Origin of the sequence: Streptomyces vulcanius, from assembly GCF_042653945.1 — a bacterium.
GTDB lineage: Bacteria > Actinomycetota > Actinomycetes > Streptomycetales > Streptomycetaceae > Streptomyces > Streptomyces mangrovi.
In genome coordinates this window covers 1-55050 of record NZ_JBHSFK010000039.1, presented here as the reverse complement: position 1 = coordinate 55050, position 55050 = coordinate 1, and the positions used below count along the sequence as shown (strand labels likewise).

Genomic DNA, 55050 nt, shown 5'->3' with positions numbered 1-55050 from the left:
GTGACATCCTCCCGCACCCGGTCGAGGATGCCTGCTGCGACGGCGCGGCCGTCCAGAATCTTCGCGGTCACTCGAACTCCCTAGAAGACGACGGTGGAGTTGCCGTCGCGGACGACACGGTCGTCGCAGTGCCAGGACACGGCCCGGGACAGCACGAGCCGCTCGACGTCGGCGCCCCTGCGCTGCAGTTCGCGCGCGGACTCCCGGTGCGAGACGCGGATGACGTCCTGCTCGATGATGGGGCCCTCGTCCAGGTCCTCGGTCACGTAATGCGCCGTCGCCCCCACCAACTTGACGCCGCGTTCCTTCGCCCGCTGATAGGGGCCCGCGCCCATGAACGCGGGCAGGAACGAATGGTGAATGTTGATCACCGGTACGCCGAGTTCGTCCAGGAAGCCACCCGAGATGATCTGCATGTAACGGGCGAGAACGAGCAGATCGACGTTGCCCTTGAGCAGATTGAGGTGCTCCTTCTCAGCAGCGGCCTTCCCGTCCTTCTCCACGGGGACGTGGAAGAACGGGATGCCGAACCGGCGGACGTCGTCGCCCAGGTCCGGGTGGTTGGAGATGACCATCGGGATGCTCATACGCAGCTCGCCGCGGCGCTGCCGCCACAGCAGGTCGAGCAGGCAGTGGTCGGCCTTGGACACGAGGATGGCGACCCGCTTGTGCCGTTTGGCCTCCACCAGACGGTAGGTCAGACCCAGGCCGTCGACCAGCTTCTCCTCGATCGCCTGGTCGAGCTCGTCCAGCCTGACCGACAGGCCGGGCAGATGGAAGACGGTGCGCTGGAAGAACCGGCCTCCCGTCGGGTCGCTCGTGGACTGGTCGAGGGACACGATGTTGGCGCCCTGCTCGACCAGCACGGTCGATACCCGGGACACGATGCCCGGCTGATCGGCGCCCTGCACGATGAGGCGGCCGTAGTCCTCGGCGAGGTCCCCGGTCATGACCTGTCCTCCCTTTCGGCCAATGAGGCCAGCAGTTCCCGACGCCAGAGCTCGGTTCTGCGGAGCTCGTTGAACGTGAAGATGTGCAGCCCGGAGATGTTGTTGTCAGTCCTGGGGGCCGCCGCGCCGAGTTGCCTGGCCAGCTTCGTCGGGTTGTAGACGCCGGGCAGCAGGAACCGCCAGAGCAGGCTCTGTTGCTTCTGCAGAAAGCGCGCCGACTGGCCGAGCCCGATGCCCGCGGAGATGCGGATGAGTTTCTGCCGACTGACCGGCCCCGGTATACCGACGAAGACCGGCAGGTCGATCTCGGCGGTGACGAGGTCGGCCGCCCACCGGCTGGTCGTGCTCGCGTCGAAGCAGATCTGCGTCAGGACACGGCTCGCCAGCGGCGCCTTCAGCCTCAGGGCCTGTTCGATCGCCTGCTGTGGGATGGCTCCGTGTCCTTCGGGGTAGCCGCCGATCCCCACGTCCTGAAACGGGTGGCCGAGCTCTTGCATCGCCTGCAGAAGGTCGAATGCGCCGGTGAACCGACCGGTCGGCGTGTGCGTGTCACCCCCCACGACGAAGACCGACTTCACTCCCGCGTTGCCGAGGCGGCCAACGACGTCCGCGACGTGCTTGTCGTCGACGAACAGCCGGGCCGGCAGGTGTGGGGCGACCTGGTACCCGTGCCCCAGCAAGCGCTCGGTGAGACCGAGCGTGGCGTCGATCCCCTTCGCCTCGGTGACGGTGACCGTGAGGGGGACCGTCGTGGGCACGTGATCGACGACATCCTGCTCGGTCTTCTTGAACGGCATCACCTCGTAGCTCATGTTGCGCACGAGGTCCGCCAGACTCGAGGGCCGGCTTCGGTGGCCGGCCGCCTCCGTGTTGCTCAGGTTCACCATGAATCCTCGATCTCGGGGCGAGTGTGGGTGACGCAGGACCTGCGGTAGGAGTCGCGGACATCCTGAACACCCGGTGCGGGAGCGTGGCTCGTGAGGCGACCGGGCGCTGCCGTTCGGGCGCTCGCCTCGGCGGAATCGGGCTCCTGCCCCCACAGCGCCGTCACCTCGGTGCCCGGCTGCTCGGCGGACCGAAGTGGACGGCGGCGAATCCGCCGTATTCAGTAGAGCCGAAGGCGCATCGCGTTTCGTCGGGCATCGAGACCTACTTGCCCGCGACAAATGACCAATGTGGGCGGGCCGCCCGCCCTACCGTCCCTGCGGGGAGGATGCGGTCAGCACCGCGGCCTTGGCCTGCAGCTCCGTGTACTCGGCGTCAGCCCTGGAGTCCCAGGTGATGCCACCGCCGGTGCCGTATGTCGCACGGCCCTGTCCACGATCGACGACCAGTGTGCGGATCGCTACGTTGAACCGTGCGCGAACGCGTGCGCCTGAAGGGGCGACCACGCCTACCGCGCCACAGTAGACACCACGTGGCGTCGGTTCGAGGCTCCGGATGATCTCCATGGTGCGCTGCTTGGGTGCGCCGGTGACCGACCCGCACGGGAACAGCGCACGGAACATGTCGACAAGCCCGACATCCGGCCGCAGCCGCGCGGTGACGTCGGAGGTGAGCTGGTGCACGGTCTCGTATCGCTCGGCCCGGCACAGCGCGGGGACGGACACTCCTCCGCTGACCGCGAGTTTCGACACGTCGTTCCGCACGAGGTCGACGATCATGATGTTCTCGGCGCGTTCCTTCTCACTCGACCTCAGGCGTGCCACGATCTCGCGGTCCTCGGCCTCCGAGCTTCCTCGTCGCGCGGTGCCCTTCATCGGCCTCATGAGCAGCCGCTCGCCGCGTGTTTCGAAGAACAGTTCAGGGCTCGCGCCGGCGATCACGAACCGGCCGGTGTCGAGGTAGGAGTTGTAGGCGCCGCCCTGTGCGTGTGCGAGATCCGCGTACAGCTGGAGAAGGTCGCCGTCTGCTTCCGCGGTCATCCGGGTCGTGAGGTTGCACTGGTACGTCTCGCCCGCCGCTATGAGAGCGCGAACGGTCTCGACCTTCCGGCGATGTTCGTCCGGCGTCCAGCCACATCGCCACTCGCCCACCTGGTAGGCGCGATGCGTGGGCCGGGCGATCACGGGCACCGTTTCCGGCTCCTGGGAAATTCCGAACCAGGCCGGAGGGAGACCGTCGGGGGGTTCGTGTACCGCCAGCGAGGCATCGAGCCCGGCGGCGGCCTCATAGGCGACGAACCCGAATGCCCACCATCCTTTGCTGGTGGCGTACTCGACCTCGGCCAGTACGTCCGGGACGTGCTCGGGCCGGGTGGCCTTGAGGTGACAGGCCGTACCCGGGAAACGGCGGCCGGTTCCGGCGCGCAGGTCGTCGAACCGGCCCCATGCGTTCGGTGACCGCATCAGGACGTCACTGTCCCTTCGCCGGCCGCCGCGGTCCCGGCTTCCCGCACGGCGATCCGGGGCGACGTCTCGCCGAGTACGGCGGTGCGATCGAGATCGACAGCGTTCAGGAGTGCGATGCGGCAGTTCCGCGCCACGGTCTCAGTGGCGTCGAGCAATCCCCCGAAGCTTGTTTCGGTAACCGCGCAGTCCAATTTCGCGCCTGGGAAGAACTGCAGTGCCACCGCGGTCACGAAGTCCGTTACAGGAGAGGGGAAATTCGCCACGGGACAGCGCTCCATGTCGCGGCGAATGGTCATCAAATCGGTTTCGCGGAATCTCATTCGGCTCACTTTATGGCGCCACAGGAGCGGTCAATAGCGGTCCGATGTCGGCTCTCGTGGCGTCAATCAGCCAGGCATGGTCGAGTCAAATGACGTAGCGCAGATCGGACTCCCGGACCTGATGCACAACGCCGCCGACTCCTAGTGTCCCCAGTGAGCGTCAACAACGATCGAGGAGATGCCGGAATGAGCTCCCTACTAGTGGTCAGCGCCCACGCGGGTGACTTCGTCTGGCGTGCCGCGGGGGCGATTGCCCTGGCGACCAGCAGAGGTCAGCGGGCGAAGGTCCTGTGCCTGAGCTTCGGAGAGCGGGGCGAATCGGCCAAGGCCTGGCGCGAGGGCAAAACGCTGGAAGAGATCAAGTCCATCCGGCGGGGCGAGGCCGAGAGCGCGGCGGCCGTGCTGGGGGCCGACATCGAGTTTCTCGATGCCGGTGACTATCCGTTGCGGGAGTCCGACGAACTGGTGGACCGCATCGTGCGGATCTACCGCGAGGTGAACCCGTCCGTCGTGCTCACCCACCCGTTGGCCGACCCCTACAACGGCGACCACCCCGCGGCGGCGCGGATGGCCCTGCAGGCACGCGTGCTGGCCCAGGCCATTGGCTACGACGCGCCCGGTGAGCCCCTCGGCGCTCCTCCGGTCTTCTTCTTCGAACCCCACCAGCCGGAACAGTGCGACTTCAAGCCCAACGTGCTGCTGGACATCACCGCGGTCTTCGAAACCAAGCGCAAGGCCATGGAATGCCTGCCTGCTCAGCAGCACATGTGGGACTACTACACGGATCTGGCCAAGCGCCGCGGGGTGCAGGTGAAGCGCAACGCCGGCCCCAACCTCGGCCTGCCGCACAACACCATGGGTGAGGCCTATGTACGGCTCTACCCGCAGGTCACCGGGGAGCTGGCATGAGGGCGGTCATCGTCACCGACCCGCCACGGGCGCCGATCGAGAAGGTCGACAAGCTCGCGCAGTACGGCGTCGCGACCGTGCACGAGGCTGTCGGGCGCACCGGTTTCCTCGGCCCTCGGATACGCCCGGTGCATTTCGGCTCCCGCATCGGCGGCACCGCGGTCACCGTTCTCTGCTGGCCCGGAGACAACCTGATGATCCACGCCGCCGTCGAGCAGTGCAGGCCTGGGGACGTTCTCGTCGTCACCACCACCTCGCCGAGCACAGACGGCATGTTCGGCGAGCTGTTCGCCACCGCCTTGCAGCTCCGCGGTGTTCGCGGCCTGATCACCGAGGCCGGTGTACGTGACGTAGCCGAACTCGACGCCATGGGCTTCCCGGTGTGGGCGGCTGCCGTCAGCGCGCAAGGCACGGTCAAGGCGACCGCCGGCTCAGTCAACGTCCCGATCGTTGTCGGCGGCCAGATCATCCGCGCAGGCGACACCATCCTGGCCGACGACGACGGTGCGATGGTCGTACCGCGCCAGCACGTCGATCAAGCAATCGACAAGGCACAGGCCCGCGTCGAGAAGGAAGACGCCGCGCGACAGGCCTTCCGAAACGGCGAACTCGGCCTCGACCGCTACGGCCTGCGCGCCAAGTTGGCCGACCTCGGCGTCGAATACATCAGCGCCGAGCAGTACGGACATTGAAGCCCCTACACGTCAAGCCCCAACCGTGCACCAAGAACGGAACCCGATGAGCGCGAAGAACCTGCAGGAAGTAATCGACCAGGCCGGAAACAGCGTGGAGCTGCTCCGCAATTCACAACTCGGCGCCTACATCTATCCGGTCGTCCCGATGGAATTCACCAACTTCCGGCGCGAAGTGACGGCCTGGCGGGACGCCGCGGTGCTGTTCGACCAGAGCCACCACATGGTCAACCTGTTCATCTCCGGACCGGACGCTCTCAAGCTGATCTCCGACACCGGAATCAACAGCGTCGCGAACTTTGGGATAAACACGGCCAAGCAGTTCGTCCCCGTCTCACCCGACGGCGGCGTCATCGGCGACGGCATCCTCTTCCGTGAAGCGGAGGAGGAGTTCGTATTCGTCGGACGCGCTCCCGTCGCGAACTGGCTGACGTACCAGGCCGGCAAGGGATACAACGTTGACCTCCGCCTCGACCAGCGATCGCCGTCCCGCCCGTACGGCAAGCAGGTGACCCGGGAGCTGTGGCGCTTTCAGATCCAGGGCCCCCGCGCATGGGAGGTCATCGAGAAAGTCAACGGTGCTCAGGTCGAGCAGGTCCGGTTCTTCCGCATGGGCCACATGAACATCGCCGGAGAACAGGTCCGCACGCTGCGGCACGGCATGGCCGGCGCGCCGGGCCTGGAGATCTGGGGGCCCTACGAGACCTACGACAAGGTACGCGACGCCATTCTCGAAGCCGGCCGCGAGTTCGGACTCGAACCGGCCGGTGCCCGTGCCTACTCCTGCAACACGCTCGAGTCCGGCTGGATCCCCTCCCCTCTGCCGGCCGTCTACACCGGTGACGAACTCCGCCCGTACCGCGAGTGGCTGGGCGCGGACAGCTACGAGGCCACCAACGCCCTGGCCGGCAGTTTCGTCTCGGACCGGATCGAGGACTACTACCTCAACCCCTGGGAGCTCGGCTACGGATCCTTCGTGAAGTTCGACCACGACTTCATCGGCCGGGACGCCCTGCAGGCCGTCGACCCCGGGGGGCAGCGGCGCAAGGTCACCCTGGCCTGGAACGCCGAGGACGTCGCGGGGCTCCTCGCCTCCCCTGTCGACCCGAAGGGCCCGGGCTACCAGTTCTTCGACCTGCCCAACGCGAACTACGGATCGTCCAGCTATGACTCCGTGGTCGACGCGGACGGCAACACCGTCGGGCTGTCAATGTTCACCGGCTACAGTGCCAATGAGCGCAAGGCCCTCTCCCTGGCGACCGTCAACCCGGATGTTCCGCTCGGCGCCGAAGTCCGCGTGATCTGGGGCGAACCCGGGGGCGGCAGCCGCAAGACCACGGTGCAACCGCACGAGCAGTTCGCCGTCCGTGCGATCGTCAGCCCCACCCCGTACTCGGCGATGGCCCGCGACTCCTACCAGCCCGGCTGGCGTACCTCAGTCCCGGTCTGATCGGATGAGACCGGGGCCTTCCACTGGGCGCGGGTTGCTTGAAGCTCCCTCCTGGTCATTGCGGCCCCCAGGGCCCGTGGGCTTGGGCTCCTCGCCCCGCCGTCATCGCGGAACACCGCGTTCGCATCAGCCGAGGCCACCAGTGAACTGCACCGGGCCTCAGGGAGATCGGCCCAGGCCTCCCCGGTCGAGAGCCGTGAGGACACCACCGGGCCGCCGTGCGCCGAACCGCTCGGCGTCGAGTGTGCCGGAGACAGCGGGGCGGGCAGTGCGAGGAGTTGCTGTCGGATGGCACTCCGGACGGCAGCGGCCTGGGACCCGGACCTGTTGAGGAGTGCGGACAGAGCCCAGCCCTGAATGTTCGGCCACCGGGTGCCTGAAGCGCCTGTGCCCCGGTCAGCAGGTCCTCGTCGCCGGCGTCCGCGCGTCCACCCAGACGCCGCCCATTGCGTCCGGGAAGCGGATCATCTTCGTCACCCTCGAAGACGGCTCCGGCCTGGTCGACCTGGCCTTCCTCGAAGGTTCAATTCGGCATAGGCGGCGTCGCCGGGAGTGATGGTGAAGTAGACCCGCCCGTGGCCCTCGGCGACCGACCAGGGCAGCAGGTCGTCGCGCAGGATCCACACGCCGTCCGCGGTCAACTCCGCCGCGCCACTCTTGGCCGCGGCGAGGAACAGCCGGCCGTCCACCAGTGCCATGTCGATCAGAGACAGTCCATATCGGCCCATGACGGCGAATCCCTGCTCCGCCGATCCACGCAGCAGCCGGCCGTCCCTCTTGCTGCTGATCAGCACGTCGCCGCCCGGGGGGAACGCGATACCGGTGAGTGTGTCTTTCGGTGGCTGCACCGTCCGGGTCCTTGAGCGTACGCGACCGCTCTCCGTCGAAATGCAGGATGGTGGTTGGAGGCCCGTCCGCGGATACAGCCGATGGGGCGCTTGAGACCGGGATCGTGCTGGGCCCAGACCTCGCCGTCCCAGTGGTAGAGCACTCCGCCGAAAGTGCCGACATGCACGTCCTGATCCGAAGTCCCCCAGATCACCCACGGACGGGGACGCAAGCTGTGGGATCTCTGCGCCGGCAGCTCCATATGACGCCAGGTGAGATCGCCCTCAGGCACATCGAACTCGAGATCGGCGATCCCCTCCTCGTCCGGCCGGGCCACCGGCGCTGTGGTCCAGATCAGGCCGGTGGTGCTCGTCAGCCAGGGATTCCCCTGAGGCGAACACGCGTGACCGGCTCACGGAACTTGTGCCGGACCCCGAATCTGAGCGTTGGAGCCACGCTGCACCCTGGTGACGCTCCCGCCGTCGCTGAACTTCGCCGGTGGGGCCTATCCCAAGGCCGTACGACTCTGCCCCCGCCCGAACCCCTATGGGCATTCCGCGCTCCTTTGGTGACGACGTAGATCTATCGGGCGCGCCATCATCGCCACGCCAAGAGGAAGGGGCGTTCGTGCGCAGGTATGAGCAGCAGTCAGAGGACGGGCCCGACGTACAGCGGTACGTTCGCGGTCGGCAGGCCCTACAGGAGACGGCCGGCCCACTGTCCCATCCGACGGGCCCGCTGACCGCACGGATGGTCCTGGCCCTCCAACGCACCATCGGCAATGCCGCCGTGGCCCGCCCGATGGAGCTGCAGCGGCATGCCTGCGGATCGTCATGCGGTCATCGGACCCAGCAGGGCGAGCAGCTGGCCCCTCCGGTGCAGCGTACGGTCACACCGTGGGGGTCGCCGGCGTCCGGCTCCTCGTCATCCGGCTCCTCCTCCAACGCTCCCGCCACCGCCAACGCCGGCTCCTCCTCCGCCAGTTCCGACCACGCCGATCGTTCCTCCGACTGGCCCAAGTGGCCACCGCCCGAGTGGCACGCCGCGATCGAGGAACTCGTCGAGGGCAACGGTCTGCTCGGCCCGAAGAACAAGGCGTTCAACAGGCTTGCCATGATCGCGGAGGCCGAGGTCAGGGTTTTCGTACAGTCACTGCTCGCTCCCGACCAGGACGCGGCGCAGGCGAAGCAGGCGCTGGTCGCGCTGTACCTCAAGTGCCAGACCCCCAAGCATCAGGAGATCGCGACGGCGAACAAGGTGTTGGGCCCCAGCCAACTGGCGTCGACGACATACAACGACCTCCACGAGATCATCAGCGCGAAGCGGATGTGGCAGGACCGCCACCAGCAGTTGCTGCCATGGCCGTTCAACGACTCAAGCAAGAAGCCGGACTACGCGGTCGGGGCAACCCCGTCCGCCGACGGAAAAGCTACCTCTGCCGACTACTACGGCAAGGCCAAGGAGGTCGCCGACCACGTCCGGAAGCAGTCCCCGAAAGACCACGGGAGCCTGTTGGCCGAATTCTGGAGCAGCATCACCGACAAGGTGGGCTCCTACCCGGAGAAGGTGGGCGAAACCGACGAACAGAAGTCGGTACGCGTGGTGGTGGACTTCACCGACGCCCCGTACTTCAAATCCTCCGGCGCTGTGGACGTCGGCACGCTGGAAAAGGACTTCACCCAGGTGTTGCACTACAACGGCGCCAAGTTCAAGGATCTCGAGCGGCTGGCCCGGGTGGACGTCCTCGTCCCAGGCTTCGTGATCTCCCTGCAACGGGGCCGCGAGTTCGGTGACCGGTGAGCGGTACGTGGAATCACGGCACTTGATACCTATAGAGCAGCTGACCAGGGCGTTCGAGATCCTGCTGGGCCGTCCGCCGTCCTCCTTCGAGGTGGTCGCCCAGCTCAATGATCTTGTCGCCGGGCCGCGCCCGTCCTGACAGGCCCGCATCCGCGTGCGACCTGCGCTGCCAGCAGGCAGTCGCCGTCCTTGTCCACCAAATAGAAATCGGCCACGTCGACAGCCGAGACGGACGCCCGGTCAGCAGGGCCCTCAATGCGGCATTCGTGTACCCGCGCGTGATCGGATGCAGTCAGCAAGGCTTCGAGGGTCAGCCAGCCTCAGGTCTGCCTGGGCGAGGGAACGCATTTGATGGTGCGGATGGAGGAGCGATGCCGAGTGGGCGTCGGTGCGGGGTCTGCTGCCGGTGCCGGGATGGCTGGCGGGCCGGGGCGGGCGTCCGGAGGGCTACCGGCTGCCACGAACGACAGCGGCCCGCGAGTACCGCCCGAGCCCAGGGCAGGGGTGTCCCACGGGTCGTCCCGGCACTCGGCTCCCGGCAACCGGGATGAGGTGCTCAGACAAACGCGAAGGGGCCTGGGGACAACGGGGTGGCCGCCCGGCAGTCGAATGTGATGCCGAGCATCACGAAACGCAGTGCGTTCACGCCGCCGACGGTGTCCAGGATGTCGCCCGGTTCGACCGTGCCCTTGAGCGCGCCGGAGTTGAGCGGGTTGCCCATAGGGAGGGGAGGGTTGGACAGAGTTCCGGTGAAGGTGGTCGGCTCCCCGGTGGTGGTGTCGTAGAGCACGAGGGTGGTGGTGATGGTGTAGGGCGGGATCGTGACGGGGGCGGTGATCGACGGCAGTTCGACTGTGATCGTCGCCTCGGTGCCGTTCTGGGCGGCCGTGAATTCGGCGGTGGTCGACCCCATGGTTCCGCAGTCGTACCGGGCCGTGGCCCGCATCGGCGTCACGGCAGCCGCTCCGGGGGCCAGTGCCGCGGTGCCGGCCAACAGTGCGGCGGAGGCAGCAGCGATCACTGCGGCGCGTAACTTCCGCTTCGTACGTCTCATGACTCACTCCTCTTGTGGAACCTTCGGCTCCTGGCGTTGTGTCGGATGTCGGTCACATTGACGCGCAGGGAGCATGAGAAGACAAGCGGCACGGATGCCTGCGCCGGGCCGTGTTCAACTTGATGCACTGCGGGCTGCGTCGACGACACCCTCGCTCTCGACTGGCTACGGTGACTCGATTCGGGACCATTGAGGCGTCTCGAATCGGCCCCGATCTGTGAAGATCGCCGCCCGCGAAGTCGGCTTGAAACGTGCCCACTTGGCGCGGCGTGACCAGTACGGCCCGCACCCCCGGCTCCCGCGCGGCAGCCGTCAGTGCCTGCGTCGGCACGCCGTGGGGTTGCTCGCACGCCACGGGTAACAGGTTGTGGCCGAGCCGCCGAAGGAGCTGGCTGGCACCCGCGTACGTCGGGTTCTCGATCACGATCCTTGCGGGCGTGGTGAACCGGTGGGCGAGCAGGCTCAGCGCCTGCTGGGCACCGTTGGTGGTCAGGAAGTGTTTGGGCCGGGACGGTGCGCCGCGGCGCGTGTACCACGTGGCCAGGCGCTCGCGCAGCTCCTGAAGTCCGGTGGGAAGGTAGCCGGTGGCGTGCCGCATCAGCCGGGCGGCCTCGGTGGGTGCGATAGACATCAGCTCCCACACCGGGGGGTCGCCCTCGGTGAAACCTGCCTGGTTGAGGTCGATTTTGCCGCCCTGCGAGCTGAGCAGATAGTTCAGTCCGGTGTTCGCACGCCTGGGAGCCGCCGGGGCTCCGGCTACGCAGGTGCCACTGCCCCGGCGGGACACCGCTCGGCCGTCCGTCATCAGGCTCTGGTACGCGCGGGCCACGACCGTCCGGCTGACCCGCAACTTAGCCGCCAGAACCCGCTCGGCAGGCAGTACCTCACCGCGATCGCTCTCCGGTGGATCAGCTTGGCCAGGGCCCGATGGAGGCGGGCGTGGGCATCGGGCCTTCCGGGGCGGACTGCCACCCGTCGAGCCACTCGGCGACCTTGGTGTCCTTCATGGCCCGGCACGGTATTCGAAGCCAATTCCGCGGGCAACCGGCACAAGTGGCTCCTGAGGGCGGTCGCGGGTGGCTTCATGGTGAGCCCATGCCCTCCATCAACGCCGTCATCGCCGCCGGACGCGACGTCCAGACCTGCCGGCGGCTGATCGCCGAACTCTCGCAGGTGGCCCTCGACGTACTGGACAGCGTCCCGCTGCTGTCCCGCGGACGTTCCCCCGAAGTGCTGCTGGCCCTGCTGACCCGTTTCACCGGCGTCACCCAGGACGTGCTCGGCGTGGAACGGCGTCATGTGCACGTCGTCCTCCGGGAGTTGCCGCGCGAGCACATCGGCGAGATGGGGGTTCCCATGGCCGCCCCGGGCGACCCACGGTGGTTCACCGGCGGGCTCTCCGTACCGCCGCGCACGTCGCTCCTGGACACCGGAGCCCCACACAGTGACGCGTCACCCATCCCCGGTCTCGCCTAGCCTGACCGCGTGCCTCTCACTCTGGCGGGTCTGCGCGCTCACCGGGACCTCGGCCTGAATCTGCGCATTGGAAGCGCCGACGTGGTCGTGCGGTGAGCGCATGCCAGACCGCGTTCGAGATCTGCGGCGTGGGACGATCGACCGGTGACGCGACTCGTGGACCGTGACCGCTCTCTGGAGGAGCTTGAGCGCGACCGTTGGTCGACCCCGTCGGCTGAGGCAAGTCGCCTTGTTGCGACGGTGCACGCCCTTCGGCGTCGGCCGATCGGCGAGCTGACCGTCGAGGACATGCGTCTGTTGATCGGGCAGGACGTGGGACTTGCTTATCTTCTGCCGCTCGCGCTGGAGGTGCTGCGGGACGACCCGATGGCCGAGGGCGACATGTACGAGGGCGATCTGCTGTCCGCCGTTCTGACGAGAAGTCCAGCAGTCTGGAAAGAGTGGTCCCAGCTCGGCCGGGAGCTGGGTGTGATCGTCTCGGAGCTGACCGATCTGCCGCCGTCCTTGACGCAGGAGACCGCGAGGTTCCTGGCTCGGTAAGCGTTTCGGCGCGGGCCGGTCATGCCGCACTCGCCGTCGTGGACCGGGATCGGCTCGCCCGTGGCGGTGCCGAGTTCGACGAGCCAGTCCGGGGGCCGGGGCCGGTGGCGGCGGCCGTGCTCCTCTTCCGCCTGCCGCTGCCAAGGGTGGGCGATCTTGTGGTCGATGCGCTCCAGCCACAGGGCGTGCCAGACCCGCAGGGTCTGCAGGCGGTCCAGGTCAGGCGGCAGTCGTCGAGCACATGTTTGATTGTGACCGTTCGCGGTTGTTGGCGATTGAGACTGGGCGGCTTCGCTGGTCGCGCGCCTTCGGCTCACGCAACTTGGCGGGCTTTGTTCGCGATAGCTGGCGAGAGAAGGGGCTTTGTTGGTCACCAAGAGTGCTTGACCGGACATCGGTGCCGGCGGTCTGGATGCCGTGGTCGGAGTGGGTGCCTTGACCTTGACGCTGGGTCAACCCTCCATCCTTCCGGCAGGAGCTTCCTCTGGCAGCATGATCAGCGGGCATGCTCGGGCCCGCGAGTTGCACCGGCTTTCCTGGGCAAGTCAGCGTGTCGAGCCAGGGAACCCGCTGGCGGCAGGGCCTCAGATCACCCTCGACTGCCCGGCGACGGGCCAGGAGAAGAGGAGGAGCAGACAAGTGTCGCCTGGTGACCATCAGGTGACCGATGTCTGTCAGGTGATCTGTGGGGTCACAGGAAATGATGGGAGAGCGTCACTGCAAGCAACCAGTAGCCGACACACCGTGCGAAGAACCCCGACCGCACCGGAAGGAATCTCACGCCATGACCGCGACCGCGCCCAAGGCCCCGACTGCACCAGGGGTGCGGTCCTGGTGGGGAATCCCGTTCGCCACCGCCGAGCGCTACCGCCGCCCCGTGGTCGCGGATTTCGATCCGGACCGCCCCTATGACCGCAAGGGCGTCGCCCCCGTCCAGCCCGACAGCGGCGACTGGCTCGAAGCGGACAGCGGGACGGGCGAGGACTGTCTGAACCTGAATGTGTGGGCCCCCGAGCAGCCGGCCGGGAAGACGCTGCCGGTGGCCGTGTACATCCACGGCGGCGGATTCGAGTTCGGCGCGAACACGCAGACCACCTCGAACGCCGCCGGTCTCGCCGCGTCGGGGCGCGTGGTGAGCGTGTCGGTCAACTACCGGCTCGGCGCACTGGGCGCGCTCTCGCTCTCGCAGTACGGCGGGCGGCTCGCCGAGGCCAGCAACCTGGGCCTGCAGGACGTCATCGCCGCCCTCACCTGGATCAAGCAGAACATCGCCCACTTCGGTGGCGACCCCGACGACGTCACCGTCTTCGGCCACAGCGCCGGCGCCTACTCCACCCTCGGGCTGCTCGGGGCCTCCTCCGCGGACGGTCTGTACCGGCGGCTGGCCGGGTTCTCCGGCGCGCCCTCGCGTCTCGTCCCGGCCTGGTGGGCCGAGGAGCTCGCCGAGCGGTTCGTCACCGAACTCGGTGGCGCGGGCAACCCCGACAAGCTGATCGATCTCGACGCGGCCTCCCTGGTGGCCGCCCTGCGCAAGGTCTGTCCGACGGATCTCGGAGTCCGTGGCGGGATGGACAACCAGAGCCTCGGCGTCGTCCTGGACGCCGAACAGCCCGGCGGGGTGCTGCACGCCCACCCCCTGGACGTCCTGGCCTCGGGCTCGCACCGGGACATCGACGTCCTCCTGAGCACGGCCAGTGACGAGATGGGCTGGTGGGTGGCGAACGACCTCGACCGGTTCGACCCGCACGCCGTCGACCGCGTCACCGACGAATTCGCGGGGTGGCGCATTCCCCGCTCCCGCGCCAGGAGGATCGTCGGTACCTACGACCAGGGCGGCCGCACCCCTGCCGAGGTCCGCGCCGCGTCCCTGACGGACTACATTTTCACGCTCCCCGCCGCTCGCGGTGCTCTGGCCCACGCCGCCGCGGGCGGCAACGCCCATCTCCTCATGATCGGGCCCGCCGAGGGTGCGCCCGCCGTGCACGGCACCGAGATGTACGCCCTGGTCGGCCGGGAACAGCCGGGCCGCAGCCCTGAACAGGCCGACCGTGACACGCGTATCCGCGACATCGTCCTCGACTTCGTCACCGGCGAGCAGACCCGCCTGTGGCCCGCCGTCACGGACCGGCCCGCCTCGGGAAGTGTCGGCAACCCTCCCTGCGAGCCCAGCGCCCGCTACCAGTCGGTCCTCGACCTGTTCGGGAACATCGCCCGCCCCTGACGGTCACCGGCGATCCGGGGCAGCGCACCAAGGGGCGAACAGAGCAAGGAACTCGACATGAGCCAACCGACAGCAGCCGTCGACGCCGCACCGGCGACGATGCGGGCCGTCGTCGTCACCCGGCCCGGCGGCCTCGACGCACTGGAGATCAAGGATGTGCCGGTGCCCGTACGCAAGCCCGGCTGGGTGCGGATCAGAGTGAAGGCGTTCGGCGTCAACGAGTCCGAGGTCACCACCCGCAAGGGCGAGTCGGACGCGGTGGTCACCTACCCGCGTGTGCCCGGCATCGAGGGCGTCGGCGTGGTCGATGAGGCCGACGAGGACAGCGAACTGCGGCCGGGACAGCAGGTGGCCACGATGATGGGCGGCATGGGCCGCTCGTACGACGGCGCGTACGCCCAGTACGTGACCGTCCCCGCGGCGCAGGTCATCCCGTTCGAGACCGGCCTGCCGTGGGAGGTCGTCGGTGCGCTGCCGGAGATGTTCCAGACCGCCTACGGATCGCTGACCACCGGCCTGGACCTCAAGGCCGGGCAGACGTTGCTGATCCGCGGCGGCACCTCCACGGTCGGGCTGAGCGCGGCCACGATCGCGAAGGACCTCGGAGCCACCGTGCTGTCCACCACCCGCAGCCCGGAGAGGGCCGGGGGACTGCGGACCGCGGGCGTCGACCATCCTCTCGTCGACAGCGGCACGATCGCCGAACAGGTGCGCGAGCTGATGCCGGAGGGTGTCGACGCCGTACTGGAGCTGGTGGGCTGCTCGGTCCTCGCCGACACCCTCCGCACCGTCCGCCGGCACGGCACGGTCTGCTTCACCGGAGCCCTGGCGGGCCAGTGGACGATCCCCGATTTCACCCCGTTCATGATCCCCAACGGGGTGCGGCTGACGTCCTACGGCGGTCAGGCCGCCGACCTCCCGGCCGACGTCCTCGCCCGCCAGCTCCAGGCCATCGCCGCGGGGAGCCTCGAAGTCCCGGTCGCGAAGGTCTACCACGGCCTGGAACAGGTCCGTGCCGCCCAGGCCGACGTCGAGTCCGGCACCACGCCGGGCAAGCACGTCGTCGTCCTGCCGACGATCACTCCAACAACACCCCAGAGGGCAGAACCCATATGAGAATCCGACTGACCGCCGGAGAAACCGTCCTCAACGCAACCCTCGACGACAACGCGACGGCACGCGACTTCGCCTCACTGCTTCCGCTGACGCTGCAGATGAACGATCTGCTCAAGCGCGAGAAGTACGGTCACCTGCCCCGGTCTCTCACCGCAGGAGGCGAGCCGCGGTCCAGCTACGAGATCGGCAACATCGCCTACTGGTCACCCGGTCCCGACATCGCCGTCTTCTATGACCACGACGGTCAGTCCATCCCCGACCCCGGCATCATCGTCCTCGGCGACATCGGCTCGGGGGCCGATGCCTTCAAGAAGTACGACGGCACGGTCGACGTCACCATCGAGGCCGTCGACTGAGACCGGCCGAAACCACCGGGATCGTCAACCAGGGAGGGGAGGGGGGACGGTCGTGGCCTCGCCGGCTGCGAAGGCGGCCGGGGTGAGACCGGTGCGGTCGCGGAAGAAGCGGCCGAAGTTCGCGGGGTCGGTGAAGCCGAGGTGGACGGCCACAGTCCGGGCATCCCACCGGGCGCCTCCCAGCAGGCGCCGGGCTTCCAGGAGGCGCCGCTCGTCGATGAGTTCACGTACCCCCTTGCCGGTGGCGTCCCGGGCGGCACGGCTCAGGGTGCGGACCGAACAGCCGAGCAACTCGGCGTAGTCCGCGGCTTGGTGCAGTTCGCGGAAATGCAGCTCCAAGGCGTCCAGGAAGCCTCCGTACCTGCCGGCACGGCCGGTGCCGGCCGTGGCCGTGCCGATGGGGGCGATGTCCGGGGAGTTGGCCAGGCGCAGCAGCAGCGATTCGAGCAGGCTGCGCCGCAGGGCGTGGTGGATGTCGAGGGGGCGGCGCCCCAGTGCGCGGTGTTCATCCAGGAGTTGGAGTGCCGTCTGCTGGAGCCAGGCGGTGTCGTCGGGGTGCGGGCTGAGCACGGCAGGGGCCTCGTGCGCGGTGAGCGGGGCCAGGAGACGGGCGAGGTCGGGCCGCAGCACGTCCGGTTCGAACAGGATGAACGGGCCGCGGGCCGCGCCGGGCGGATGCCAGCACTGCGCGTGCCCGGGACGCACCCACAGCCACTGGCCAGGGTCGACGGTCCGCGTGACGTGGTCGACGTCGTGCCGCAACTCACCCTCGGTGACCAGGATCAGGTAGTGGAAGGTGGCACGGCCCGGACGGGGCGGGTTCCACGGCCAGTCGTCGTGCTGGGCGAAGAAATCCTCGACGGTACTCACCTCAAGGCCGTACGGAGTACCGACCGGGGGCTGGAAACCGTACAGCGGAACCGCGGCTGGTCCGGCCTGCCCGCTCGGCCCGCTCGGCCCGGAGTGTCGCTTGTCGACCATCACGTGTCCGCAGCCTACCGCCCTTCCCGTCGGCTTCGACGGAAGGATGGGACGTGCCACCGCGCCCGCGCGGCGCGCCCTCCGCCTCCTTCGATGCCACAGTCCGTCACCACCTGAGAAGGCTCACCACCCATGAACGGATCGGCCCTGCACAAGACCGCCGCCGACTGCGCGGAGGAACTGCCCGGAGCCCAGCTGGAGCACCCTTTCGGCCCCGACTGGGAGGTCTACAAGGTACGCGGCAAGGTGTTCATGCTGATGACCGAAGTCCCGGGGCGTCCCGTCGTGATCCTCAAGGCGGACCCCGGCGAGGCCCACGCCCTGCGGGAGCAGTACAGCCACATCACCCCCGGCTACCACATGAACAAGAAGCACTGGATCACCCTGGAGAGCGGAGAAGGCGTCGACAAGGAGCTCGTCGGGGAGCTCGTCACCGACTCCTACCGGCTCGTCGTCGCCCATCTGCCCAGGGCCGAGCGGCCTGTCGACCCGCACACCTACGGCACCGGCACGACCTACGGCACCGGCACGCGGGCGGCCCGGTGAACACGGCCGGTGACCGTCTCCAGGACGCCGCCCGCCAGGCGGCCCTGGCCCTCCCCGACGTCAGCCACGGCTACCCCTTCACCCCGGGACTCGACGTGTACAAGGTCGCGGGCAAGGTGTTCCTGATCGTCACCGACATCGTCACCGACGACCCGGACGATCGGATCATCACGGTCAAGTGCGAACCCGAACACGCCCGCGCTCACGTACGCGGCTACGCCTCGATCACACCGGGCCGCTATCTCGACAAACGCCACTGGATCTCACTCGGGCCGGGACCCGGCATCACCGAGCGGCTGGTCACCGACGCGGTCGAGGACTCCTACGACCTGGTCGCCGAGCGGCTGCCGCGACGCGACCGCCCCGGTGCCCGATGAGCGCCGCGAGATGCCCCGCGAACGCCTGAGCCCTCGCTCGTCAGCGTCCCGCGAAAGGGCTCGCCCCGTCCGCACACGCCCGCCTGCGACCCGAGAGGCCGACGGACCGACCGCAGTGATCCTGCCGCTCTTCGACGAGGAGCCCTCCCGGCCGGTCGCCGACCGCCTGCGCCCCGCAAAGCGGGAAGACATCGTCGGGCAGGACCACCTCCTGGCCGCAGACGCCGCTACCGGGCCGGCACGGTCGCCCAGCAGCGCCTCAGCCCCACCATCCTGCGGGCCGCCCGGCGTCGGGAAGACCACCATCACCCGGCTCCTCGCGGACAGCAGCGACATGGCCTTCGAGCCGGTGTCGGCCACCTTCTCCGGCATGGCCGAACCGCTCCAGACCACCGATGGTAAGTGGATCGACTTGCCTCAAGGGTGGTGCGGGAGTTACCTTCACTTGGTAAGTCCATCGACTTACCTCACGCCTCGGCAAGGAACAATGAACATGAATCGTCTTGCGGGCAAGCGCGCCCTCATCACCGGCGGCACGAGTGGGATCGGTCTGGAGACCGCGCAGCGCTTTATCGCGGAGGGGGCCGACGTGCTGGTCACAGGCGTCACCCCGGCCAGCATCGACAAGGCGCGGCAGATCCTCGGGGACAAGGTGCCGGTGGTGCAGGCCGATGCGCGCGACCTCGATGCGCAGCGCGGCCTGGCGGAGCGGGTGCGTGAGCACTTCGGGGAGCTGGACGTGGCGTTCCTGAACGCCGGCGTCTCGGACTGGCGGCCGTTCGAGGACCACACGGAGGACAGCTTCGACCGGCTCTTCGACATCAACGTCAAGAGCGTCTTCTTTCTCACGCAGGCCCTGGCGCCCGTGCTGGCCAACCCGTCCTCGGTCATCCTCAACGCGTCCAACAGCGCGCACGGCGGCTACGGGCAGTCGAACGCCTACGCCGCGACGAAGGCGGCTGTCGGTTCCCTGATGCGGTCGTGGAACGCGGACCTGCTCAGGTCGCACGGCATCCGGTTCAACGCGGTCAGTCCCGGCCCGGTGGACACTCCGCTGTACTCGAAGCTCGGGATCGAGGATCCCGCGCAGCAGTCGGCGGTTCTGGAGGCGATCAGCTCCGGCATTCCTCTGGGGCGCATGGGTCTGCCCGAGGAGGTCGCGGAAGCCGTCGTGTACCTGGCCTCCGATGTCTCCGCCTTCGCTGTGGGCCAGGACCTTATCCTGGACGGTGGCCAGACCGTTCTCTGACAGCGAGGATGCGGCTGGGAGACGGGCGAGGGGCGTGGGTATGTCGGTGGCGGACCGTGACCGAGCGGAAACCGGTGGCGATACGTGCCAGGCCGGGTATCACGCGCAGATCAAAGCGGAGAACCGCGCGCGCATCATCCGCGCCGCCCGCGACCTCTTCCTCGCCCGGGGATACGACAAGACCTCCCTGGCCCAGATCGCCCGGGAGGCGCGCGTCTCCACCGGCACCCTCTTCAAGCGGTACCCGTCCAAGGCCGCGCTGTTCGCGGCCGTCACCTCCGAACAGTGGCAGCTGGATGTGCAGTACGCCGAACCGCCCCCGCCCGGTGATCCCCGGTACGGTCTGGACCACATCGGCCGCGACTACGCCTGCCTGGTCTCGCGCCCCGGCACGGCGGCGCTGTGCCGCCTCATCATCACCGAACTTCCCCAGATGCCGGAACTCGCCGACATCGTCGGCACCGGCTTCGCCATCGACCGCGGACCCTTCTTCGACCGGCTCCGCGACTACCTGGACGCCGAAGCGCAGGCCGGCACACTCGACTTCCGTTCGGCCGACGGACAGACACAGCCGGCATCCGCAGTGGCCGAACAGTTCCTCGGCATGATCTGCGGCCAGCTCCTGTGGCCTCAACTCGTACGCACCGACTTCGTCCCGCCCGACCCCACCGACACCACGATCGTGGACGAAGCCGTCGCCCTCATGCTCACCCGCTATCGCACCGGATCCTGAACCCCGGACCACCAGTTCACGCTGCCGGGACCCCGATACGTCGCCCTACCGGGACAGGTGCAGGTAGGGGTGACTTGACCGACAACGAATAGCGGCGAGCACGACCGGCCCTTCCAGTAACCGACAGCGGCCGACAGCTGAGCCCGGACCGTGGCCTCCCGGTACTGCTGACGTGCGCCCCCGGCGTTGCGCTCGGTGGCGCCTCTTGGCAGCAGGTGATCGTGCTTCACCCGTGGGTGCAAGCGTTCGACAACTTCGGCTCACCCGCCCACCCCGGCAGCAGCGCAGGGTCGGACACAGGGGCGGCGAGCATCGGTTCCGGCAGTGTCCACGTCACAGCCCATGCCTTCCATCCAGCCCGCCCGTCGGCAAACCGAGTGCGTGTACGCACCCGACTACCGGCTCGACCGCGGCAGGTCAGCGCACTGCAACACCTCGCCGGGGGCCGTGTGCTGAGCTCCTGGCGCACGTCCAGGCAGCGCAGCCGGACACCGGGCTGCCCGGATCCCGTGTCGTACGGTCTGATGTCCCGGCCGCCCACCGTCCGCAACGAATCTCACCGAAACCGGCGGTGCCGCCGATACGGCCGAAAGATCTGAACCAATACCGGGAATCAGGCCGCGACGAGCTCCTGCTCGCGGTCCGGCGTCTTGACCTTGGGCTTCTTGTTCGGCAGCGAGAGCCGGAAGACCTTGTGCCACGCGGAGAACACCTGCTTGGGCAGCGGCCCGGTGACGTACTCCAGCTCGTACTTCTCGAACAGCGCGCGCACCTTCACCGCGACCTCGGCGTACCGGTTGCTCGGCAGGTCCGGGAACAGGTGGTGCTCGATCTGGTGCGACAGGTTGCCGGTCATGAAGTGCATGGCCTTGCTGCCGCTGATGTTCGCCGAGCCCATCATCTGGCGCAGGTACCACTGGCCGCGCGTCTCGCCCTTGATCGACCGGCGCTCGAAGACCTGCACGCCCTCGGGGAAGTGCCCGCACATGATCACCGAGTGGGTCCAGAGGTTGCGGACCAGGTTCGCGGTGAACGTGGCGGCGAGCGTGGTGAGGAACGACGGGCCCGACAGCAGCGGGTGGATCACGTAGTCCTTGAGCACCTGCTTGCGGATCTTGCGGCCCACGGCCCTGACCCGCGCGCGGAACTCCGGGTTGTTGCGGCGGCGCTTGTGCAGGTTCTTGCCGAGCTCCAGGTCGTACGCCGCGATGCCGTACTCGAAGAAGCAGGCGTTGAGGAAGTTCCACAGCGGCTGGCCGAGGTGGAACGGGTGCCACCTCTGGTCCTCGTCGACGCGCATGATGCCGTAGCCGAGATCGTTGTCCTTGCCGATCACGTTGGTGTACGTGTGGTGCAGCTCGTTGTGCGAGTGCTTCCACTGCTCGGACGGCGAGACGTGATCCCACTCCCAGGTGGTGGAGTGGATCTTCGGGTCCCGCATCCAGTCCCACTGGCCGTGCAGGATGTTGTGGCCGATCTCCATGTTGTCCATGATCTTCGCCACGGACAGACCGGCGGTGCCGATCAGCCATGCGGGCGGGAAGATCGAGAACAGCAGCACGCCACGGCTGACCAGTTCGAGCTTGCGCTGCGCCGAGATGACCTTGCGGATGTAGGCGGCGTCTTTCTCGCCGCGGCCGGCGATCACCTCGTCGCGGATCGCGTCCAGCTCGCGGCCGAGCTCCTCGATCTGCTCCGCGGTCAGGTGGGCGGTGGGGTCGATGGCGGTCAAGGTGCTCCTACCGTTCGATGTCGCAGGGGCCCGCGGCGGCGGACACGCAGGTCTGGATGAGGACGCCCGGCTCGGCCTCGGTGATCTCGCCGGTGCGCAGGTCGCGGACGGCGCCGGCCTTGAGCGGCGTGATGCAGCCGAAGCAGATGCCCATGCGGCACCCGGAGGGCATGAGCACGCCGGCCTCCTCGCCGATGTCCAGCAACGGCGTGGCGCCGTCCGCGTCGACGGTCTTGCCGGTGGCGCTGAACGTGACCAAGCCACCGTCGCCGGCGACGACGATGCCGGGGCGGAAGCGTTCGGTGTGCAGACGCTCTTGTACGGCGTGCTCGGTCCAGTGCTCTTCGGCGGCGTCGAGCAGGCCCGCGGGCCCGCAGGCCCAGGTCTCGCGCTCGGCCCAGTCGGGTACGAGTTCGTCGAGACGGGCGATGTCGAGCATGCCGTCTGTGTCGGTGTGCACCTCGGTGAGCCGCAGCTTCTTGTCCGCGACCAGGTCGTGCAGTTCGTCGCGGAAGATCACGTCTTGCGGCTGTGGCGCGCAGTGGACCATGACGACGTCGTCGAACTCGATGTCGCGCAGCATGCCCATCACGGGCGTGATGCCGCTGCCGGCCGTCAGGTAGAGCACCTTGGCGGGCTTGGCCTGCGGCAGCACGAAGTCACCGGTCGCCTGGTCGAGCTGGATCAGCGTGCCCGGTTTCGCCCTGCGGACCAGGTGGTTGCTGACCTTGCCGTCCGGGATCGCCTTCACGGTGATCGTGACGCGGCCGTCCTGGCGGTTTGTCGGCGAGGTGATGGAGTAGGCACGCCACAGGCGCACCCCGTCGACGTCGACCCCGATCCGCACGTACTGACCGGCTGTGTGGCCGCGCCAGCCCCGTCCCGGCCTGATCACGATAGTCGCGGCGTCACCCGTCTCGGGGTGCACGGCCTCGATGCGCCCACGCAGGTCAGCGCCCGCGCGCAGCGGGCTGACCAGGTCGAGGTAGTCCGACGGCAGCAGCGGCGTCGTGACCATCTCCAGCAGTTTCCACGCCCTGCTGCGGAGGGCTGTACTCGTCATGACTCCAGCTTGCTGCGCCTCAGGGCGTAAAGTCCTGACCGTAGGACGTAAATCTGGTCGGCTGAATTGTTCGCAGGGAACAAAAACGTGAGCCATGCAATCCGGAGGGCCAGCGAACTGGCCCTGGACGAGACGACGGTCACCGCGCTTCGGGCCGCGCTGAAGAGCACCGCCGACGAGGTCGTCCAGGCGATCATCGACGAGGTCCCTCCCTACGCCAACGCCCTTTCGGGGCACATGGGCGGCACCATCCGCCGAGCCGTCCGCACCGCCCTGGGGCACTACCTGGACCTCGCGAGCGGGGACGCCACGGGCGGCGACGCCGGTGACGCAGCCTACGAGCTGGGCCGCGGCGAGGTGCGCGACGGCCGTTCGATGGACGCCCTGCTCAGCGCCTACCGCGTCGGCGCCCGCGTGGCCTGGCGATGCCTGGCAGCGGGTGCCGTACCCGCAGGTCTGCCCGCCGCCGAGGTCGCCAAGTTCGCCGAGCTGACCTTCGCCTACATCGACGAGCTCTCCGCCGCGAGCGCCGCGGGCCATGCCGACGAACTGGCCGCCCGGGGCAGGGACCACGAGCGCCACCTGGAACACCTGGCCCGCGACCTCCTCGCCGGCGCGAGCCCGGACGTGCTGCTGGCCTCTGCTCAACGGGCCGGGTGGCAGCCTCCGGTTTCACTGACCGCGGTCCTGCTGCCCGCCGCCCAGGCCCGGCCTGCCTACCGCGCACTCGACCCGAGCACCCTCGTCCTCGACGATCTGCCGGACGCCACCGGTGTGCTGCTCGTCCCCGATGCCGACCGATCACATCTCTTGCGGCAGCTGACCGACCGCACCGCCGTGGTCGGCCCGGCCCGGCCATGGACTCGTGCGTCCGCCTCTTACGCACGAGCCGTACGCGCGCGCTCCCTCTCCTCTGATATTCGCGACACCGAGGACCACCTGCCCGAGCTGGTGCTGAGCGCCGATGTGGACGCGTTCGCAGACCTGCGTGCCCGAGCCCTCGCACCGTTGCGGACCTTGCCTGTCGCGACCGCACGGCGGCTGGAGGAGACGTTGCGGGCGTGGCTGCTGCACCAGGGCAGGCGGGACGAGGTGGCGGCGGCGTTGTTCGTCCATCCCCAGACGGTCCGGTACCGGATGTCGCAGCTGCGGGAGCTGTTTCCGGATCTCGCATCGCCACACCGGGTCCTTGAACTGACGCTGGCGGTCGGTCTTCGGGTCAGCTGACGCGTACTTCGACCGTCCACGACCGCGTCCCGCGAGAGTTCCAGGAATCATGCCTCGTTCTCGGTGCCATCAGCTGGCTCATGCGGCCCGGGGAAGACCGGTATGAGCCAGCTGGAGACCGGGGGTTGATGTGAAGACGAGACAAGGCATCGGGAAGCCCGTCGGGGCGCTGTCTCTGAGAAGCGCGGTGGCGGATACGGCTCGACTGGATCCGGTGGACGATGCGCACCGGCCCGCTCGTCGAGCATCTGGTTGGTGATCTGGGACTGGGACGTCATGCCCTGGAAAACGGCGTTCATGTCGTCGTGGAGGGTGCTGTCCTGGCACGAGCTGACCCACGGGCGCGCGGCGGGCTGCAGCTGGGTGACCGGCGGGGCGGCCAGGCCGGGTCACCAGGGGCGGGGGGCCGGGCCGCTCGCGCCGGGGACCACCGTGGTTCTGCGACGGCCCCATGCCTCCCTTCCGACAGGTCAACCGGACGACCGACCGGGCCGGCCTGGCACACCGCGCGAGGGATGATGGGGATGGAATGACGGAACGTGAGGTCAGGAGCTTCCATGGCACAGCGGGTTCACCGACCCCGTGAGGACGCGGAGTTCAATTTCATCCTCGGGATGAGCACAGTTCCGGTCCTCGCATACTTCACCGGGACATGGCCCAAGGCGATCGAGCCCTGCCGGGTGATGGACCTCGTCGTGGGTGGCATCGCCGACGACTACACGGGCCGCCTGACGGCCGTCCGCGCCGACATCACGCGTTGTCCGGCCGCGACCGAGCGATACGGGATCACCGGAGCCCCGTCCTACGTCCTGCTGAAGGAGGGAGAGGCGGTGGCGCACGGCACGGGGCCTATGACCATCGCCGAGGTACGGAAGTTCCTGGACGGCCACCTCTGAGCGGCCGCTGCGGCACGTGGCCGCGACGCCCGTCACATCTCGTCCATGAGAGCTGCGCCGCCTGAGACACCTTGGGGCTGAGACACCCCCACAGGTCACATAACGCAGTCGATCGCGATCGCGTCCGGCAGCCGCCCGGCTGCGGCCACGATCTCGGGGAAGGCCGGCCCCATGGCGGTGCCCCGGCGTGAGCGCAGCACCACGGTGCCAGCCTCGACGGACAACGCCCCCTGGCAGTCCAACACTGCCCCATGCAGGCGCCTTGGCCGGGGCAGAGAGGCCGAGCTCGCGATGGACAACGGACAACACAAAACCCTGTCGATAACTTCGGCTCCGCAGCACTGCCAGGCCGCAGATCGGGCACGGGCACGGGGGTGGTCAGCATTGGTTCCGGCAGCGTCCATGTCACCCCCGATCCCTTCCACCCGCCATGTCCGCCACCCGAGTGGCTGCGCATCGCCCGGGGAGAGAGGTGCAACTCCGCCCGCAGACGACACGAGGGCCCCGGCCGCCGTCCCCGAGGGCGTGGGTATACTGCTGGCCATGACGATCCCGCTCCGTACCCGTTGTACGTGAGGACCATCGCGGTGCTGGTGTGCGTGGTGGGTAGCGGAGCCTGCTTCGGCTTCGTTGTGGCCGACTGGGCGGGTGCCCTGGTGGGTTCGGGTGCCGCCGGGGTGGGAGCGGGCTTCGGAATGGTCGCCCGCCTCCGGCCCGCGGTGACTTCCGTCCGGGCGGTCAGGGGTGACGGCTGTGCGGAGGGGATCGCCGACGTGGTCCTTGTGAGCATCGCGATGTACGAGGCTGCGGTTTCCCTCTCACCGCTGATGGGGTGAGCGATGAGGCGCAGGAGGCCCGTCGCACCGTCGCGTACCGGCTCTCCGCCTATGACGGTCTGCCCCGTTCCGTTCGGGTGTCGGCGGCCGCCGCGTTGGAGGCTCTTGATGACGGCTTGGACGCCGAACGTGCCCGGGCCGCGGCGAAGGAACACCTCCGACGCCTGTTCGGCTCGGCTGATCGGGTGGCGCCAAGGGCCGTCCTCGATGCGATGTTCATATCGGTGGCGTTGATCCGGTAGACATCGGGAGGAGCACAGCCATGACATCAGGCATCCCGCGGCGCCGTGAATAGGAGCGGTTCTCGTACCTCGACATCCGCGACGCGATGGTGGAGATCCTGGAGAAGGGGCACGGCATCACCACCAGTCGCTACCACGGTCGCCCGTTCCGTGAGGCCTGCCATCTGATCCACCAGGACAACGTGGAGCGTCGTAAGCCGCGCGGGAAGCTCCCGAAGTGCCACCCGAACTTCGGCAAGTCCGAGCGCGACTTCGACGGCCACCGGTGGGACGAATGCTCCCTCACCCCGGACGTGCCGTCGTTCGGCGGGAAGCTGAAGGTGGACCACGAGGACACGTGGTGGGTGGGCGACCGCATGGTGGCCTACGTCTGGTACCCCTACGACATCCCGCTGCGCGAGCTCGGTGAAGCAGACGCCCCGCGTCGCCCGCCATGGACTGGGGCTGACCCCGCACACGGGCTGGGGCGCCCACTACTACGGCAACACCCCGGCCGTCGCCCTCTCCCCGGACTGGTTCAAGGTCCCGTACCACCCACGCACGGAAGACCTCATCCGGGCCGCTCGCCAGCTGCCCCACCGCTGCGAGTGGTAGACCACCGCACACGGCACCTCATCACGCAAGGCGATGTGTACCGAACTGTGCCGATCGAGCGTGGAGCGGTAAGCGCCCGTCAGATGCCAAAGAGCCACTGGGCATCCCCTTCATCGATAGAGGAGAACAACGTACGGTGCCACTCCTGACTTTGTGTCACGGAAGAGGCACGGGCTGAGAGCAGCGGGTACCGTGCGCTGGGGGTGCCGTGAAAGATCACGTGGCGATGGCGGCTGGTGTGCTGCCGATCGGTTTCGTGGCTCACCAGACACGGCGGGCACCTCACACCAGAGAACGATCAGAGAGTCCTTCCAGTCGGTGATCAAGCAGGCGGCCGAGCACGGGCACACGGTGAAGATGTGGATCCTGTGCATCCCCTCCAGCATGGATGGGCCGACCACGAAGTGGTGGGACAAGTGGAAGAGGACCCAGGAACGTGACCACAACCTGGTCATCGACTTGTGGGACGAGAGTCCTGTGACCTGTTGACCGCAGCCCCGAGCTCTGCACCTCAGGCACCGCTCCAGCCCCGTCCTGTAGCTAGCCTGCGTGTAGTGGGAAGTTGGAGGGCCTGCCGCTCGGGCGGCAGGCCCTCCAACTGCTGCAGAGAGGATCGATCATGACCTGGGACCACGACACGCTGTGGCGTCGCTGCGCGTACCTGGGTCGCGTCCTGCTGCAATTGCTGGACCAGGAGCCATGGCGCCAGGATCGCCGCCGAGAGCGGCTGCACTCCTGGGGCATTGACGTGGCGGTGGGGGAACGACTCATTGAGGTCTTCGCGGCCTTAGCCGCCCACGCTGTCGCGGTGGACGCTTCCTTGTCCGCATCAGAGTTCGAGACCCTGCCCCTCAGCGCTGTGGCCGACGCGGCGACCGGCAAGCAAGACTTCGAACTACTCGCCGGGCTCCCAGACACCTTCGCCGACGACCGCGACGAAATCGCGGTCAAAGTCTTCCGCCTGCACGCCTATAAGGGCGGCCAGACCAGTCTCCAGCTCGTTCGGCTGAGCACGGAAGTGCGCCATACGCTGACCGTCCTTGCAGCCCGCGAGTCGGTGCCCTCCCCTACGTGCGGAGACATCTTCCGCAAGGCGGACGAGTCCAACCTGCCGTAGTAGGCACGACGACCCATCGGCGGGGCAGGACCTGAAAACCTTGGACGTCGTCGCTGCGGCGGACGATGTCGAGGACGACTCCGAGGTGCTGGGTGGTCCAGTCGGTGAGGGCGGCCGGTGTAACCGCCGTCGGCCCAGACGCGCGCCAGCCGCCGGAAGTGATTCTTCGCTGCAGGTAGGAGGACGCGGGCGGCATCCCGGTCGGTCGTTGAAGCCGGCGTGACCAACACGGCCAGCAGGAGCCCGAGAGTGTCGGTCAGCAAGTGCCGCTTGCGCCCGTTGATCCTCTTCCCTGCGTCGAACCCCCGCGAGTGGTGAGCAACAGTGGCGTCCGCCTTCACCGACTGCGAGTCCACGACCGCCGTACTCGGCTCCTGGTCACGTCCCTCAGCGTCACGGACGGCCCCGCGCAGTCGATCGTGCATCTCGGTCACCAGCCCCCGCGTCCCGCCAGCGGGCGAAGAAGGCATGCATCCGCGGCCAGGGCGGGAAGTCGCAGGGCTTCGCCCGCCATTTGATGCCGTTGTCGACGAGGTAGCGCACGGCATCGATCATCTGACGGTGGCAGTAGCCCTCCGGACAGCCGCCCCGGCCCGCCAGCCATCCCGGCACCGGCAGCAGATCCCGCACCAGGGCCCACTCCATATCGCTTATGTCCGAGCCGTACCGGGGCCGGTGCTCCGGCCGGTCGGCCGCGTTCCCGAACCTGTGGGCGAGACAGTCACACCCAGGAGTGGAGGGACTGGACCCGGCAACCACGACCACGCGAAACTTCGACAACAGGGCCTCTTGCTTCTCGCTGGACTCGACAACCGCGAGCTACCAAGAGGCCCTTCGTTCATGCCCCGATGTCGCCCAACTCACCCGATCCAGCGGGCTGTTCGAAGCGGACCGAGCACACGAACGGATAGAGAACGGCCAGTTAGAACGCCGACCCTCGATGATCCGATCCGGCCCGTTGCCTGTTCGGGCAACGGGCCGCTGATTGCCTCTCCGAAAGCCAGCCAGTCTGTGCTGGCTGCCCAGCCCGTGCACGGGTGGTTTGGCCTCGTCAAGGTGTGTCAGCTGCCGGATGCGCGTCGGCCGACGGACGGGTGGAAGTCGGGCATGCCGAGGCTTGTGGTGGTGTGCTTGGCGGCCATCTCGCGCATGGAGGCGAGCTTGTCTTCGGCGGCGGCCATGCTCGCCTCGATAGCGGCGACCTCGCCGAGCCATCCCTGGCCCCTTGCCTCCTTCAGGCGGTCGAGGAGGTTGTCGTGGATCTCCTCAAGCCGGGGCATCTGGACGGGATCGGGCCGGAGTTGTGGGCATCTGACACACGCTTATCCGACCTTGTCCAGCGGAGTCTTGTGGGTGGAGTCGTCGGCACCTTCTTCACTGTGAGTAGTGGTTGCGAAGGATTGCAGCGGGGCGCGTGGGGCATCTTGTGCGCCCCTGATGAGATGTCAGGGCGTGTCCGCAGGACCATGAGACCGGTCTATGGTCTGGTCGGACGGTGCCAGTTGGTGGGATGATGACCGGTATGACGATCATCAGAAAGGCCGATGCCGCGTAGACGGCCTGGCCGTGTCCGTGCCGAGCTTCCGCGCCGGCCCCGGATGCAGGACGACATCACGATCATCCATGGTTTGTCCTCGGCAGCTCTCGCTGAAGTTCGACGGATAGAACGTCAAAAGAAGTACCTGTGGCCGGGCTCGATCGGGTCGGCCATGGTGCGCTGGAGAAGCTTCGTCCACCAGCCGAACCGACGCCTGTGGGACGACGAGAGCGGCGGCTGCACGGAGTGGGCATGTTGCGGAGACCCGTGGCGGGCCCGCGGGTACCTCGAAGCGGTGATTCTGGCGATGTCCCGACGGCGGGCACGTGAACTCCGCTGCCTCGTCGAAGCTCTCGACGGACGCTACTGATGGCTGGCGGGACAGCCCATGTTCGTGTCGCGGGCGGCCTGGTGCTCGGGCATTTTCAAGCAGCGCTATGCGGGTGGGGCGTCCCGTGGATCTGGTGCAACCACTCGTTGAGAGCGACGTAGTCCGGGTCGATGAGGCCGCGGCGGGGGTCGACACGATGGAGGAGGGCTTGTCCTTGGTGGTGCGCGGAAACCCAGGCGCGATCGGTGTCCGTGATCTCATCGTCGACCCAGGCGAATGGGCGCCCGGCTGCCCAGCCGATGAGAGCGTGGGTTTTCCAGTGCAGCCCGGCCCGCTCGGCCCGCTCGTCTTCGTCGGAGGGCTCCGGCCAGACCACCACTGCCAGCTGCGGCAGGCCGATCCGTGGCGCGATGCACGCGTTCGCGTCGGCCATCCATGTCGTGGCCCAGACCAGATCGCACGGTAGCGCCGTCAATCGGGGCCCGTGCTCGGGATTGATCCTGGCCAGAAGCGGATTCGAGTCGGTTCCCAGTGGTTCGGGACCTGTCTCATAGGTCGGATGCCCGTCCGGATGCTCCTGCGGTGCTGTCCCGAATGGAATGAGCGGCCCGTCGACATCAAGGAAGAGCACTGGACGCTGTGCAGCAGATCCGGTCACGGCTGCACGATAGTGGCTCTTCGGGAGGCCGAGGTATTGGCCAGGACGAGAGGTCACACTCCGAGATGCTCCGGCCTCGTTAGTCGTCGCCCAGGGCGAGGAGGATCACGAAGTGCTCTGCGGTGGTTCCGGCAACGACGACATCGATGCCGTGCCGGGTGACGGGCGTCCACGCGCGGCCGTTGGGGATGTCCTTGTGTGATCTCTACAGGTCGTTCCACGTCCATCTAGGGGAGGCAGACCCGTCGGGTTCCCGTCCGAATCGAAACCGCTTCCGGTGATCACTGATTTCGGTGAGCTGTGCGAAGAACCCTGCGGCAGGAAGCCGTTCGTCCAAAGTACTGACTTGCTGATCAGCCCCAACCTCTCGAAGCCTGACCGATAGCCAGGTCAAGGTGTCCGGGTCGTCGAGGTGGGCGTGGGTTGCGGGGTCGCGGGCGAGCAGGGTGGCGATCTGCTGGTCCGCCCCAGCTTTGCGCAGCCCACCCAGCAACCTGGCTACGGCACCCGGGTCAGTGAGAGCGACGCGGGTGGCGGCACGTTCGGCCAGAATGGCGGCCTGGCGATCCGCCCCAATGACCCGCAGATGTTCCAGCAGCCGGGCCACGGCCGCCGGATGATCGAGACGGGCGTGGGTTGCGGGGTCGCGGGCGAGCAGAGCGGCGATCTGCTGATCCGCCCCGGCCTTGCCTAGTTCCTCCAGCAGCCGGGTCAGGGCGCCTGGATGATCGAGGCGGGCATGGGTGGCGGCACGCTCGGCCAGGACGGTGGTCTGGTGGTCCGCTCCGGCCTTGCGTAGTTCCTCCAGCAGCCAGGCCACTTCGTGCGCGTTGTCGAGGGCGGCCTGGGGTGCGGCCCGTTCGGCCAGGATGGCGATCTGCTGGTCTGCTCCGGCTTCGCGTAGTGCTGCCAGCAGCCGGGCCACGGCCCCCAGTTGACCGAGGTGGGCGTGGGTTGCGGGGTCGCGGGCGAGCAGGGTGGCGATCTGCTGGTCCGCCCCCGCTTTGCGCAGCCCGCCCAGTAGTTGGGCCACAGCGTCCGGGTCGTCGAGAGTGGCATGAGCGACGGCCCGTTCGGCCAGGACGGCGGCCAGCTGATCCGCCCCAGCGCCTCGCAGTTCTTCCATGAGCCGACGCACAGCGCCCGGGTCGTCGAGGTGGGCGTGGGTTGCGGGGTCGCGGGCGAGCAGGGTGGCGATCTGCTGGTCCGCCCCCGCTTTGCGCAGCCCGCCCAGTAGTTGGGCCACGGCGTTCGGGTCGTCGAGAGTGGCATGAGCGACGGCCCGTTCGGCCAGGACGGCGGCCTGCCGGTCAGCTCCGCCCTTGTGAAGAGCTGCCAGCAGCTGGCTCATGGCCCCCGGACGATCGAGGCGAGCATGAGCGACGGCCCGTTCGGCCAGGATGGCGAACTGCTGGTCTGCTCCGGCTTCGCGTAGGGCTGCCAGCAACCGGGCCACAGCGTCCGGGCTGTCGAGGTGGGCGTGGGTTGCGGGGTCGCGGGCGAGCAGGGTGGCGATCTGCTGGTCCGCCCCCGCTTTGCTCAACCTACCCAGCAACCGGGCCACAGCGTCCGGGCTGTCGAGGTGGGCGTGGGTTGCGGGGTCGCGGGCGAGCAGGGTGGCGATCTGCTGGTCCGCCCCCGCTTCGAGCAGCCCACCCAGCAGCGAGGACACTACCTCCGGGTCGTCGAGGGTGGCATGGGCGACGGCCCACTGGGAGGGGCGCTGGTCGGTGGGATGCAGGGTGTGGAAGAGGTGGACCAGGGCGCGTGCGGCGTAAGGGCTGCCGTGGGCGGTGGCGCGTTTGTGGAGTTGGGCGGCGTCACGGTACAGACCGCGATTCTTGGCTGAGTTGCCGAGATCGGTCAGGTCGGCGGGGTGGGCGTGGGAGGCGGCTGCGGTCCAGAAGTCGATGGGGGGTATCTGGTCGGCTCGGTGGAGGCGGCCGTACTGATCGAGATAGTCGGCCAACTGGTATTGCGTTGCCTGGACGGTCTGGGTGGGTTGCCAGGCGGTCGAACCGGCGGTAGCCGGGCGGTGGTTGCGGGGGGTGCTGGTCTTGACGGGGGAGAGGATGCCGGGGATGCCGTTGCAGGGAGTGGTGACGTAGGCGAGGGCCTGTGGCAGCCAGTTGTCGGGGGTCTGATTCCACTCGGTGTCGGTGAGGTAGCCGGGGGCGGCGTCGGCCAGCCAAGCCAGGGGAATGTGGGGGCCAGCGCCGAGGCGGCGAGCGTCCATCGCGGCGTGGATGAGTGCCTGGGTGGCGCCGCGGGCTCCGTGGTAGCGGTCGAGGAGGACCGGCACTCCAGCCAGGTATTGGGTGATCTGGGCATCATGGGCGCGTGTGGCTGCCTCCCCGAGGCGGGGGTCGGCGTCGGCGGTGTCCGCGAGGCTAGCGAGTTCTGTGCTTGTGAACGCGTCCGGAACATCGATCTTGTGCTTGTTCAGCAGCTCCTGGGTATGAGAGCGTCGACTTGAGTCCGTGTAAATGGTCAAGGTCTCCCAGTGCTCCGGCCACAGGGTGGCCAGTATCAGAACCGGGGCGCGTCCGGGATCGCGCAGCAGGCTGCGTAGGCCTGCGGCGACCTGTTCTCCCAGCGGGTCCAACCCCAGGTAGTCCTGGGCCTCGTTGAGCCACACCACGGTGTGCGGGGCGATATCGGTCAGTTCGGCCAGGGCCGCATCTGGGCGGGTCGGATCAATGGGATGCCACAGCCGCCATCTGTCCGGCAGTTGTCTGACTGCTTCCCACATCGCCCGAGTCTTGCCTGTGGAGGAGCCGCCGACCAGGAGCGCGATGCTGCTCTGCCCCGCGGCTGCGTCAGCGATCACCGCATTCAGCCGGGCGTCGAATTCCCGCGCGACGTAGGCGGGCAGGGCGCTGAGCCGATCGTCGTCAGCACCGGCGTCGAGGGCTGGGTGAACTTCCAGGTCGACCAGGACGAGCCGGTCATCGAACTCACTTATTGGCCGGCCTGCGCCGGTGGCCATCCGGGCTGTGATCCACAGGCTGCGGACCCGAGCGGCCAGATCCTGCGTGTTCCAGGCAGCCGAGCGGGCCAGGACAACGGCGACGGAGACCGTATCGGCCTGGCTGGGCGGCAGGACCGGTTCGCTGATGCAGCGGCGGACGGTATCCCGGCCAGGAGATCCCGGCAGACCATCATCGGCGCTGATGGCCTCGGCGATCTCATCCAGGCTCGGAGCACCCGCCGCCAGGTACACCTCGTACAGCAGGTCCTTGAGCTCCCGCAGCGGGCGGGGCCATCCCACCTGAGCCCGCTTCAGCATCCGCGGTCGGCTGGCCGGGCTGTCCCCCATGTCGCGACTCATCGCACCATCATTCCCCGCTCTGTCGCGGAAGAGGCTTGAACAGCACTGATGCCACGGTCATGTGATGACTTATCGCAGAGTGGAGGTGATCTTCGCACGGGGGCGAGCGTGGACAGCGAGCCGGCCGGCTGCCTACCCGCTGACGACGACCCGTGGAGGTCCTCATGTCCCGCACGCGCCTGACACGCCGCGAGCGTTTGGTCCTGGCCCGTACAGTCCTCGGCGGCCTGGCCTCCGGCATCGCCCGCGCCGTCACCACCTGGATCCTGGACCAGCTCCTTTGACGACGACCGAATTCGAAGGTGAGAGCCGGGGATATTGGTCCGCTGCAGACGACCGCTGCCGGGCGGAACAGGCATCGGGGCAGCTCTCAGAGACTCGGAAAAAGTTGGGGTGGCTGGGCGATGGGGTGCCGTGCCGAGCGTCGCGGACTTTGGCCTGCATCTGCCCTGCCGGACACGGTTGGCCTCGTGACGGGAGATCCCGCCGCACGCGCTCAGGCCGCTGTCAACCCGCTCCGGCCTTGCCGATGAACGCGGACACGTTGGCGTTGTCCCTTTTCCACGGCTGCGGCACTCCAATGCGGCACTCGATCCGCATCGGTGCGGACGATGAACTTCATCGGATGCGTACCGGCGATGCGGTTCGCTCTCCCCGCCGCACTCGATGCGCACCTGCGCGATGCGCCGTATCGTCCTGCGCACCGGATGGACACCGCCCGGAATCCGGGTGTGCAGGGCACCCGGCCGACCCCTTGTCGGCGGGGGCCAGCGGCGCGTCTTCTCTTGACCGGGTTCGCTATCCAGCACGTTTCCCCTGAACCAACGCCGCTGCGGATGCTGAACAGGCGACGGACAAGGGGGTGCGTGATACAGGCGTCTGGCCGGGTTCCGGTGCGCATCAGGTGCGGTGCGCGGTGCGGGTGGTGCGCATCGTGCGGGCAGTGCTTCATACACCCGGCATCGGTCGGCTCCCGTGCCCAGCCGTATGCCTCCTCGGACGGCTTCCTGTGGGGCCGCGTACCGGGAACCCGGGCCAGGACGGGGTGCCCGTCGGTCGCCTCGCACGGCGCCGGGTACGCAGCCGGGTGCATGCCTGATGCCCTGGGCGGGTTCTGCCGGCGAGTGAACTGCCCGCAGTCGGCATCCGCGTCGTCGGCGCCACGCACGATGCGCGGACTGCGCTGCTCGCGCCCGGGCGCGAGCTCGGTCCTCAGCGAGTGTCAGATCCATCATGCCTGTTCGGAGGCGGTTTTCGGTAGGACGGAGCGCACGTCCGTTCGGACTTGTCGCAGGTGGTGGTCCGCCCGCAGACTCGTCGTCATCCACTCTCCGACGTCCGTGTCGGCATCCGTTCCCGGCTGCCGACGCGTTCGCTGTGCTGTCTCGTCGCGTGACGGGGCGGGCCGGGGGTGAGGGAACGAAGGGGGATCGATGGATCAGGACATGGTTCTGCGGGCGAGGGTCAAGCTGCTCGGTGCCAACCGGCGGGTGGTGCGCGGCGTCGAAGGGCTGTGGATCTACCGCCTGCTGACGCAGGTCGAGCCGGAGGTGTACGGGTCGAAGCTGGCGTACGTCCTGGTGGAGGCCAGCGCCTCGCCGCTGGTGCGGGAGCTGCCCGGGCAACGGCTGGCCCTCTTGGACGAGGCGGTGGCGGTGGCGACGGCCCTCAGCGCCGCGAATCCCTACCGGGCCAAGGTGCTGGCGAGGGCTCTCGCCGCCCGGCGGGAACTTGACGGTCGGCAGGCGACCTAGCAGGAAACGCCGGATCCGGTGCGCATCAGGTGCGGTGCGCGGCGCGGGTGGTGCGCGGCATCGTGCGGACCTGGTGCGCACCACCGGCCCGCGGTGCGCGCAACGCATGCGCACCACCCGCACCGCACCGACCGGCCCGGTGCGTACTACATGGCGGTGGTGCGCGCACGCGGTGCGGGGTGCGCACTGCGGGCCTGGTCCAAGGCGGTAGCCCTCAGCTGCTTCAGGGTGTCCGTGACGTCCTCGGGGTCCTCGGTGAGGATCTCTTCGGTGAAGCTGATGATGGCCGCAGCGATGCCCGGTGCCGACGACGGGCACACGTCGTCCTCGGTGTGCAGGACGCCGAGGAAGATGCGTCCGAGCGCTTCCAGGGCGAAGGAGTCCGAACCCGGGTCGCCTTCGCCCTGGCTGGGCAGCGCGGTGATCGGGGTGATGATGCGGTCGGCGACATCCAGGAGCGCCGTGCGTAGCTGCGCGTACTCTTCGAACGCGGGGACCGCGTTGGCGGCCCCGGTCTGAAGCGCCCGGACGTAGCGGCGGGACCAGCACCCAGCCTGTTCGTCGGTCTTCCAGGCTAGAAGCCGACGATCCAGCGCTGCGCGAGGGTCCCGTTGCAGCCCCAGATCTGCATGGCCAGTCCTCGGGTGTTCTGGCTTTCCGGCACGTCGATGCAGAAGCCGGTGTCACGGAATCCGACCCTGGACTCCAGTGTCACGACGTCAGGCAGTGCTGTGTCGGTGTTGAATTCCTCGTTGCTGATCCATGTGCAGGTGCCCTGCAGGAGGCGTCCTCCGTCGAAGGCACCGTCGAAGGCGTCGAAGCAGTAGCCGCTGAGCTGGTTCAGGAAGCGGTAGTGGTTGGTGCCGACCTCCGTGTAGCTCCAGCCTTGTGCGAGACTTCCGGACACACAAGTCTCTTGTACGATCGCCGCAAACTCTTGCGTGGAACCGCCCGCGGGCTGGAGACACAGGCCGTTGCCGACATTCTTGATGGGAGTGAACGCGGACGCAGCCGGCACCGGCTGAGCGTTCGCGCTTGGTGCGGTGGCGGCCAGACCGGCGACGGCCAGTAGTGCCGCGGCGGCTAAACCGCCGAGTTTCTTACGCAGAGTAGAACGCATGATCTCAGGATTCTCCTTCGACGAGTGTTTCTGCTCGGCTGTGTTCCGGTGGAAGCGGGTCGGTATTTCTCCGCCGGTCCGGGACGGAAACCGTGCGGACGCCGCCGGCTTGGCGGCCGACGGGGATGGTTCCTCCGGAGCACTTGCTGCCTCGAACCAAGGTGGCAGGCCGGTCAGGGACAAACGTTGGACAAACGTTGTATCGGCCATCCGGACCCGGTAAGAACGGGTGTGCGGTATCCGGCCTCTGGGGGAGTGCGGTCAGGATGACGGTGGAATTCGGTGTGCTGGGCAGCGTCGAGGGCAGCATCGACGGCCGGCCTGTGGCGTTGGGTCATGCCCGCCAGCGGGGTGTACTGGCGGTTCTGCTGGTGGACGTCGACCATCCGGTGACGGTCGATCAGCTGATCGGCCGGGTCTGGGGGGAGCGTCCTCCGCGGCAGGCTCGCTCTACCTTGCGCGGTTACCTCTCCCGACTGAGACAGGCCCTGGCCGCCACCGGCGAGGCGGTCATCGCCCGGCAGCCGGGCGGCTACGTCCTGACCACCGCCGGCACCGTGACCGTGGACATGCACTCCTTCCGCCGCCTGACCGGACAGGCCCGCGCCGCCGCCGACGACACCCGCGCCGCGGCCCTGTTCGAGCAGGGCCTGCGGCTGTGGCGCGCGGAGCCCTTCGCCGCCCTGGACACTCCCTGGCTGAACGCGCTGCGCGACGCCCTGGTCCAGGAACGGCTGGCGGCCCAACTGGACCTGGGCGACCTGCGATTACGTCTGGGTCAGCACACCGCGCTGCTGCCGGAGCTGTCGGCCCGCGCCGCGGCGCACCCGCTGGACGAACGTCTGGCCGGCCAGCTGATGCTCGCGCTGCACCGCAGCGGTCGTTCCGCCGAAGCCCTGGACCACTACCACCGCACCCGCGGCCGGCTGGCCCGGGAGCTGGGGATCGATCCCGGGCCGGCGCTGCGGGAGATCCAGAGCGCCGTCCTGCGCCAGGACACCGTCCCGCAGCCGGGAGCACCGGCGCAGCCGAGCCCGCCCCCCGCACAACTGCCGCTGTCCGTCGCGGCCTTCACCGGCCGCGACGGCGAACTCGCCCGGCTCGACCACCTCCTGCCCGCCGCGGCCGGGGCCGGTCCGGTGCGGCCTGCCGCGGTGGTCATCTCAGCGGTGTCGGGCACCGCCGGGGTCGGCAAGACCGCACTGGCCGTGCACTGGGCTCACCGGGTACGGGAAGCCTTCCCCGACGGGCAGCTGTATGTGAACCTGCGCGGGTTCGTCCCCGGCGGTTCGATCACGGACCCGGCCGAGGCGGTCCGGGGGTTCCTGGACGCCTTGGGGGTTCCCCCGGCCCGCATCCCGAACAGCCTGGAAGCACAGGCGGGCCTGTACCGGAGCCTGCTGGCCGGCCGACGGGTGCTGGTGGTACTGGACAACGCCCGCGACGCCGAACAGGTCCGCCCCCTGCTGCCCGGCACCCCCGGCTGTCTGGCCCTGATAACCAGCCGCAACCGCCTCACCGGCCTGGCCGCGACCGAGGGCGCCCACCTGCTGTCCGTCGACCTGCTCACCCCCGGCCAGGCCCGGGACCTGCTGACCGGCCGCCTCGGCCCTCACCGCACGGCCGCCGAACCCGCCGCTGTCAACGAGATCGTCACCCAGTGCGCCGGACTGCCGCTGGCGCTGGCGATCGTGGCAGCCCGCGCCGCCGCCCAGCCCCGCATCCCGCTCACCACCCACGCCCACGAGCTACGCGAAGCCGACAGCCGCCTGGACGCCCTGGACGGCGGGGACCCGGCCACCCAGGTACGGGCGGTGTTCTCCTGGTCATACCAGGCTCTGAGCGCCGATGCCGCCCCGCTCTTCCGCCTCCTCGGACTCCACCCCGGACCGGACACCGCCCTGCCCGCGGTCGCCGCCCTGGCCGGCCTGCCACCCACCCGGACCCGCGCCCTGCTGACCGAACTGACCCGCGGCAACCTCCTCACCGAACACACCCCGGGCCGGTACGCCCTCCACGACCTGCTCCGCATCTACGCCACCGAACTGGTCACCACGCAGGACAGCGCTGCCACCCGGCGCGCGGCGACGCACCGGCTGCTCGACCACTACATGCACACCGCCCACGCCGCCGACGCGCTGCTGACCCCCCGCAGACGGGTTCCGGTCAGTCCGGCCCCCGCTCAACCGGGAGCCGCTGCTGAGGAACTCCTGGATCGTCGGGAGGCGCTGGCCTGGTTCACCGCCGAGAACCCCGTCGTCCTCGCCGCCATCGAGCAGGCCCCCGCCGGCTTCGAGACCCACACCTGGCAGCTGGCCACGGCCGTCGAAACCTTCCTCAGCCGGCAAGGACGCTGGCCTGCGCTGGCCGCCGCCCACACGACCGCCCTGAACGCCGCGCTGCGCACCAACGACAAGACCGGACAGGCCAATGCCCATCGCGGCCTCGCACTTGCCCAGACCCACCTGAACCGCCCAGACGATGCCGGCGCCCACTACGCGATCGCGCTGGACCTGTTCAAGGACCTCGGCGACCACGCCGGCCAGGCTCGCATCCACAAACACCTCGGCAGGATGTCCTCGGACCGGGGCGACTACCGGCAGGCACTCGGTCACGCCCACCAGGCCCTCACCCACTACAGGGCCGCGCACAACATGCTCGGACAAGCCGACGCCCTCACCCACATCGGCCGGTACAGCGTCAGACTCGGCGACCACCGCCAGGCGGCCCTCTCCTGCAGCAGGCAAGCCCTCGCTCTGGTCGAGGAGATCGGGGACATCGACGGCCAGGCCTACACCTGGCGCAGCCTCGGCTACATCCACCATCACCTCGGCCAGTACCCGCAAGCCATCGACTGCCATCGGCAAGCCATTGACCTGTACCGCAAGACCGACAACCGCTACCACGAAGCCATCTGCCTCACCGAGTTCGGCGACACCCACCACGCCGCAGCCGACCCCACTGCCGCCCACCACGCCTGGACCCAGGCCCTGACCATCACCGACGAGATCAGCCTCCTGGGCACAGCCCCGCTGCGCGCCAAGCTCCTCCACAACCTCGACCGGTACCCGGCCGACGCTCCCCCCTCACCAGCGAACACCCCCGGCCCGTGACCGTAAACCCCGCCGTGACGGCTGTGGTGGGGGTCATGACCCCTACCACAGCAAGTCAGCGTGCTGGCGTACCGCGCCGACCGGCCGCACGCTATGAAGGCCGCGTTGTTCCTGGGTGCGCCAGGACCAGCATCCGCCCAGGCTCACCTGCTCCCGTTCGCGGCTACTGGCCCTGGGCTGTGAGGTCGGCCGCAGGCACAACCGCCTGGGCCTGCTTGGGCTCGGCGGCCATGGCCCTCAGCGTCTCGAAGGCGGCTGCCGTCGGGCTGGCTGGTTCAGCCTGATAGACCACGAGCTGCTGGTGCGGGGCCCCGTTGACCGTGAAGGCCGCGAACTTGATGTGCAGGTCTCCGACCTGGGGGTGCTTGAGATGCTTGCCTTCCTGGGACTTGCTCTTGACCTCGTGCATCTTCCAGATTCCGGCGAATTCGTCGCTCTGGGCGGACAGTTCCGCCACGACGTCGGCGATGCGGGCCGATTCCGGATCGTGGCTGTAGGCGGCCCTGAGTTCGGCGACGCAGGAGTGCGCGGCTCGTTCCCATTCCTGGTAGAACTCGCGTCCTGCCGGGTCGGCGAACACCATGCGGGCGAGGTTGTCGAACTGGTCGAACCCGCTGTGGAGGGCCGTGGCGAGGGAGTTGGCCGCCATGATGTCGAGGGCCGGGCCGACGACGAAGGCCGGCGTGTGCTCCCATCCGTTCATCAGCTGCAACAGCTGTTGGCTGATGTCCGTCTGGCCCCAGTCGCGCGGGCGCTGTGAGGAGGTGAGGCAGAGGCGGTTGAGATGGTCGGCGGCTTCCGCATCGAGTTTCAGTGCTTGGGCCACGGCTTCGAGAACCTGTGGGGAGGGGCTGTTCTCGCGCCCCTGTTCCAGCCTGATGTAGTAGTCGGAGCTGACTCCGGCGAGCATCGCGACTTCTTCCCTGCGTAGTCCCGGCACCCGGCGTCGCCCGTATTCGGGCAGACCGACGTCCTGCGGCTTGAGGGCTTCCCGGCGGGCTCTGAGGAAATCACCCAAAGGTGTCCCATTGCTCATGCGGCAAGACTAGTTGGTTTCCAGCCGACGGGACCTGCCGGTCGCGCACTGTGACACTGGGCTGCGGATCTTGAACGCGTAGTACCTTCATGTCCTGATTGGCGGGATTTTCCGGGCCTCGTGTGGTTCCTGCAGAGGCCGGGCTGCCGGGAAGCCCTTCGCCGTCCGTCCCATCCGGTGTCACCCGTGGGCTCACATTCCTGGGTGTAACGCACCCACCATCGAAAGACCATTCACGGTCCTTTTCCGCCTAGCCTCGGAAGCATGGACAACGTCACGCGCCCTGACTCGCTGGAAGGGCTGGGTCAGTTCCTCCGCGCCCGCCGGGAACGCCTCAGCCCTGCGGACGCGGGACTGCCCAGCGCCGGCCGCCGAAGGGTGCCCGGGTTGCGGCGGGACGAGGTCGCGGCGCTGACGGGTGTGAGCCTGAGCTACTACAGTCGGCTTGAGCAGGGCCGTGAACTCAGCCCCTCGATCCGGGTGCTGGAGGCCATGGCCCGCGTGCTGCGACTCGCGGAGGAGGACAAGCGGGAACTCTTCCGGCTGGCCCGGCCGGCAGCTCGCCGCCGCACGAAGTCCCCCGCCCGGGTCGAGCGTGTCCGCCCGCATCTGCGGCAGCTGATCGAGAGCTGGACCAGGACGCCGGCGTTCATCATCGGCCACGCCCAGGATCTGCTGGCCACCAACGCACTGACCAACGCCCTCTACCGTGACTTCGCCCAGCACGACAACGTGCTGCGCATGCTCTTCCTGGACCCCGCAGCGAAGACCTTCTACCGGAACGCCGAGCGGGCCAAGCATCGCGCGGTCGCCGACCTTCAGCAGACCGCCGCGAGCACCCCGGAGGATGCCCGTATCCTGGAACTCGTCGGCGAACTGTCGGTGCGCAGCGGCGAGTTCCGCTCCCTGTGGGCGCGCGAGTACGCCCGGGTCCCGCCCTACGAGGTCAAGCAGATGTACCACTCCGTCGTGGGCGACCTGGAGTTGCGGCACGAAGCCCTCCACATCCGCAGCGCCCCGGGACAGCAGCTCGTCATCCTGCAGGCAGAGCCGGGCTCTCCTTCCGCAGATGGTCTGGCCCTGCTGGGCTCCCTCAGCGCACCCGAAGTCCCTCGTCAGCAGAATCCTGCGGACAACGCCTGAGTCAGGAGACATCACCCGGGCGCGGCTGTCGCGCATTACTCTCGGCGGTGCCCGGAATCCGGTCGAATAGGTCACCGAAATCGTGTCGCCGGATGTCAGCGGACCGAAAGTCGGCTGCCGCGCGTTTTCACGGCCGTGTCACCGGCTGACCCTGCTTCCGGGCTCCCGGCCCGCAGCGCGCGGAGTCGGCAGGCTCCGGCATTGGCGCGCCAAGGTGCGCGGTTCGCCGCCGTAAGGCCCGCATCCCGCTGCGTCTGCCGACCTCGGCCCACCGGACCTCACCGCTTACCCTGCGGTACTTCGCCGGACGTACGTCTAGCCCTCCTAGGTGTGGGACTCCCAGGAAAAGCGCAGCCTTCATAGCACCGTAGCCGACGGGCAGACTCGAATTCGTCAACAGGAAGTCCCCGAAAAGGGGATACGACGAAAGAGGTTTTTCTTATGGCTACGTGGTTTGTCACCGGCGCTTCCCGTGGAATCGGTGCGGAAATCGCCCGCGCCGCACTGGCAGGCGGAAACGACGTCGTGGTCGCCGTACGGAACCCGGAGCGTGTGCCGGACGATCTGAAGAACTCCGACCGAGTCTTCGCGGTCGCTCTGGACGTCACCGACAACGACACCATCCCGCAGGCCGTCGACGCCGCCGTGGAGCGGTTCGGCGGCATCGACGTCCTCGTCAACAACGCTGGCCGCGGCCTGCTCGGCGCGCTGGAGGAGATCACGGATGCGGAGGCCCGGTCGCTGTTCGACCTCAACGTCTTCGGCCTGATCAACGTCACCCGCGCCGTGCTGCCCGTCATGCGCAAGCAGGGCTCGGGCAAACTCGTGCACATCGGCTCCCGCTCGGGCTTCGAGGGCGAGCCCGGCGTCAGCCTGTACTGCGCGTCGAAGTTCGCTGTCGCCGGAATCAGCGAGGCACTCTCCGTCGAGATGGCCCCGTTCGGGATCCAGTCGACGGTCGTCGAACCGGGCGTCTTCCGCACCGACTTCCTCGACGCCAGCTCTCTCTCGGTGGCCGCGAACCGCATCACCGACTACGACGACACCCCCGCCCACGTGACGCTGGACTGGATCGGCAAGGCCAACCACGCCCAGCTCGGCGACCCCGTCAAGGGCGCCGCCCTTATCGTCGAGGTCGCATCCGCCGAGAAGCTCCCCACGCATCTCTACCTCGGGCGCGACACCCTGGAGCGGCTCAACGTCAAGTACCAGCAGGTGCAGGACGACCTCGCCCCCTGGCGGGAGAAGTCCGCAGCCACCGCGCACGACGACGCCGTCTGACGCACCGCGCGGGCGCCATCGCACTCGGGCGGCCGCAGCCCTCAAGCAACCCGGCCGGGCACCGCACCACCGCTCCACTCTCCCCCCGATCAAAGATTGAGGTCTCGTGATGTCTGCTGCTCTGCTCACCGGCACTCCCCTCTCTGGCCGTGTCGCTGTCGTCTCCGGCGCCTCCAGCGGCATGGGTGCCGTCACCGCCGAGCGCCTCGCCGAACTCGGCGCCACCGTGGTCGTGCTGGCCCGGCGCAAGGAGCGCCTCGACAGCCTGGTCAAGAACATCGAGGCCGCCGGCGGCACCGCGCTCGCCCTGGCCGTCGACGTCACCGACCGCGCCGCCGTCCAGAGTGCCGCCGACCAGGTCGCCGAACGCTTCGGCAAGGCCGACCTGGTGTTCAACAACGCCGGTGTCCAGCTCATCTCCGGCATCGAGGAGTTGAAGGTCGATGACTGGCAGCGCCAGATCGACCTCAACATCAGCGGTCTGATGAACGTCATCGCCGCGTTCCTGCCCCACCTGACGGACTCCGCCGCCCAGGGCAGGCCCGCGGACCTGATCAACACCTCGTCGATCGCGGCCACCCGCATCCTGGCGAAGTTCTCCATCTACTCGGGCACCAAGGCGTACATCAGCCACCTCACCCGGCTGCTGCGCGTCGAACTCGGCCCCAAGATGGTCCGTGTGGCCACCCTCGAACCCGGCATGGTCGACACCGAACTCCCTGACCACGTCACCGACCCCGACGCCTCCAAGCTGATGGCCGACCTCATCCACGACATCGACTGTCTGCAGTCCGCCGACATCGCGGAAACCGTCGCCTTCATGGCCGCCGTCCCGCGCCACGTCAACCTCACCGAGATCACCATTATGCCGACCGCCCAGGCCATCTGAAGTCCGTCCCATCATGGCGGGGGAGGAACAGCCGAACGCTGTTCCTCCCCCGCCATGACACGTTGACGGACGAGTAGACGGTGGATGTCGTCATCGCGTCGGCGATCACGTCGGGCAGCCATCGCCGCCAGGGCGTCTTCCGCACGCCGACCGGCCAGACGCCGTCAGAATGGCGGCCGCGTCGATGTCGGTCGGCAACTCTCCCGACAGCGTCACGACCTCGCGTCGCCGAGAGCCACGTCGATACGGCCGGCCGCACGCAGGTCTGTGAACTGGTCCCGACCTTGCGCCTCAAGAGCCCCGAACCGCTGCGCTGCCTCTGGCAGGGCACTCACCACGGCACTGCTCGTAGGGCCGCGTTCCGCGGCGTCGGCCCGAGGAACGCAAGAGGAACGACGACGCCGCCGTGATGAACACGGCGGCGTCGCCTTGCTGAGGGGCGGTGGTACGGCGTCCCTCAGTTGAGGGCGCCGTACGAGTACTCCCGAGAGAGACCCCCTTACTGACCGAGGTCGCCGGGCAGCAGTCCTCGATCGGTGAAGACCCTCTTGGCGACGAAGGTGGCGTTGAGGGCCTTGGGCATGCCGCAGTAGACGGCGGCGTGCAGCAGCGCCTCGACGATCTCATCGGGCGTCAGGCCGACGTTGAGGGCCGCGTTGATGTGGACGTCGAGCTGCGGCTCGCAGCCGCCGAGGGCGGTCAGCATGCCCAGGGTGACCAGTTGGCGGTCTCTCGGGGCCAGTTGCGGGCGGCTGTACATCTCGCCGAACGCCCAGGCAACGACCTGGTGTCCCAGCTCGGGGGAGATGTCGGCCAGCGAGTCGATGACTTTCTCTCCGCTCTCGCCGTCGATGCTCGACAGTACGGCCATGCCGTGGTCGAAGCGCTCCTGCCGGTCCTTCGCGCTGTTGTTGATGCTCATCGCTCTGCTCCTCCTGCCGTCGGGCGGTGTGTGTAGGGATGTGTGGGTCGCGTACCTCGGTTAACCCGTGTGCCGGTTGCGGAGCGCGGGCAGGGCCAGCAGGACGCCCAGCGCGAGCGTGGCGGCGACGACGCGCAGGATGCCGGCGAAGCCCAGGCCGGTCAGCGCACCGGTGAGCTGCGGGCCCAGGCTGGCGCCGATGAACATGCTGCAGCCATAGAGGGCGACGGCCGCGCCGCGTGCGTGCGCGGCGCCCGCGTTGATGGTCTCCACGACGGCGGGCGCCGCTGCCGCGAGGGCGGCCACGAACAGCAGCAGGGCGATGGCCAGTGCCACGGTGTGGCCGCCGAGGAAGGAGCCGGCCGCGACGGCGAGGGCGGCCAGTGCGAAGGCGAGGACCGAGCGCAGGGGCGCGGCCAGGCGCTGGAGCACGGGGGCGAGCACGGGGACGGCGACCAGGGCCGGCAGCGCGCTGGCCCGCAGGGCGAGGATCGCGGAAGAGTTCCCGGCGATGCCGGGCGGTCCGGCGATGGCGACCGCTGTGTAGACGGCGACGAAGGAGGCCATCAGGGCCACGGTCGACAGGTAGAGGGCGACCAGGCGTGGCTGGCCGAGCAACTGCGGCATCGCCGCGAACGCCTGGCGCAGCCCGCCGCCGGAGCCGCGGCGGAGGGTGGGTTGCAGGACGCGGCGCACCGGTATCAGGCTCAGGGCCATGAGGGCGGCGCCAATCCAGAAGACCGCGCGCCAGCCGAGGCCGGCCGCGACGGCCTGGGCGCCGATCTGCATGATGACGGCGGCGGCGAGCATGCCGCTGGTGATGCAGGTCAGCGCGGTGCCGCGGCGCTGGGGTGCGAGGTGGCGGACGACGTAGGAGAGCGCGGAGGGCGCGAAGGTCCCGGCGGTCAGTCCCTGCACGATCCGCAGGGCGACGGCCCAGGTGAGGTCGGGCGCGGCGCCGACCGCCAGGGTGGCTGCGGTGGCGGCCACGAGCCCGGCGGTGATCACGGCGCGCGATCCGTAGCGGTCGGAGAGGGGACCGGCGAGGAGGAATCCGGCGGCGTAGGCGAAGCCGAACGCCGTCGCCGTCCAGGTGGCCTGTCCTGAGGTGGTGCCGAGCGCGGTGGCCATGGGGTGCAGCAGGGCCAGGACGGTGTACATCTGGCCGACCATCAGGACGCCCAGCGCGGTCAGCAGTGCGATGGTCGACACAGCGGGCGCCCAGGAGGGCGGCTGGTCCGGGGTGCTGGGCGCGGCTGCCGTGTGCCGGGGGGAGGTGGTGGGAGTGGGGTGGGACATGGGAACTCCAGAAGGGGCGGCCGGTCGCCGCCCCGCGTGTCCACGCGCGGCACGACCGGCCGATGACACCACCGGGATTCGGTGGGTGAGTGCCCCCGGCCGCAGGTGAGGGGGAGAAGCGGCCGGGGACGATGAAGGGGACTGTCCCGGGCGGCGGGGTCGCCCAGGCAGCCGGGCTGTTCAGCCAGCCGGAGTGTTCAGCACGTACTCGCGCGAGGTGTGCACCTCGTCGCGCAGGGCGGCCAGGTCGACGTCGAGGACCTGCCCGTTCCATTTGCGGGGCTCGCCGTTGATGAGGACGGCGCTGATGTTGCGGGCGTCGGAGCCCAGCACGAGGGTGCCGATCGGGTCGTTGAGCGGCATGTTGTTGAGGTCCTCGGCCTGGACGACCAGCAGGTCGGCCTTCTTGCCCGGGGTGAGCGAGCCGGTGACCCCGGACAGGCCGTTGGTACGGGCGCCCTGGAGGGTGGCGAAGTCGAGGACGTCGTTGGTGGTGATGCGGGAGGGCTGCCGGTCGGTTCCGTACGCGGCGTTGACCGCGCGCATCCGCTGAATGGCGTGCAGAGCCCGCATCTGCGTGAACATGTCGCTGGCCAGGGCGACTTCGACGTCGATGCTCAGTCCGGGGCGGATGCCCACAGCGAGGGCTTCGTCGACGGCGGGGATGGCGGTCTCCAGGCCGATCTGCGCGTCGGAGGTCGGGGCGAGGGCGACCGTGGTGCCGGTCTCTCCCATGGCCTTCCATGCCTCGGAGGTCAGGCCTGTGGAGTGGATGAGGGTGACATCGGGGCTGAGGATGCCGTCCTTGGCCCAGCGCAGGACCGCCTCGGAGCCGGACGTGCCGAAGACGGCGTCCACGCTCACCCCGATGCCCAGCTCCTTCGCGGCGCGGGCGAGTTCGGGGCCGTAGGCGAGCGCCGGTCCGGCGATCTCGTCGGTGGCCAGGGTCGCCAGGCGCAGGGTGAGCAGCTGGTCGTCGCTGCTGAAGTACTGGTCCTTGAGGCGGGTCAGGTCGCCGGGCCACTGCCGGTCCCAGTCGCCGAAGTGCGGGCCCATGGAGGCGTGCACGCCGCGGATGCCGGTGTCGCGGAGGGCTTCGATGGCGGCGTCGGAGTGTTCGCGAGTGCGGGAGTTGTGGGAGAAGTCGAGCATGGTCGTGATGCCGCTGTCGATCGCGGTCAGCGCGGCCAGCCGGGTACCGATGTACATGTCCTGGGGCCGGTAGACCGTGGCGTAGCCCGCCAGGGTGGCCATGACGTAGCCGCCGAGGTCGTCGACGTCCGGCATGATCCGGCGCAGCTGGGCCTCCCAGGCGTGCCGGTGGGTGTCGACGTAGCCGGGGGAGAGGATCGTGCCGGTGGCGTCCACGACCACCGCGTCATCGGCGTCGAGGTCGCGGCCGACGGCGGTGATCGTGTCGCCCTCGACGAGGAGGTCACCGCGGTCGATGACGCCGAGGGCAGGGTCCATGGTGACGACGGTCGCGCCGGTGAACAGGATGCGCCGACGGTCGGCGGGCCGACGCCGGAGCTCTTCGAGGACGGCGGCGCTGGTGGTGTCGTTGGCGTTCATGAGAGGTCTTCTTTCCGTACGGGGGACAGGGCCCGGAGGAACGGGCCGTTCGCTGGAGAGGGCTGAGAGTGGGGCGCCGGGGGCGGCCGGGCTGCTCGAACACCAGCCTCGGCCGCGCCCGTCACGGCAACCAGGCCGCGAATTCCCCAGGTGTCGCGCACCCAGGGTCGAGAGTGTGCGTGCGCCGGTCGGCGGGAAGGTCAGCCGAGCTTCATGACATAGCCCGCGTGGTGCAGCTCGTCGCCCTGGAACTCTCCATAGGCCCAGAAGCCGAGGTCGTCCAGGTAGTCGATCCGGTTGCCGTCGACCCAGTACCGGCCCTGGTAGGCGTGCGGGCGCCCGCCCCGGGTCTCGTCGTAGCGGCCGTCGACGGTGAGCTCCTGGTGCAGGAAGTCGTTCCTGTCGATCCAGACGCCGACGCGCGGGCTGCCGGTCAGGTCCTCGGCGGCCGGGATGCCCGCTTCGGGCGCAGTGGCCCGGCCGGAGACGTCGGTGCCGGCCCACAGGACGGGCCGGCCGGCCGCGACGAGTGCGCGGACCTGCTCCGGCCGGGTCAGGAGGGTGGCCACGGCGCTCGGCACGTCGGCGGCGAGTTCGTCGGGCACCACCAGGAAGTCGGGGGCGTTGCCCGGGGTCAGCGTCGCGACGTACTCCGAGCGGCGGCCACGGCCGCCGGCCAGCGCCACGGTGTCCACGACGGCAGGGGCGATGGTCATGCCGGTGCAGTCGACGACGATGGCGTTGTCGTCCTGAGCGGCAGTGACGATGGCGGGGCCGACCCCCACGGTCAACGAGCCGACGAACAGGAGGTCGGCGCCGGTCATGGTCCCGATCAGCGGGTCCATGGTCAGGATCCGGGCGTTGGTGAACAGGACGGGACGCCCCTCGTCGTTCGAGAGGATCTCGCAGATGGCCGTGGGGTTCCAGCTCATGATGTCGGTGTCAGTGGCGGTGTCGGTGGTGCTCATTGCACGCTCCTCAGTGGAGTCGCCTCATCGGTGACCCACTGCGCGAAATCAGCGCCGATGCAGGTCCGAGGCGAGTGTTCGGCAGCTACGGCGGCTGCCTGGCCACCAGATTCGTCGTGCGGTGGGCCCGGAACCAGGCCGCGGTGTCCCTAGGTGTCGGGCACCCACGATCCGTCCCGCGCGTACAACGGAGGTCCATGGGGAACGTCCCGAACGGCCCGCTTCGCTGCTGCACGACATGAAGGGCCCCATCGCTCGCGATGCTGGGCGCGCGGCACCCAGGAAGCTCTCACCTGGGGAGACGGCGGCCTGGTTGGCACCGGCCGCCGGGGCGATCGTAGAGCCATGACCAGCAACGACACGCCCCGCGACCCGCACCCGTACGTCGGAATGTGGGTGACCGCCGACGGCTTCATCCGCCAGGAACTGCTGCCCAACGGCCGCTACGACGAGGCCCGCGGCAACCGCCGCAGCGCCTACACCGGCAGCTACACCGTCACCGGCGACCACATCGACTACGCCGACGACACCGGCTTCACCGCCACCGGTGACGTCCGCGACGGTGTTCTCTTCCACGAGCATCTGGTCCTCTACCGCGAGGGCGACGAACACACCCGGTAGAGGACCCCGACTGTGACCAAGCTCCGCATGCGGGTAAGAGGTTCCTCCACCTCGGACGGGCCCGCGTCAACGGTTTCTGCGCCGTGCACACTCGGCACCCGTCGACCACGGCCAGTCCCCGTCCTGACCGAGACGAAGACCGCGTCGGGGTGCAACTGCCAGAACCGACGCCGCCATAAGAGGTCGCGCAGACAGGCGGCTGTCAGGGACCAGCAGGTAGATAGGACAGGCACAGGTTCCGTGATCACGGAGTTGCGACGCTCTGTGATCATCGGGGAGACCTGTGCCCGCACTGCCATCATGGCCGGACGCCGTCGACGACGCCGCACCTTCACCGACAGCCCAGCTGTCTTTCAGGCTCTGCCGCCTTACCACCTACCGCGATGGCAGCAGCGCAGGGTGCTGTGGTGGGGAGACGCTATTGCTGCTGTGCGAGCCACTCGTCGAAGGTGGTCGGCGCGATGCGGGCGCCCGCACGGGGTAGCAGTACGTTACCGGCCATCGCCGGGCCAAACAGCGATGACCACGTCGGCACGAGCTTGACCGCGCGGCCGCGCGCGTCGTTGGTGCGCCGGGCCATGTCCACCAGGTCCTGCGGCTCGGGACCGGCGACCTCGCGGTAACGCCCCTGCGGTGCGCCCATGGCGATCTCGGCGAGGATGTCGGCCACGTCCGCGGGTGCGATCGGTTGGACGAGCAGTGGCGCGATGGTGGCGGCGCCGTCCTGCTCAGTCCAGCTCGTCACCATCGCGGCGAAGTCGTGGAACTGGGCGGCCGGAACGATCGTCCACTGCGCCGGACCTTCAGTCACAAGGCGCTCCTGCTCGCGCTTGCCGGCGTAGTGCGCGTTACCTTCGACGCGGTCGACGCCGACGATAGAGAGCAGCACGTGGTGGCGGACACCGGCCCGTTTCTCGGCGGTGAGCAGGTTCCGGGTGATGGTGCCGAAGTACGCCACCGCTTCGTCCCGGTCGGTCGCCGTGCAGTTCGTGGCGTCCACGACGGCCTCGACGCCGGTCAGGGCGTCGTCGAGGCCGTCGCCGGTGGTCAGGTCCACGCCGAGTGAGCGGCTGATGCGCACGACGTGGTGTCCGGCCTGTTCCAGGGCGGCGACGGTGAGGGCCCCGATGTTCCCGGTCGCTCCGGCAACGGCGATTCGCATGGTCCGCATGGTGTCTCTCCTCTGTCTCTCGTGCTGCCACCGGACGCTATCTCGGACTAAATAGATCCGCAATATCTTGGATAAGATCAGGGTTATGAAGCTGCCTGTGAGTACGGAATGGCTGTTGCACTGCGCCACGTCGCTGGCGCAGCTCGAGGCAGGGACCACCGCGTCGGCGGCACAGCTCGCCCAGCACTTCGACCTGCCGGCGGCCTATCTCGCCAAGCAGCTGCAGGCGCTGGTCAAGGCTGGCGTGCTGGCCGCAACGACGGGCCCGCGCGGCGGGTTCCGGCTGGCCCGGCCTGCGTCCGAGATCACGCTCCTGCAGATCGTCGAGGCAGTCGACGGTGCGTCCTCGCCGTACGAGTGCCGCGAAATCCGCCAGCAGGGACGAGGAGCTCTGCCCGCCGAGGAGTGCCAGAACCCCTGCATCCTCGCCGAGAAGATGGCCGAAGCCCACGAGGCCTGGCGGCGCAGCCTCGCCGCGACCTCCCTCGCCGAGGTCATCGCCGCGCTGCCCCCGTCGGCGCCGTCCCGCACCCGCCTGCGCCTGACCGTGACGCCTTAGTGGGCGGTTTGTGAGTCTTTGAGTGGCTCTGCTGTCGCCTGATGGTGTGGCGGCGGGGCGGAATCTGCCGGTCCGCGCTTGATGGTCTGGTGATGTGTTCGGGTGAGTGAACGCAAGCCGTATCCGAGTGACTTATCGGACGAGCAGTGGTCGTTGATCGAGCCGGTGATCACCGCGTGGAAGGACCGGCACCGCTCGGTCAGCGGCCACCAGGGCGCCTACGACATGCGGGAGATCGTGAACGCGATCCTCTATCAGGGGCGGACCGGCTGCCAGTGGGCCTATCTCCCGCACGACCTGCCGCAGAAGAGCGCGACCTACTACTACTTCGCCGCCTGGCGGGACGACGGAACCGACCAGGTCATCCATGAACTCCTGCGCTGCCAGGTCCGTGAACGCGCCCGCCGATTACTGACCTTGCTGGCGTGATGTCGCGGGGGCTGACAAGCGTTGGTTGTCGCAGTAGGCCGGTCATATGAGGTATCCGCAAGGGGGCGGGCTGACCGCGGAGCGACGGGTGTTTCGCGAGGACATCCGGATGCAGGCGGCCGAGTTATTCGCCCTGGGACACGACAATGCCGCCGTCGCCAGGCAGTTACGTGTCAGCGTGCGATCGGTACAGCGATGGCACCAGGCATGGGAGCACGGCGGAACGTCAGCCCTGGAGTCGAAGGGGCCGGCGTCCAGGCCCAAGCTGAGTGAGACGCTGTTTGCGGTGCTCGAGCAGGAGCCGGCCAAGGGGCCGGTCGCGCACGGCCGGCCGGACCAGACCTGGACGCTGGCGCGGATCAGGACGCTGATCGGGCGCCGGTTCCACAAGAGTATGACGCTGTCGGCTATTGCCCAGATGCTGCACCGGCACGGCTTCAGCCACCAGGTCCCGGCCCGCCGCGCGACCGAGCGCGACGAGGAAGCCGTCACCGGCTGGGTGAAGGAGACCTGGCCCCAGGTGGAAACGCCGTGGCGGCGCTCGGGGCCTGGCTCTGCTTCGAAGACGAAGCCGGCTTCTCGATGACGCCGCCCACCGCCCGCACCTGGGCCAGACGCGGCCACACACCCATCATCCCGGTGCGGGGACGCTCCCAGCGCCGCTTGTCCATCGCCGCTCTGGCCTGCTGCAAGCAGGGCGAACGCTCACGCCTGATCTACCGGCCCAAGCGGCACGTCGACCACAAACGGGGTGGCAGACGCAGCTTCACCTGGACCGATTACCGCGAGCTGCTGACCGCCGCCCACCAGCAGCTCGGCGGACCGATTGTGCTCATCTGGGACAACTTGAACGTGCACAAAGACCGTCGGCTGCGGGAGTTCATCGACACCCATGGCTGGATCACCTGCTACTTCCTGCCGGCCTACGCACCTGACCTCAACCCCGTCGAGGGCATCTGGTCACTGCTGCGTCGCAGCAGCCAGGCCAACACCGCTTTCACGGACCCCGACCATTTGATGCGCGCCCTTCGGCAGGGCCTCCGCGAGATCCAGTACCACAGCAACCTCGTCGATGGATGTCTCGCTGGAACCGGCCTCACCTTGACGACATCACGCCAGCAAGGTCAGTAGTGCTTGAGTCACGATCCGCGCATCTGGGCTTGCACCGACAGGGGCGGGCCCTGCCCTGATTGCTGCTGACTCGAACCGAAGAGTGAACAGGGACCACCCGGCCTTGCGTTGCACCGCGAGACCGCCGAGAGCCGGTACCGCGCGGCGGTACCGGCTCCTTTGGTGTTTCTGACGGCCTCGCCCCGAAGTGGAACATCAGCTCACGCCAGCACGGGCCCGGGCATCGCCATGACGACCCGGGCCCCTCCGTGCGCTGCTCCTGGTCGTCGTGGTGGCGCTGCTCGCGGCCGGCGCCGCCTACGTCGTGCACCACCATCCGTCCTGGGGCAAGCAACTCGCCGCCGCGTTCGGCTCTGACGAGCCGCTCACGTGAAGGGCTGATCGTTTCTGCGGTGAAAGCTGCCGCCCACCCGGGTGAGGGTCCGGTCGGTCCTCCTGCGAGTTGCTGTCCGGTCCCGTTACACCCGGGGGGTGATCAAGAGCCTGCTGCGCGCTCTGCCCGCGCTCGCCCGGTCCGTTGTCCCACTGGCCGGTCCCGCGACCGCGGTCCCCGTCGGTGCGCGACCAGCTGGCGGGCCTGCCGCGGCCGGTCCAACTGCCGCAACCCCGAAGGAAGCCGCCCCGCTCGCGGGGACGGATGTGCCGCTCTTCCAGACGCTGGCCTGGATTGAGGAGGCCCCGGAAGGGCCGCGGGCCGGTTACAGCCGGGAGCAGTTCAAGCACTGGAACAAGGGCCTCAACGCCACGGACGGTTGTGACACCCGCAGGGAGGTGATCCTCGCTGAGGCGCTGGAGGCGCCGGAGATCGGGTTGAGGTGCGCGCTGACGGGCGGGCGGTGGTGGTCGGAGTACGACCAGGTATGGATCACCTCGGCGTCGTCGCTCGACGTCGACCACATGTTATCTGCACCCACGACGTACCAACGTAGATCGAAGTGCTGTTCAACAGGTCACCGGCATACCGCTGACACATTCGGTGCGGATCCGGATTCTGATGTGCGAGGCGAGTGAGACTGGAGCCGGAGTTACGCGCCCGCCGCGACGCACGACTACGAACGCCTCCCGCAGCACTCCGAAGCCCAACCGAACTGGGCACTCATCACCATGATGACCCGACGTCTGACCCGCAGGAGTCCCAACACCAGCCAGCGGACAAGGACAACTCCTATGTAATCAGGGGTGATTGGCAGCGACTATGAGGCAGGACGGAGACTTGTCTTCGTGTATCAGCTCCCCGGAGTCGAGTGCATGCGGGAGCATGCAGCATGCGCTCGGATGCCTGGCACCTCACCAACGACATCGACGACTTTCTCGCGCGGGCCGGAGACTTCCTCCGCTCGCGCCCCGCCCTGCACAACACGCCACTCACAGTGATCGAGAAGTGGCGGACCCGCCCGGGCGCGTTCACCCCTGGAACCGTCCTCTTCGGCCGGCTGGAGTCGGAGGGCGAGACCCAGGCGATCTTCTACCGCCCTCCGACCCGCCGTCTGACCCTCACCCCCCTTTCCCCCGAGCGGGCCGACGCCCTTGCCGCCCAATTGACTGGCCTCGGCCACATCCTCACCGGCGTCACCGCGGACCACGACACCGCCACCGCCTTTGCCGAAGCCTGGCAGAAGCACACCGACGCGACGGCCATGCTCCGCGTCCGGATGCACCTGTACCGTCTCGGCACACTCACCTCGGCCGAGCCGCCCCCGGAGGGCCGCGGCCGGATCGTGGGCAGGCAGGACCATGAGCACCTCATGCGTTGGTGCCGTGAACTCGCCGCGGACCTTGGGGAGAGCGTCACCATCGACGCTGCCTCCTGGGCCGACACCCGCTTCGCCGAGAAGAGCTACATCTTCTGGGAGACCCCGGACGGCACGCCCGTCTCCATGGCGGGCGTGAACCCGATGGTTGCCGGAATGGTTCGGGTAGACCCCGTCTATACCCCGGCCCACCTGCGCGGCCGCGGCTACGCGGCCGCGGTGACCGCCGAGGTGAGCCGGGCCGCGCTGGCCTCGGGCGCCAAGGAGGTCGTGCTGTTCACGGACGCGGGCAACCCCACCAGCAACGCCCTCTACCAGCGCCTCGGGTACCGCCGCGTAGCCGACTGGGCCCCGTACGACTTCGCGTGCACCGAGCCAGAAGCCGGTTAGCTTGCTCTTTAACCCCCGGCGTTCTGCGATGGCCCCGCAGTTGGACCGCCAAGATGTTGCCCGGGGTGTTCATGCCTCTATGCGCAGCCATGTGTTGCCTGCGCGAAGCCAGAGGGAACCGTCGCGGCCTTGGCCGCACTGCATGACGACTCGACCGGGCAGCCTTAGACGTCGTCTCATTTGGCGAGTCGGCGGTAGCAAATGAGGGTGCAGGCGATAGCGGTGAAGGCCAGGAAGTGTTCAGCCTTGCGCTCGTAGCGACGGTGGAGCCGACGGCAGCCGGCGAGCCAGGCCATGGTGCGCTCGATCGTCCAGCGGTGGCGGCCCGGTCGCGTGGAAGATTCGATGCCCTTGCGTGCGATGCGGTGGGTGATGCCGCGCTTGCGCA

57 protein-coding genes and 4 pseudogenes (1 of these 61 only partly in view) are annotated in these 55050 nt (G+C 68.6%); 34 read left to right on the top strand and 27 right to left on the bottom strand.

Annotated features, from left to right (window positions below):
- The 5 genes from ACFPIH_RS42280 to ACFPIH_RS42260 form a co-directional block, all read right to left on the bottom strand.
- Positions 1 to 71, bottom strand: the 5' portion of a protein-coding gene (locus ACFPIH_RS42280) for a bifunctional 5,10-methylenetetrahydrofolate dehydrogenase/5,10-methenyltetrahydrofolate cyclohydrolase (RefSeq protein ID WP_381183340.1). 775 nt of this gene lie to the left of the window's left edge; the window shows 71 of its 846 coding nt (coding positions 1-71); the start codon lies at positions 69 to 71; its stop codon lies beyond the left edge, outside the window.
- A 9-nt stretch (positions 72 to 80) separates the two neighbouring features.
- Positions 81 to 950, bottom strand: a complete 870-nt coding sequence (gene purU, locus ACFPIH_RS42275) for a formyltetrahydrofolate deformylase (RefSeq protein ID WP_381183338.1) — start codon at positions 948 to 950, stop codon at positions 81 to 83.
- Positions 947 to 1837: a methylenetetrahydrofolate reductase gene (locus tag ACFPIH_RS42270; protein WP_381183336.1), complete on the bottom strand. Its 891-nt coding sequence runs from the start codon at positions 1835 to 1837 to the stop codon at positions 947 to 949. Before ACFPIH_RS42270 ends, purU begins: the two co-directional genes overlap by 4 nt.
- Positions 1838 to 2143: 306 nt before the next feature.
- Complete coding sequence (pabB, locus tag ACFPIH_RS42265) at positions 2144 to 3298, bottom strand: aminodeoxychorismate synthase component I (RefSeq protein WP_381183333.1); 1155 nt, start codon at positions 3296 to 3298, stop codon at positions 2144 to 2146.
- Positions 3298 to 3621 carry a hypothetical protein gene (locus ACFPIH_RS42260; RefSeq protein WP_381183331.1) on the bottom strand — a complete coding sequence of 108 codons (324 nt, stop codon included), beginning with the start codon at positions 3619 to 3621 and terminating at the stop codon, positions 3298 to 3300. The genes pabB and ACFPIH_RS42260 overlap by 1 nt, the downstream gene beginning before the upstream one ends.
- A gap of 186 nt (positions 3622 to 3807) precedes the next feature.
- Here ACFPIH_RS42260 and ACFPIH_RS42255 point away from each other — a divergent pair, with 186 nt between their 5' ends.
- The 4 genes and pseudogenes from ACFPIH_RS42255 to ACFPIH_RS56545 all read left to right on the top strand — a co-directional run.
- On the top strand, positions 3808 to 4530 hold the full coding sequence (locus ACFPIH_RS42255; protein ID WP_381183329.1) for a PIG-L deacetylase family protein: 723 nt from the start codon (positions 3808 to 3810) through the stop codon (positions 4528 to 4530).
- Complete coding sequence (locus ACFPIH_RS42250) at positions 4527 to 5222, top strand: 4-carboxy-4-hydroxy-2-oxoadipate aldolase/oxaloacetate decarboxylase (protein ID WP_381183327.1); 696 nt, start codon at positions 4527 to 4529, stop codon at positions 5220 to 5222. Before ACFPIH_RS42255 ends, ACFPIH_RS42250 begins: the two co-directional genes overlap by 4 nt.
- A gap of 46 nt (positions 5223 to 5268) precedes the next feature.
- A complete protein-coding gene (ligM, locus tag ACFPIH_RS42245; protein ID WP_381183325.1) occupies positions 5269 to 6672 on the top strand; it encodes a vanillate/3-O-methylgallate O-demethylase in 1404 nt (467 codons plus the stop codon).
- Positions 6673 to 7048: 376 nt separating this feature from the next.
- Positions 7049 to 7198: pseudogene (locus ACFPIH_RS56545) on the top strand (OB-fold nucleic acid binding domain-containing protein); the annotation flags it as partial.
- Here the strand turns inward: ACFPIH_RS56545 and ACFPIH_RS42240 are convergent.
- Positions 7146 to 7520, bottom strand: coding sequence for a hypothetical protein (locus ACFPIH_RS42240; protein WP_381183522.1), 375 nt, complete (start codon positions 7518 to 7520; stop codon positions 7146 to 7148). The pseudogene ACFPIH_RS56545 and the gene ACFPIH_RS42240 overlap by 53 nt on opposite strands.
- A gap of 607 nt (positions 7521 to 8127) precedes the next feature.
- Between ACFPIH_RS42240 and ACFPIH_RS42235 the strand changes: the two genes are divergently transcribed.
- Complete coding sequence (locus ACFPIH_RS42235) at positions 8128 to 9300, top strand: hypothetical protein (RefSeq protein WP_381183323.1); 1173 nt, start codon at positions 8128 to 8130, stop codon at positions 9298 to 9300.
- A gap of 7 nt (positions 9301 to 9307) precedes the next feature.
- Positions 9308 to 9439, top strand: coding sequence for a hypothetical protein (locus tag ACFPIH_RS42230; RefSeq protein ID WP_381183321.1), 132 nt, complete (start codon positions 9308 to 9310; stop codon positions 9437 to 9439).
- 417 nt (positions 9440 to 9856) lie between these two features.
- On the opposite strand, the gene ACFPIH_RS42225 is transcribed toward ACFPIH_RS42230, so the two are convergent.
- Both ACFPIH_RS42225 and ACFPIH_RS42220 read right to left on the bottom strand, forming a co-directional pair.
- Positions 9857 to 10354: a hypothetical protein gene (locus ACFPIH_RS42225; protein WP_381183319.1), complete on the bottom strand. Its 498-nt coding sequence runs from the start codon at positions 10352 to 10354 to the stop codon at positions 9857 to 9859.
- Between the two features lie 52 nt (positions 10355 to 10406).
- Positions 10407 to 11234, bottom strand: a complete 828-nt coding sequence (locus ACFPIH_RS42220; protein ID WP_381183513.1) for an aminotransferase class I/II-fold pyridoxal phosphate-dependent enzyme — start codon at positions 11232 to 11234, stop codon at positions 10407 to 10409.
- Between the two features lie 215 nt (positions 11235 to 11449).
- On the opposite strand from ACFPIH_RS42220, the gene ACFPIH_RS42215 reads away from it, so the two are divergent.
- The 5 genes from ACFPIH_RS42215 (at position 11450) to ACFPIH_RS42195 (ending at position 16063) form a co-directional block, all read left to right on the top strand.
- On the top strand, positions 11450 to 11830 hold the full coding sequence (locus ACFPIH_RS42215) for a tautomerase family protein (protein ID WP_381183318.1): 381 nt from the start codon (positions 11450 to 11452) through the stop codon (positions 11828 to 11830).
- A 144-nt stretch (positions 11831 to 11974) separates the two neighbouring features.
- Entirely contained in the window at positions 11975 to 12370 is a 396-nt protein-coding gene (locus ACFPIH_RS42210; protein ID WP_381183316.1) for a contact-dependent growth inhibition system immunity protein, read from the top strand.
- A gap of 784 nt (positions 12371 to 13154) precedes the next feature.
- Positions 13155 to 14591 (top strand): carboxylesterase family protein, encoded by a 1437-nt coding sequence (locus ACFPIH_RS42205; RefSeq protein WP_381183314.1) that lies wholly within the window; start codon positions 13155 to 13157, stop codon positions 14589 to 14591.
- Between the two features lie 57 nt (positions 14592 to 14648).
- Complete coding sequence (locus ACFPIH_RS42200) at positions 14649 to 15707, top strand: alcohol dehydrogenase catalytic domain-containing protein (RefSeq protein ID WP_381183312.1); 1059 nt, start codon at positions 14649 to 14651, stop codon at positions 15705 to 15707.
- Positions 15704 to 16063, top strand: coding sequence for a cyclophilin-like fold protein (locus ACFPIH_RS42195; protein WP_381183310.1), 360 nt, complete (start codon positions 15704 to 15706; stop codon positions 16061 to 16063). The genes ACFPIH_RS42200 and ACFPIH_RS42195 overlap by 4 nt, the downstream gene beginning before the upstream one ends.
- A gap of 24 nt (positions 16064 to 16087) precedes the next feature.
- Here the strand turns inward: ACFPIH_RS42195 and ACFPIH_RS42190 are convergent, their stop codons facing one another.
- Positions 16088 to 16933, bottom strand: a complete 846-nt coding sequence (locus ACFPIH_RS42190) for a helix-turn-helix domain-containing protein (RefSeq protein ID WP_381183308.1) — start codon at positions 16931 to 16933, stop codon at positions 16088 to 16090.
- Positions 16934 to 17176: 243 nt separating this feature from the next.
- Between ACFPIH_RS42190 and ACFPIH_RS42185 the strand changes: the two genes are divergently transcribed.
- The 4 genes from ACFPIH_RS42185 to ACFPIH_RS42170 all read left to right on the top strand — a co-directional run bounded on the left by ACFPIH_RS42185 (position 17177) and on the right by ACFPIH_RS42170 (position 19949).
- On the top strand, positions 17177 to 17590 hold the full coding sequence (locus ACFPIH_RS42185; RefSeq protein ID WP_381183306.1) for an MmcQ/YjbR family DNA-binding protein: 414 nt from the start codon (positions 17177 to 17179) through the stop codon (positions 17588 to 17590).
- Positions 17587 to 17967, top strand: coding sequence for an MmcQ/YjbR family DNA-binding protein (locus tag ACFPIH_RS42180; protein WP_381183304.1), 381 nt, complete (start codon positions 17587 to 17589; stop codon positions 17965 to 17967). Before ACFPIH_RS42185 ends, ACFPIH_RS42180 begins: the two co-directional genes overlap by 4 nt.
- Before the next feature lie 115 nt (positions 17968 to 18082).
- Positions 18083 to 19216: an SDR family oxidoreductase gene (locus ACFPIH_RS42175; protein WP_381183302.1), complete on the top strand. Its 1134-nt coding sequence runs from the start codon at positions 18083 to 18085 to the stop codon at positions 19214 to 19216.
- 40 nt (positions 19217 to 19256) lie between these two features.
- On the top strand, positions 19257 to 19949 hold the full coding sequence (locus ACFPIH_RS42170; RefSeq protein ID WP_358342372.1) for a TetR/AcrR family transcriptional regulator: 693 nt from the start codon (positions 19257 to 19259) through the stop codon (positions 19947 to 19949).
- Positions 19950 to 20562: 613 nt separating this feature from the next.
- On the opposite strand, the gene ACFPIH_RS42165 is transcribed toward ACFPIH_RS42170, so the two are convergent.
- Positions 20563 to 21681: a fatty acid desaturase family protein gene (locus ACFPIH_RS42165; RefSeq protein ID WP_381183300.1), complete on the bottom strand. Its 1119-nt coding sequence runs from the start codon at positions 21679 to 21681 to the stop codon at positions 20563 to 20565.
- Positions 21682 to 21688: 7 nt separating this feature from the next.
- Complete coding sequence (locus ACFPIH_RS42160; protein WP_381183298.1) at positions 21689 to 22744, bottom strand: ferredoxin reductase; 1056 nt, start codon at positions 22742 to 22744, stop codon at positions 21689 to 21691.
- 87 nt (positions 22745 to 22831) lie between these two features.
- Between ACFPIH_RS42160 and ACFPIH_RS42155 the strand changes: the two genes are divergently transcribed.
- The gene (locus tag ACFPIH_RS42155) at positions 22832 to 23971 is read left to right on the top strand and encodes a PucR family transcriptional regulator (protein WP_381183296.1); all 1140 of its coding nucleotides are present in this window, start codon (positions 22832 to 22834) and stop codon (positions 23969 to 23971) included.
- A 557-nt stretch (positions 23972 to 24528) separates the two neighbouring features.
- Complete coding sequence (locus tag ACFPIH_RS42150; protein WP_381183294.1) at positions 24529 to 24867, top strand: thioredoxin family protein; 339 nt, start codon at positions 24529 to 24531, stop codon at positions 24865 to 24867.
- 95 nt (positions 24868 to 24962) lie between these two features.
- Here ACFPIH_RS42150 and ACFPIH_RS42145 read toward each other — a convergent pair whose 3' ends face one another.
- A complete protein-coding gene (locus tag ACFPIH_RS42145; RefSeq protein ID WP_381183292.1) occupies positions 24963 to 25091 on the bottom strand; it encodes a hypothetical protein in 129 nt (42 codons plus the stop codon).
- Positions 25092 to 25439: 348 nt separating this feature from the next.
- Here ACFPIH_RS42145 and ACFPIH_RS42140 point away from each other — a divergent pair, with 348 nt between their 5' ends.
- Both ACFPIH_RS42140 and ACFPIH_RS42135 read left to right on the top strand, forming a co-directional pair.
- Entirely contained in the window at positions 25440 to 25703 is a 264-nt protein-coding gene (locus ACFPIH_RS42140) for a hypothetical protein (protein ID WP_381183290.1), read from the top strand.
- Positions 25700 to 25945: a hypothetical protein gene (locus ACFPIH_RS42135; RefSeq protein ID WP_381183288.1), complete on the top strand. Its 246-nt coding sequence runs from the start codon at positions 25700 to 25702 to the stop codon at positions 25943 to 25945. Before ACFPIH_RS42140 ends, ACFPIH_RS42135 begins: the two co-directional genes overlap by 4 nt.
- A 26-nt stretch (positions 25946 to 25971) precedes the next feature.
- On the opposite strand, the gene ACFPIH_RS42130 is transcribed toward ACFPIH_RS42135, so the two are convergent.
- Positions 25972 to 26208 (bottom strand): hypothetical protein, encoded by a 237-nt coding sequence (locus tag ACFPIH_RS42130; protein ID WP_381183286.1) that lies wholly within the window; start codon positions 26206 to 26208, stop codon positions 25972 to 25974.
- Positions 26209 to 26350: 142 nt separating this feature from the next.
- Here ACFPIH_RS42130 and ACFPIH_RS42125 point away from each other — a divergent pair, with 142 nt between their 5' ends.
- The gene (locus ACFPIH_RS42125) at positions 26351 to 26539 is read left to right on the top strand and encodes a hypothetical protein (RefSeq protein ID WP_381183285.1); all 189 of its coding nucleotides are present in this window, start codon (positions 26351 to 26353) and stop codon (positions 26537 to 26539) included.
- Between the two features lie 619 nt (positions 26540 to 27158).
- Positions 27159 to 27656 carry a hypothetical protein gene (locus tag ACFPIH_RS42120; protein WP_381183519.1) on the top strand — a complete coding sequence of 166 codons (498 nt, stop codon included), beginning with the start codon at positions 27159 to 27161 and terminating at the stop codon, positions 27654 to 27656.
- Positions 27657 to 27805: 149 nt separating this feature from the next.
- Here the strand turns inward: ACFPIH_RS42120 and ACFPIH_RS42115 are convergent.
- The 3 genes and pseudogenes from ACFPIH_RS42115 to ACFPIH_RS42105 all read right to left on the bottom strand — a co-directional run.
- Positions 27806 to 28081, bottom strand: a pseudogene (locus tag ACFPIH_RS42115) (transposase); the annotation flags it as partial.
- On the bottom strand, positions 28050 to 28301 hold the full coding sequence (locus ACFPIH_RS42110) for a transposase (RefSeq protein WP_381183283.1): 252 nt from the start codon (positions 28299 to 28301) through the stop codon (positions 28050 to 28052). The gene ACFPIH_RS42110 and the pseudogene ACFPIH_RS42115, both read right to left, overlap by 32 nt.
- Before the next feature lie 416 nt (positions 28302 to 28717).
- Entirely contained in the window at positions 28718 to 28936 is a 219-nt protein-coding gene (locus tag ACFPIH_RS42105; RefSeq protein WP_381183281.1) for a hypothetical protein, read from the bottom strand.
- 318 nt (positions 28937 to 29254) lie between these two features.
- Between ACFPIH_RS42105 and ACFPIH_RS42100 the strand changes: the two genes are divergently transcribed.
- Entirely contained in the window at positions 29255 to 29563 is a 309-nt protein-coding gene (locus ACFPIH_RS42100) for a hypothetical protein (protein WP_381183279.1), read from the top strand.
- 55 nt (positions 29564 to 29618) lie between these two features.
- Here the strand turns inward: ACFPIH_RS42100 and ACFPIH_RS42095 are convergent, their stop codons facing one another.
- Positions 29619 to 30182 (bottom strand): HAD domain-containing protein, encoded by a 564-nt coding sequence (locus ACFPIH_RS42095; protein WP_381183277.1) that lies wholly within the window; start codon positions 30180 to 30182, stop codon positions 29619 to 29621.
- A gap of 205 nt (positions 30183 to 30387) precedes the next feature.
- On the bottom strand, positions 30388 to 33405 hold the full coding sequence (locus ACFPIH_RS42090) for a hypothetical protein (RefSeq protein ID WP_381183276.1): 3018 nt from the start codon (positions 33403 to 33405) through the stop codon (positions 30388 to 30390).
- 1541 nt (positions 33406 to 34946) lie between these two features.
- On the opposite strand from ACFPIH_RS42090, the gene ACFPIH_RS42085 reads away from it, so the two are divergent.
- Positions 34947 to 35267 carry a hypothetical protein gene (locus ACFPIH_RS42085; RefSeq protein WP_381183274.1) on the top strand — a complete coding sequence of 107 codons (321 nt, stop codon included), beginning with the start codon at positions 34947 to 34949 and terminating at the stop codon, positions 35265 to 35267.
- 146 nt (positions 35268 to 35413) lie between these two features.
- Here the strand turns inward: ACFPIH_RS42085 and ACFPIH_RS42080 are convergent, their stop codons facing one another.
- Positions 35414 to 35587, bottom strand: a complete 174-nt coding sequence (locus ACFPIH_RS42080; RefSeq protein WP_381183272.1) for a hypothetical protein — start codon at positions 35585 to 35587, stop codon at positions 35414 to 35416.
- Positions 35588 to 35841: 254 nt separating this feature from the next.
- The gene (locus tag ACFPIH_RS42075; protein ID WP_381183270.1) at positions 35842 to 36597 is read right to left on the bottom strand and encodes an RICIN domain-containing protein; all 756 of its coding nucleotides are present in this window, start codon (positions 36595 to 36597) and stop codon (positions 35842 to 35844) included.
- 56 nt (positions 36598 to 36653) lie between these two features.
- On the opposite strand from ACFPIH_RS42075, the gene ACFPIH_RS42070 reads away from it, so the two are divergent.
- Positions 36654 to 39500, top strand: a complete 2847-nt coding sequence (locus tag ACFPIH_RS42070) for an AfsR/SARP family transcriptional regulator (protein ID WP_381183268.1) — start codon at positions 36654 to 36656, stop codon at positions 39498 to 39500.
- Between the two features lie 163 nt (positions 39501 to 39663).
- Here ACFPIH_RS42070 and ACFPIH_RS42065 read toward each other — a convergent pair whose 3' ends face one another.
- Entirely contained in the window at positions 39664 to 40536 is an 873-nt protein-coding gene (locus ACFPIH_RS42065) for a helix-turn-helix transcriptional regulator (RefSeq protein ID WP_381183266.1), read from the bottom strand.
- Between the two features lie 264 nt (positions 40537 to 40800).
- Between ACFPIH_RS42065 and ACFPIH_RS42060 the strand changes: the two genes are divergently transcribed.
- The 3 genes from ACFPIH_RS42060 to ACFPIH_RS42050 all read left to right on the top strand — a co-directional run bounded on the left by ACFPIH_RS42060 (position 40801) and on the right by ACFPIH_RS42050 (position 43849).
- Positions 40801 to 41679: a helix-turn-helix transcriptional regulator gene (locus ACFPIH_RS42060; protein WP_381183264.1), complete on the top strand. Its 879-nt coding sequence runs from the start codon at positions 40801 to 40803 to the stop codon at positions 41677 to 41679.
- 441 nt (positions 41680 to 42120) lie between these two features.
- A complete protein-coding gene (locus ACFPIH_RS42055; protein WP_381183262.1) occupies positions 42121 to 42960 on the top strand; it encodes an SDR family NAD(P)-dependent oxidoreductase in 840 nt (279 codons plus the stop codon).
- 106 nt (positions 42961 to 43066) lie between these two features.
- Positions 43067 to 43849, top strand: a complete 783-nt coding sequence (locus ACFPIH_RS42050; protein ID WP_381183260.1) for an SDR family oxidoreductase — start codon at positions 43067 to 43069, stop codon at positions 43847 to 43849.
- A 499-nt stretch (positions 43850 to 44348) separates the two neighbouring features.
- On the opposite strand, the gene ACFPIH_RS42045 is transcribed toward ACFPIH_RS42050, so the two are convergent.
- The 4 genes from ACFPIH_RS42045 to ACFPIH_RS42030 form a co-directional block, all read right to left on the bottom strand.
- Positions 44349 to 44771 carry a carboxymuconolactone decarboxylase family protein gene (locus ACFPIH_RS42045; protein WP_381183258.1) on the bottom strand — a complete coding sequence of 141 codons (423 nt, stop codon included), beginning with the start codon at positions 44769 to 44771 and terminating at the stop codon, positions 44349 to 44351.
- A gap of 60 nt (positions 44772 to 44831) precedes the next feature.
- Complete coding sequence (locus ACFPIH_RS42040; protein ID WP_381183257.1) at positions 44832 to 46070, bottom strand: MFS transporter; 1239 nt, start codon at positions 46068 to 46070, stop codon at positions 44832 to 44834.
- Between the two features lie 180 nt (positions 46071 to 46250).
- On the bottom strand, positions 46251 to 47642 hold the full coding sequence (locus ACFPIH_RS42035; protein ID WP_381183255.1) for an amidohydrolase family protein: 1392 nt from the start codon (positions 47640 to 47642) through the stop codon (positions 46251 to 46253).
- A gap of 200 nt (positions 47643 to 47842) precedes the next feature.
- Positions 47843 to 48610, bottom strand: a complete 768-nt coding sequence (locus tag ACFPIH_RS42030; RefSeq protein WP_381183253.1) for an Atu4866 domain-containing protein — start codon at positions 48608 to 48610, stop codon at positions 47843 to 47845.
- Between the two features lie 345 nt (positions 48611 to 48955).
- Between ACFPIH_RS42030 and ACFPIH_RS42025 the strand changes: the two genes are divergently transcribed.
- Positions 48956 to 49231 (top strand): Atu4866 domain-containing protein, encoded by a 276-nt coding sequence (locus tag ACFPIH_RS42025; RefSeq protein ID WP_381183252.1) that lies wholly within the window; start codon positions 48956 to 48958, stop codon positions 49229 to 49231.
- Between the two features lie 418 nt (positions 49232 to 49649).
- Here the strand turns inward: ACFPIH_RS42025 and ACFPIH_RS42020 are convergent, their stop codons facing one another.
- Entirely contained in the window at positions 49650 to 50402 is a 753-nt protein-coding gene (locus ACFPIH_RS42020) for an SDR family oxidoreductase (RefSeq protein ID WP_381183250.1), read from the bottom strand.
- An 85-nt stretch (positions 50403 to 50487) separates the two neighbouring features.
- Between ACFPIH_RS42020 and ACFPIH_RS42015 the strand changes: the two genes are divergently transcribed.
- The 6 genes and pseudogenes from ACFPIH_RS42015 (at position 50488) to ACFPIH_RS41985 (ending at position 54662) form a co-directional block, all read left to right on the top strand.
- Positions 50488 to 50961 carry an RrF2 family transcriptional regulator gene (locus ACFPIH_RS42015; RefSeq protein WP_381183248.1) on the top strand — a complete coding sequence of 158 codons (474 nt, stop codon included), beginning with the start codon at positions 50488 to 50490 and terminating at the stop codon, positions 50959 to 50961.
- A gap of 102 nt (positions 50962 to 51063) precedes the next feature.
- Positions 51064 to 51372, top strand: a pseudogene (locus tag ACFPIH_RS42010) (transposase); the annotation flags it as partial.
- 64 nt (positions 51373 to 51436) lie between these two features.
- Positions 51437 to 52521, top strand: a protein-coding gene (locus tag ACFPIH_RS56540; RefSeq protein WP_465270391.1) for an IS630 family transposase whose coding sequence is annotated in 2 segments (ribosomal slippage) — positions 51437 to 51962 and positions 51962 to 52521 — 1086 coding nt in all. Because the reading frame shifts where the segments join, the coding sequence is not laid out codon by codon here.
- A gap of 471 nt (positions 52522 to 52992) precedes the next feature.
- A complete protein-coding gene (locus ACFPIH_RS41995) occupies positions 52993 to 53532 on the top strand; it encodes a hypothetical protein (protein WP_381183244.1) in 540 nt (179 codons plus the stop codon).
- Between the two features lie 36 nt (positions 53533 to 53568).
- Positions 53569 to 53658, top strand: a pseudogene (locus tag ACFPIH_RS41990) (IS5 family transposase); the annotation flags it as partial.
- 128 nt (positions 53659 to 53786) lie between these two features.
- Positions 53787 to 54662, top strand: a complete 876-nt coding sequence (locus ACFPIH_RS41985; protein WP_381183242.1) for a GNAT family N-acetyltransferase — start codon at positions 53787 to 53789, stop codon at positions 54660 to 54662.
- Between the two features lie 176 nt (positions 54663 to 54838).
- On the opposite strand, the gene ACFPIH_RS41980 is transcribed toward ACFPIH_RS41985, so the two are convergent.
- Positions 54839 to 55050, bottom strand: a 212-nt coding sequence (locus tag ACFPIH_RS41980; protein WP_381183240.1) for a transposase, incomplete at its 5' end; no start/stop codon positions are given.

Excerpts from the sequence above, each read along its gene's own strand:
- ACFPIH_RS42015 (WP_381183248.1), top strand. The coding sequence starts at position 50,488 with ATGAAGCTGCCTGTGAGTACGGAATGGCTGTTGCACTGCGCCACGTCG.
- ACFPIH_RS42055 (WP_381183262.1), top strand. The coding sequence starts at position 42,121 with ATGGCTACGTGGTTTGTCACCGGCGCTTCCCGTGGAATCGGTGCGGAA.
- ligM (WP_381183325.1), top strand. The coding sequence starts at position 5,269 with ATGAGCGCGAAGAACCTGCAGGAAGTAATCGACCAGGCCGGAAACAGC.
- ACFPIH_RS42035 (WP_381183255.1), bottom strand. The coding sequence starts at position 47,642 with ATGAACGCCAACGACACCACCAGCGCCGCCGTCCTCGAAGAGCTCCGG.
- ACFPIH_RS42260 (WP_381183331.1), bottom strand. The coding sequence starts at position 3,621 with ATGAGATTCCGCGAAACCGATTTGATGACCATTCGCCGCGACATGGAG.
- ACFPIH_RS42040 (WP_381183257.1), bottom strand. The coding sequence starts at position 46,070 with ATGTCCCACCCCACTCCCACCACCTCCCCCCGGCACACGGCAGCCGCG.
- ACFPIH_RS42105 (WP_381183281.1), bottom strand. The coding sequence starts at position 28,936 with ATGCCCCGGCTTGAGGAGATCCACGACAACCTCCTCGACCGCCTGAAG.
- ACFPIH_RS42060 (WP_381183264.1), top strand. The coding sequence starts at position 40,801 with ATGGACAACGTCACGCGCCCTGACTCGCTGGAAGGGCTGGGTCAGTTC.
- ACFPIH_RS42075 (WP_381183270.1), bottom strand. The coding sequence starts at position 36,597 with ATGGCCGATACAACGTTTGTCCAACGTTTGTCCCTGACCGGCCTGCCA.
- ACFPIH_RS42170 (WP_358342372.1), top strand. The coding sequence starts at position 19,257 with ATGTCGGTGGCGGACCGTGACCGAGCGGAAACCGGTGGCGATACGTGC.
- ACFPIH_RS42270 (WP_381183336.1), bottom strand. The coding sequence starts at position 1,837 with ATGGTGAACCTGAGCAACACGGAGGCGGCCGGCCACCGAAGCCGGCCC.
- ACFPIH_RS42215 (WP_381183318.1), top strand. The coding sequence starts at position 11,450 with ATGCCCTCCATCAACGCCGTCATCGCCGCCGGACGCGACGTCCAGACC.
- ACFPIH_RS42225 (WP_381183319.1), bottom strand. The coding sequence starts at position 10,354 with ATGAGACGTACGAAGCGGAAGTTACGCGCCGCAGTGATCGCTGCTGCC.
- ACFPIH_RS42120 (WP_381183519.1), top strand. The coding sequence starts at position 27,159 with ATGACCTGGGACCACGACACGCTGTGGCGTCGCTGCGCGTACCTGGGT.
- ACFPIH_RS42185 (WP_381183306.1), top strand. The coding sequence starts at position 17,177 with ATGAACGGATCGGCCCTGCACAAGACCGCCGCCGACTGCGCGGAGGAA.
- ACFPIH_RS42045 (WP_381183258.1), bottom strand. The coding sequence starts at position 44,771 with ATGAGCATCAACAACAGCGCGAAGGACCGGCAGGAGCGCTTCGACCAC.
- ACFPIH_RS42085 (WP_381183274.1), top strand. The coding sequence starts at position 34,947 with ATGGATCAGGACATGGTTCTGCGGGCGAGGGTCAAGCTGCTCGGTGCC.
- ACFPIH_RS42070 (WP_381183268.1), top strand. The coding sequence starts at position 36,654 with ATGACGGTGGAATTCGGTGTGCTGGGCAGCGTCGAGGGCAGCATCGAC.
- ACFPIH_RS42100 (WP_381183279.1), top strand. The coding sequence starts at position 29,255 with ATGCAGGACGACATCACGATCATCCATGGTTTGTCCTCGGCAGCTCTC.
- ACFPIH_RS42065 (WP_381183266.1), bottom strand. The coding sequence starts at position 40,536 with ATGAGCAATGGGACACCTTTGGGTGATTTCCTCAGAGCCCGCCGGGAA.
- ACFPIH_RS42255 (WP_381183329.1), top strand. The coding sequence starts at position 3,808 with ATGAGCTCCCTACTAGTGGTCAGCGCCCACGCGGGTGACTTCGTCTGG.
- ACFPIH_RS42030 (WP_381183253.1), bottom strand. The coding sequence starts at position 48,610 with ATGAGCACCACCGACACCGCCACTGACACCGACATCATGAGCTGGAAC.
- ACFPIH_RS42250 (WP_381183327.1), top strand. The coding sequence starts at position 4,527 with ATGAGGGCGGTCATCGTCACCGACCCGCCACGGGCGCCGATCGAGAAG.
- ACFPIH_RS42160 (WP_381183298.1), bottom strand. The coding sequence starts at position 22,744 with ATGACGAGTACAGCCCTCCGCAGCAGGGCGTGGAAACTGCTGGAGATG.
- ACFPIH_RS42150 (WP_381183294.1), top strand. The coding sequence starts at position 24,529 with ATGGCACAGCGGGTTCACCGACCCCGTGAGGACGCGGAGTTCAATTTC.
- ACFPIH_RS42205 (WP_381183314.1), top strand. The coding sequence starts at position 13,155 with ATGACCGCGACCGCGCCCAAGGCCCCGACTGCACCAGGGGTGCGGTCC.
- ACFPIH_RS42110 (WP_381183283.1), bottom strand. The coding sequence starts at position 28,301 with ATGGAGTGGGCCCTGGTGCGGGATCTGCTGCCGGTGCCGGGATGGCTG.
- ACFPIH_RS42020 (WP_381183250.1), bottom strand. The coding sequence starts at position 50,402 with ATGCGGACCATGCGAATCGCCGTTGCCGGAGCGACCGGGAACATCGGG.
- ACFPIH_RS42025 (WP_381183252.1), top strand. The coding sequence starts at position 48,956 with ATGACCAGCAACGACACGCCCCGCGACCCGCACCCGTACGTCGGAATG.
- ACFPIH_RS42195 (WP_381183310.1), top strand. The coding sequence starts at position 15,704 with ATGAGAATCCGACTGACCGCCGGAGAAACCGTCCTCAACGCAACCCTC.
- ACFPIH_RS42200 (WP_381183312.1), top strand. The coding sequence starts at position 14,649 with ATGAGCCAACCGACAGCAGCCGTCGACGCCGCACCGGCGACGATGCGG.
- ACFPIH_RS41985 (WP_381183242.1), top strand. The coding sequence starts at position 53,787 with ATGCGCTCGGATGCCTGGCACCTCACCAACGACATCGACGACTTTCTC.
- pabB (WP_381183333.1), bottom strand. The coding sequence starts at position 3,298 with ATGCGGTCACCGAACGCATGGGGCCGGTTCGACGACCTGCGCGCCGGA.
- purU (WP_381183338.1), bottom strand. The coding sequence starts at position 950 with ATGACCGGGGACCTCGCCGAGGACTACGGCCGCCTCATCGTGCAGGGC.